Below are 55,573 nucleotides of genomic sequence, written 5' to 3' on the forward strand. Positions count from 1 at the left end.
CTCGCGTTCAGCCATCTCTGCTTTGAGCAACTGCGAGAGCATCGGCACTGCAGCGCCGAAGGCTGGAGCGCCTTGCTCGATAAGGTCCCCCACTGCTTGTGCCATGCCATACAACTTCAGCGCCTTGAGCATGACAACAACGGCGGCACTGGCGGGGTCATGACGCATGACGCAGCCCTCCCTCACGCAGGGCATCATAACGTCCGACATTGGCCAACGGCTCTTGCGCAAGGCGCAACGCCTGTGGTGCGTCAATCGGCGCTGCCGGTGGAGCCTTACCGTCGATCAGGCGATGCAGGATGTTGAGGACGTGGGTCTTGGTGGCGACGCCTGCTTCCAGAGCCAGTTCGACAGCGCAAAGCACTGCCTGCTCGTCATGCTGCAGCACCAATGCCAGTATCTCCGCCATCTCCTTGTCTCCACCAGGACGGCGCAGGAGCTGGCTTTGCAGCTGCTTGAAGGCCTCTGGGAGCTGCAAGAAAGGCGCGCCATTACGCAGTGCCCCCGGCTTGCGCTGGACTACTGCCAGATAGTGCCGCCAGTCATAGATTGTCCGCCCTCTGGTGTGGTGAGATCGGTCGATAATCCGAGCATGTTCGCACAGGATCTGACCTTCGGCCGCCACCACGATCCGCTCGGGATAGATCCTGACGCTAACCGGGCGGTTGGCAAAGGATGCTGGGACGCTATACCGATTGCGTTCAAAGCTGATCAGGCAGATCGGTGACACCCGCTTGGTGTGTTCGACAAAGCCGTCGAAGGTCCGCCCCAGTGGCATCAGAGCGCCAACCTCAGCGGCATGTACATCGGCTACGGTGCCGGGCAAGTTACCGTGCTGGATCTCGCCCCATTGTGCGATGCATTGCTCTTCGAGCCAGGCATTGAGCGCATGGATATCCGGGAAGGCGGGCAACTGCTGCCACAGCCGCCGCCGCGCATCCTGGACATTTTTCTCGACCTGCCCTTTCTCCCACCCCGAGGCCGGATTGCAGAACGCAGGCTCGAACAAATAGTGGCTAGCCATAGCCGTAAAGCGCGCGTTGACCTGTCGGGCCTTTCCCTTGCCGATCTTGTCGACCGCAGTCCGCATGTTATCGAAGATCCCGCGCTGCGGCACACCGCCCAGCACGCGGAATGCCTGCGTCAGCGCATCAAACAGCATCTCATGCGTCTGAAGCGGATAGGCCCGCACGATGAACGCCTTGCTATGCGATAGCTTGGTGTGGGCAGCCTGTAGCTTGACGCGCTCACCGCCAAGAATGGCCCAATCTTCGCTCCAGTCGAATTGGAATGCTTCACCGGGCTGAAAAACCAAAGGCACGTATGTTCCGCGCCCGCTGGCCTGCTGTGCCAAGAGACGGCCAGCCTTCCAATCACGCACATAGGCAGCGACCCGATTGTAGGATCCCTCATAGCCCAATGCGACTAAATCGGCGTGCATCTGCTTCGCAGTGCGCTTCTGCTTGCGCGATTTGCCAGCCTCGATTTGCAACCAACCCGTCAGCTTCTCAGCAAACGGGTCTAGCTTGCTCGACCGGTCAGGTACCTTGAACTGCGGCACCACAGTATCCGCGCGCAGATACTTGCGGATCGTGTTGCGCGACAAACCGGTGCGCCGCTCGATCTCACGAAGCGAAATCTTATCACGAAGGCGCCACCGGCGAATTACACTCAGTAAATCCATGTCGATCACTCCCGATACCCCAGACTGGTCAGCCAGGGGCGGGTTCAAACATGGGTCAATTCTCAGTGGAAATTTATGCCCCTACCGGGTCAATTCTCAGCGGAAATCTACACGTCACGCGCATCATGACAGAGCACTTCGGGGGGAGCGATGCTCTCGGGCGTTGGTCAGTTCGTGACGCCCATGCAGCTACCGAGCTGGCACAGGTTCAATACCTGCGAGCAGCAGATCAGATCCTGCTCTCGGCGTCGATCGACGATGCGGAACAGTTCTTCTGCTCCCTCGATGCCCGACTGCCGACCCAGACCAATCGCAGCGACGAGCAGATCGAATGGCAGCAGTTCGCGACGCCGCCGCGCCTTGCTTGGCTTGCCGCCCGAGCCTGCGCGCTGGCAACTGACGAGCTTGTGCTCGAACCCTCGGCCGGAACGGGCATGCTCGCGGTGTGGGCCGCCAAGGCTCGCGCGCGCCTTGCCCTCAACGAAATCTCGCCGCTTCGCCGGGACTGCCTGAATGCCGTGTTCCCGGCTGGCGCCGGGGCGCTGGCACTCTCCTCGCTCGCCGCCTTCGCTCAGGGCCACGCGCTCATGATCAACGTGAGCCCCAGCCTGCCCTACTGGGCCCTCTGGGTGACGCGCGGGGCGGCCGTGCACCGCGGGGATATCATCCTATTCGATCCGCCTGCTTCCTCGTTGCTGGTGAAGCATTTCGGGGCGGAGCCGAAGCCGTTCGGCAAGCGGGTGAGCGGTGTGCCGGGCGACATCGTCACCGAGCAAAACCGCACCTACTTCGTCAACGGGCAGGCTGTCGCCAAGGCCAAGCTTACAAGCCGCCTTGGCGAACCCCTCGCACTCGGCCCGACGGGCCGCGTTCCGCAAGGCTGCTATTTCGTCACCAGCGAACACAAGGACGGTTTCGACAGCCGCTACGCCGCAATCGGTTGGATTTGTGGGCCACGCATTCTCGGGGTCGGGAGGCCGATCCTGTGAGGCTGCTCACCTTTCCCATATGCGCCACTGCGCTTGGCCTCGCCATTGTATCCCAAGCATCGGCTCGCGATTACGGTCAGCACGGCACGGTCTGGCCAGTCATCGAACCGGATCTGCTTCAGCAGATCCATGCCAGGCTTACGCAGCTCGAGAAGACCGGCGAGACCGCTCGCCTCAATGAGGAGCTGAAGCGGCGCACGATCGCCCGGGTCAACCGGCCTGAGCCTGTCGCGGGTGTATCCCTCGCCTCGGCGATACGCAGCTGGCGTTTCGATCCGACAATCACCGTCGAGCGCGACATTGCCGACGACAAGGGCCGGGTCATCATTGCCGCAGGCACGCGGGTCAATCCGCTCGATACCGTGCCGCTGCGGGCTCCGCTTGTCTTCCTCGATGGCGACGACCCGGCCCAGCTCGCCTGGGCCACCCGTCGCTATGCCAGTACAAAGGCCAAGCTCATCCTCGTGCGGGGCGCGCCGCTCGAACTCATGAAAGCCCGCCAGCGGCGGTTCTACTTCGACCAGGGCGGCACGCTGGTGAAGCGCTTCGGCATTCGCGCGGTGCCGGCAACCGTCGAGCAGCAGGGCCGCGCGCTCCTCATCACCGAGCAGCCGGTCATCCGGGCACGCGCCAGCGCTGGCGCCAGTGATGCCGACGCGCTCTCTGCCAATGCTCGCGCAAGGGCCGAGGCGCTGGCGCGGGATGCCATGACAAGCACCAGCGAGGCCGAGGCGCACGCTCGCCGCTTCACCCGTGAGGCCGCCGCAAGTGCCAAGCACGATCCGGCCAGCACCTTCGACTTTGACCGGATGGTGGCCGATGCCGGCACCATGACCAGCGAAGGCATGGGCGATGCGCCAAGGTTTATAGCCTTTGCTTCGCTCTCGATGCCGCCGGCGGCGTTACGGGCAATGATCGACGACGTGGCCATCTGAGCGCGGCAAGGGAAGGCGGCGTCGCCATGGCAGAAGCGCAGCTTGTCGGTGAACAGGTCGCCGATCAGCCGCGCGCATTCCCATGGGGCCCAGCGCGACGGCATGTTGCGGACGGCAAAGTGCCGGACATCGAAAGCATCGGGATAGACGGTCCCGATCTCGGGCACCCCGTCATTGACCTTGCCGGTGGGACGGAACCGCTCGGTCACCAGGCGCATGCGGTCTTCTGCCACGACCAGTTCGATGTCGTGGCGGATTGCCTGGGAGGCGATCGGATCGTTCGGGTTGTAGGGCACCGCATCGTCCTGCGGGGCGGTGGTGGGCGAAGTCAGATCATCGATGACAGCGATCAGCGCTTCCGGCCCGACTTCGACCACGCCGAGATTGAGCGACTTCAGCATCGCCATCAGGCCCTCGCGGGTCTGCTTGAGATCCTCGTTGCTGACCGACTTGGAGGTCGGCACCCCGACCGAGACGATCACCTGGTGATGCCGCGCATGGAAGGGCGCATCCGGCGAGCCAGACTCCCAAACCAGCGAATAGAGCCGCCGCGCCCGGTGCCGGGCAATTGCCTCGTACACGCCGCCCTGGATGTAGCGTGGGGCGAACCACGGGGCGATGATCCTGCTGATGCGCGGGCTTGCAAGGTGGAGCACCTGCAGGCAGGCGCCCGCTGGCAGGCCTTCCGAGAAGAACTGACCGAGGATTTCCCCGGTGCGCTCGTCGGCTCCGATCAGCGGCGTGACCGAAAGGACAAAGCCCTTCGAGCGTGCGTTGAAGTACAGGCGGGTTGCCGGATCATAGACCCGGTAGGGGAGCCAGTCGGAGAGCATATCGACCATGAGCTGCGGACGGGCTTTGTCGGCGTGTTCGGCATCACCCAGCAATCCGCTGAGCAGCCGATCGACGACGGTCTTGAGATGTTCGGCCATCACTTGGGCTCCTTGGGCTGCGAGGTGCTGACGATCGGCTGTTCGCCGTTTCTGACTGCCGGGCGGATTGCAGCTTTCGCGGCTTCAATCGCCGCTGCGCTCGGGAACACCGGAGCGCTCTGCCCCGCCTCAGGCCGAGGGGCTCGATCACGCGGGGGAGGCGACGTGTCGAACCCCTCGACCGCCGGTGCCTTGGCACCGGCAACGGCCTCGCGCGCCGTGGAGGGGAGCTGGGCAAACCCGGCGAGCGCCAGGCCGCCGCCTCGTGCGGGTGTTCTACGGCGTGACGACCTATTCGCCGCTGGGCCAGGGCGACCGCCACGAACGCGCGATCAAGTCGATTTACAAGGCAGCAGGCTGGGATCTCACCGACGAGCGCTATCTGCAGCTCCAGGGGCTTCTCGCGGCCATGCCGCTGACGCTCGCCGACGGGCTCGGTGCCGACATGGAGCGGCTGAAGCGGTTCAAGACCGTCCTGTCGACCACAGCAGCCAATATCGCGCCCATGCAGGGCGAATATCTCGGAAGCGCCCACCCTCACCTGCTGTTCGTCGGTCGGCGCGGCCAGCCCTTCTTCTGGTCGCCGTTCGAGAACGAAGCGGGCAATCACAACGTCGCGATCTGCGGCAAGTCGGGATCGGGCAAATCGGTGCTGCTCCAGGAGATGTGCGCAGCCCTGCGCGGCGCCGGCGCGCAGGTGGTCGTGATCGACGATGGCCGCAGCTTCGAGCACTCGGTCAAGCTGCAGGGCGGCCGCTTTGTCGAGTTCACGATGAAAGCGGGCTTCTGCCTCAACCCCTTCTCGATGATCGACGCAGCCCGCGCCGCCGAGGACGAGGATTATCGCCTCGACTGCTTCGGGATGATCAAGGCGATCGTCGGGCAAATGGCCCGCCACAGCGCAAAGCTGACCGATACCGAGCGCGGATTGATCGACCGGGCGGTCAACATGGTCTGGGCTGAACACGGCGCGGCGGCCACGGTCACGTCCGTCGGCGAGATGCTGGCCAGTCTCGGCCATGACACGGCCGCAGACATTGCGACTGCGCTTGCCCCCTACATGGCTGGCGGAACCTACGGCGCCTTCTTCGAGGGCCAGGCCAGTCTCGACCTCGATGCGGATTTCACCGTGTTCGAGATGTCCGACCTCGCGAGCCGGGAGGATCTGCGCAGCGTGGTGCTCTCCGCGATCATGTTCATGACCAGCCAGGCGATGACGCGCAGCCCAAGGTCGCTGCGCAAGCTGCTGCTGATCGATGAAGCATGGTCGATGCTGAAGGGCGGCTCGATGGGTGAGTTCGTCGAAACCTATGCCCGCACCTGCCGGAAATATGGCGGCGCCCTCGCGACCGCCACACAGTCGCTCAACGACTACTACAAGTCCGACGGGGCGACGGCAGCGCTGGAGAATAGCGACTGGATGCTGATCCTTCAGCAGAAGCCGGAGACGATCGCCGATTTCAAGGCGAGCAAACGCCTCGATATGGACGATCGCACCGAGACGCTGATCCGCAGCCTCAAGCGCTCCGGGAGCGACTATTCCGAGGTGTTCATCAAGGGGCCGGAGACCGAGGCGATCGGACGGCTCGTGCTCGACGACTATTCGGCAACGCTCTTCTCGAGTTCGCCCCAGACCTTCGCCGCCATCGATGCCGAGATCGCCCGCGGCCACCAGCTCGCCGATGCCATCGAGCGCATCGCTCATCCCAACCGCTGACACCTCTTCACCAAAGGATTCTGAAACTCATGCCTCTCCACCTCGTCACCCCGTTCGACCGGACGGATGCGCCCGAAGACGAACAGCCCCTATTCCCGCCGGTGCCGACCTGGCGCTCGCGCATCGCCGATGGCTGCTACATCGTGCTGCGCGGTAGTCTGTTTCTGGGCTCGTCCTATCTGATGGCTCTGGGCCTGACCGCGGTCACGACCGAGGTGACGATCGGAACACCCGTGCCGACACCGATGCCGACACCCACCGGGACGGCGACCTGGCCGAGCGAAAAACGCCCGGATGCCAGACCGATTAGGCCGCCAGCGAGGCTGAGAACCGTGATGATCTTGCCGCCCGAGCCTTCCAGAAAGTCCGTGAACTTCGTGAGGGCAGGGGTGAAGGTCGTGTCAGCGCCGGCATAGGCGGCGCTCGCCGCAAGCGCCGCGATTGCGACCGGGATGGCAATATTGAGGGTCTTGCCGAGACCCTTGACGCTGGCGCGCCTGGGGAGGGTGAGAGACTGCATGTGAAGCTCCGGTTGGAGGGGTGGTCACAGCGTTCTTGCGTTCGCTGTGTGTTCCACATGCATCTAGGAAATGGTCGTAGGAAAGTGTTCAGCGGCAATACCGCCGGGAGGTGGAAGGATGCGGACGCATCTTTTCCCGTTCAACGCACAAAATCGACGATAAAGGCGTAACGTCAGTCATTTTGTGTCGGTGAACGCCGTCCCGCTAGGCGGGATTTGGCGACGAATCGGATAGAGGAACTGATTCGCCTCTAAACGAGATGTTCCGTTTATGTTCTTTTCGTTTTCCTACATGGGATGCTTCGCGTTATGCCTGCGAGTCGCACCAGTGCAGAACCTAGGAGACAACCATGTACCATCCAACCGCCGCCGCCAGACCGGCCAATGAAAGCTTGGCCCGCGTCCTTGCCCATGCGATCGAAGCCGCTGGCAAACCTCGCCACCGGATTGCCAATGAATGCGGCATGCATCGCGAGACCCTGCTTCGCCTTGCGCGCGGCGAGCGGCCTATCGGGCTCGACGAAGCAGCACGTGTGCTCTCCGCCTGTGGAGCCCATCCCCGCGCATCCATGATCCTCGCACTCGCCGGGCAGGAAGATCTCGCCTGCGAGTGGATGCATGGCGAGATGGGCGAATTTCTCGAAGAGTTCTTCACTAGCCTCCCAGTCCATCTTCAGCGGACCCTGGGACGGCGGATTGAGGATCTGCGGCCTCGGTGGGCCAACGGTACCTCACAGCTGGTGGCGCGAATGCTTGCCAAGCACATCGATGATTTTGTGGGGCGCGACATCGCGATGTCGCTGCCGCGGTAAATCCTAAAGTTCGAAGGGGACCGAACCCAAGCCAATGAGATCAACAATGCCGCATGCAACACCAGATGAAATGCACACGCCTCAACCGCCCGAAGCGGTTCCGCCGGCGAGGCTTTTGCGCCTACCGGAAGTGATCGCCCGCGTCGGACTGCGCCGCTCCGCCATCTACCAGCGTATGAGCGAGGGGCGGTTTCCGAAATCGCGATCGCTGGGGCCCAAATGCGCAGTTTGGGTTGAAGCCGAGATCGATGAATGGATCCGCGCCGTAGCCAGAGCATGAGCAGACAATCGCCAATAAGACGCCTTGATGCGGTACATACGACCCCGAGTATGAGCAACGCGAATGCCCAATTGCTGGACAGGGTAGGGTAAATAGATCGACTCTGCGATATGCCCACCACATGAACAGTCGTGGCAGACCACCTCACCCCGATATCTTAACCCCCGCGGAATGGCGGGTCATTGAAGGCGTTCGCCACGGTCTCAGTAATCCGGCGATCGCCAAGCTGTGCACACTCTCGCCCGATGCGGTAAAATTTCATGTCAGTAACATACTGGGCAAGCTTGGCCTTCGGTCCCGCAGCGAATTGCGACAATGGCCGGGTGTGCGGGCGGACAGCGCAATGGCGACCGCAATAATTGGCTCCGACCTCGGCGATTGGTCGCTAGGGCAGGTGTCGCGAACTGCGCGCGATCTCGATGCTATGGCCGATTGGTTGCGCGACATCGTCGGCCTTCCGGAGATCATGCGCTTCCCCAACGCCGCGTTCTTCGATTGTGGCGGCGTGCGCCTGTATCTGTCCGCGGCCAAAGAGGGAACGAATTCGATCCTTTATTTTCGCGTGGGCGACATTGCAGGCGAAACCGAGCGTCTGCGCGCTGTGGGCGTTACCATCCTCAGCGTACCGCACCGAATCCACGTCCACCCCGACGGTCGCGAAGAATGGATGGCGTTCTTTGCCGATCCCGACGGCGGCAGCATTGGCCTGCTGAGCGTGGTCGATCCTAAAGCAGGAGAAGATGCATGATGAAGTGGATTTTGACGCTTGCTCTCGCAGCCACCCCGGTGACGGTCTGTGCAGAAGTCGGGCGCGCACCAGTACTTGCCAGGGCGCAGTTCGAGCAAGTCGCCCTGACCGTGACCGATCTCGGCAGGGCTCGCGCATTCTACCGCGACTGCCTTGGGCTGATCTTGCTCTTCGAGGCGGGCGATATGCTGTTCTTCGACGTCGCTGGGACGCGGCTGATGCTGGCGCATGATGGTGCTCGCAAACAGCCAGAGCGACCTGCGGGTATCCTCTATTTCCATGTCGATGACTTCACCGCTGCCCGCGCTCGTCTTGAAACGAGCGACGCTGCACTGGTGGGGGATGTGGAGACGGTGCAGTCCAACCCGGCTGGTTTTCTGAGGCTTCAGCAATTTACCGATCCCGACGGCAACATGCTCGCGATCATGGGCCACGTCCCGCGCTGACGGCCGTTGGCATTCAGTAGAGCGCGATCCCCATCCTTTCGGCAAGACCCCGGTCCACGCCGTTGCGGATGGCGTCCCCGCTCGTCTTGAGACGGCGATACTGGTTCGGTGTGAGATGCGCATAGCGCCGGAAGGCGCGCGTCAAATGCGCCTGATCGGCGAAAAGCGCACTGGCCTGGCTGATCGAGCCGGTGTGGAACAGCGTGGCCCAGGCGTGTTCGAACCGTGCGTGACCTAGCAGCGCCTTGGGGCTAATCCCGAATTCGTCGCGCATGATTGTGCGAAGCTGCCGGGCGCCGATGCCAAGCTGAGCGGCGATTGCGCCGACCGAGGTTCTCGGGCGGTTCAGCATGACCGCGTGAACCCGCGACAATGCACTGTGCCGGCTTCCTATCGCGGCACCGTCGAGCCGCGCCATCGCCCAGGCTTCGACAATCCGCAGCCGTGTGGCGAATTGCGATGCTCCAGCGATCCGTTCGGCGAGCACGGCGGCCCCGGGCGCGACTGCGGTGAGATCGTGATCGGCATCGACCAGTGCGGCGAGCGGGCAACCGAGCAGGTCGCGCACGCCCAGCGGGGTCAGCTGGAGCAGGAACCAGTCCGAGCGCGCGCCGGTCGCGTGGTCATAGGACCGGGTCTTCGGCCCGAACACGCTGGCCAGGGGCAGAGGGTAAAGCGGTTCGCCGCAGCGCGCGTTGGCAAAATGCTCACCGCAATTGATGAAGATCTCGCAGTTCATGTTGGGGAAGATGCGATACAGCTTCGGTGGGGCGACGGCGCGGCGCTGGATCGCCATGCGGATCCACGGACGCAGCGCTGGCGGCAGCGGGCTGCTCCAATTGGTTGCCGTCTCTTCCGTTTTGTTCAAGACGAGTGCTTCCCGCGCATCATAAGGGGAGGGCATAGATGTTTCCGGAGAGGCCCGCCACGATGTTTTCGAGCATGCTGCTTGCCGTTGCCACACCGCTTTCTGCTGTCCCGCTGATCCCGTTCGAAATTCTGGCAAAGGCACCGGCGATCTCGGCCGCTGTTCTATCGCCCGATGGCACGCGGGTGGCGACCATAGAGACCGTGGACGGGCGTGGTGCCGTTCATGTCGGTCCATTGGCGGGCCCGCGTCGGCTGGTGCTGCGCAATCCCGATCGTTCGATCGACAATGTGCGCTGGTCGGCCGACGGGCGCTGGCTGCTGGTCATGCAGGACAGCGGCGGAGACGAAGGCTACCACCTGTTCCGCATAGATCCCGCCACCCCCGGAAGCGCGCGCGACCTGACGCCGTTTGCCGGCGCGAATGCGGAAATTCTCCGCACGCCCGCAGGACAGGCCGGACCGCTGCTCCTCGCGATCAACCGGCGCGACCCCGAATTCGCCGATGTCTACGCTGTCGACCCCGACGCGGGGACGGTGCGCGAAGTGTTGCGCAATGATGCGGGCTATACCGAGTTCTTCGCCGATGCGTCAGGCGTCGTGCGCGCGGCCGGGCGGATCACGCCGGACGGATCGCTCGAGCTGTGGGGGCGTGGCGAGGGGGACGGGCACTTCGTGCGCCTCTATGCCGCGCCCGCGACAGAGCGCTTCAAGATCATCGGCATCCATGCCGACGGGCGATCCGTGATCGTGCGGAGCAATCGCGGCAATGACATCGAGCGCGCGCTGCTGATCGGCTTTGGCGGCGGCAAGCCCCGGCGGCTGAAGGGCGCCGATTGCGGCAGTTTCGATGTCGACGATGTCCTGCAGGCCGCGTCAGGTCCGATCGCGGCCGCCTGCACGCGCATCGCGAGCGATCTCGCGCCGCTGGACGGCGACTTTGCCAAGGCGGTCCGACTGGCCCGCGCGGTAGCGCCCGGTGACAGCCTGAGCCTCGAATCCCGGTCGGCTGACGGGCAGATCTCGCTGTTCTACACCGATGCCGGACACCGGCCCGGGCGCTTCATCCTGGTGCGCGGCGACAAGGCCTCGGTCTTTGCCGAAACGCGCCCCGAGCTTGTCGGCTATGCCTTCGCACCGACCGAGCCGTTCCGGTTGCGCGCCCGCGATGGCCTCCCGCTGCTCGGCTATGTCACCCGCCCGCTTGGGAGCCGCGGGCCGGGGCCGACCATCGTCGCGGTCCACGGCGGCCCCTGGACCCGCGATGCGGCCACCTTCGAGCGGGAAACGCAATTCTACGCCAATCGCGGATACACCGTCATACAGGTCAATTTCCGGGGATCGACGGGCCTCGGCAAGCGGGTATTCGATGGCGGTGTCGGCGAATTCGGGGCGCGGATGTCCGACGATGTCGACGATGCGGTCAGGCACGCCGTCCGTCAGGGCTGGGCCGATCCTGCGCGGGTGTGCATCATGGGCGGATCCTATGGCGGCTTCGCAGCGCTTACCGGCATTTCGCGCGAGGGCGGCTTTGCCTATCGCTGCGCGGTGGACTTTGCCGGGCCGGCCGATCTGGAGACCCTCGTCCGCGCCTTCCCGCCGAGCTGGCAGCCCTTCCTGCCGCGCTCGTGGTATCGCTTCGTCGGCAACCCCGACCGGCCGGAGGATGCCGCACGGATGCGCGAACGCTCGCCGCTCACCCATGTCGGGGCGATGCGCGCACCGCTGCTGATCTTTCAGGGGGCCAATGATCCCCGCGTGCGGCAGGACCAGTCGGACCGCATCGTCTGCTCGCTGCGGGCGCGGGGGATCGATGTCGACTACCTGCTGGCTGCAAACGAGGGCCACAGCTTCGCCAACGAGGAGACCTCGCTCGCGATCACCCGCGCGACCGAAGTGTTCTTCGCGCGCCATCTGGGCGGGCAGGTCGGCGCCGAACCGCCCGCCGCGGCCACCCGGGCGCTGGATGCGTTCCGCGCCGCCGGCAGGGCTATCGAGTGCTGATCGCTCTTTAGGGTCAGGCGCCGATTGCGGCGCGCAGGTCGGGCTCCATCCGCGCCGCAAGCGCTGTCAGCTCCCTGAGCTGTGCGAACACCGCGTCGTCGGTTTTCTTCACGTTGAAGCATGTCTTGCCCTGACGCCGCGTGGCGAGCCCCTCGGGCACAGCAGCTTCCAGCGCGGGGAGCGTGTAGAGCGGCATGATGTGATAGGCGACATAGGACTTCTTGATCGCGATCCACCCGAACCATGCCGGCTGCCCGGTGCGCGCCTCGATCCAGTGGGTCTTGAGCGTCAGGTTGCTTGGCGAGTCCTCGGCAACCGTCATCCCTGGTGCGGCCTCGAGCATGATCGCCCGCAGCTCGGCGAAGATATTCTGAAACAACACACTCATTCCGACTGCCCTCCCTTGCGCATAATCAGCGTGGCGATGACAGTGATGGCCATGCCCACCACCAGCGACCCCATGACCACCGCAGCCAGCTGCGACGGCACGTCGACCGCTGCCCCGCGCGCCTGCATCGCCGCCACGAACTCGGGATTGATGATGGTATAGTAAGCCGCGAAGAAGGCGAGGCCGATGGCGGCGCTGATCGCAGAAACCCCCAGCCCGATTGCCAGCGCGCTGCGCCACCTCAATTGCCCGTCCCCCGCCTGCCGCGCCCGGCGCAGAGCCCAGCCGACGGCGACAACCGGGAAAATGACCGCGACGAAGCCGGTCTTCGCCCCGACATCGAGATGCTCGTTGTGCCAGCCCATCGCAAACTCGAACAGCGTCCACGCCATGGCGCCGCCGCCCGACAGCAGCCCTGCAAGCAAGGTTGTTCTCAGATCAGGCATGATGACCTCCGTCGGGGGGATCGGCGACAGGCACGCGGCATTCGAGATCGAACGCGTCCCAGCCGATGTCCTCGGGCAATTGCAGATAGGCCTCTTCGGCCGGGGCGTCGCGCAGATCGAGCCCGGAGGCGGGAAGCCAGCTTTTGAACAGCGACGACCACGCACGATCGACAGCGGCAAGATCGCCCTTCACCCGGGTGACTGCCCACAAGCCCGCGTCCCGCTCAGCTACTGAGAAACGCGGCGGCGGGTTAAGGCCATCGGGCAGCTCGATCATGAAATCATAGCGACATCGCGACAGCGGCGTCAGATCGGGATCGTCGCGCGAGGCGCCGACAATCCTGCCGCCGCGCGTTTCAAGCCCCTGTTCATCGGCCCAGGCGCGCAGGCTCTGGTAGGCTGCGACAAGCTTGCCTGGCGCAAGATAGCCGCCCCATACGCGCGCCGCGGCGAGCCGGGCCGCGGGGCGTTGCTCGAGCGTCACCGCAAAGTCGGGATCGAGCGGGGGCGCCGGGCGCAGGAAGAACGCCGACACCGCTTCGACTTCGGTCCGGTCCGGCCGCGCGTCCCACCACGCCTCGCGATCGAAGGCGGAGGGCGGCACACCGTAGACCCGCCTGAAGGCCCGCGCAAAGCTCGCCGGCGAGGCGAAACCGCAAGACGCGGAAGCAACCTTCCACGATTGTCCGCGCCGGGAGAGAAGGATCGCCCGTTCAAGCCTGCGCCGTTCGGCAAAGCTGCGCAGACTTTCGCCCGTGAGCGCGCGGAACACGCGGTGGAAATGGTAGGCCGAAAGGCACGCGATCGCAGCGACCCGTTCGAGCGTCAGCGGTTCGTCGGGGTGCGCTTCGACGTGGGCGATGGCACGCGCGATCCGCGCTTCGTATCGCTCGCCGTGGACGCCAGCTTCGGTCACGTTTGCCCCATGAGTTTGCCGCCATACGCCTCGCAGTCCGCAGAGCGGCAGTCAAACGCGGCGACCACACACTTCTTGCGCAAATGCTCAGCGCAGGACCTGCCGCAGGAAGGCGAGCTTCGCCTCATAGGCCGCGAATTCGGCGGCACCCTGCGCATCGATGTCGGTTGCGAAGAAGAAGGCACTATCTGCCTGCCAGGCGCTGTGGGGATAAGCGGCCGCATTGCCAAGCTTGGGTCGAGCGCCGCGCGCAGCCTATAGGGGATCATTGCTGTTCAGACGGAACCGCCAATGGCGACTTTGTCATGCTTCTGGAAGTTTGCTGCCAATCAGGAAGCGACCCCATAGCCGCCATCAGTATAGCAACATCAAGACTTCTGCGGATCGCGCTGCAGCATTGGGATATTGTATAGCTTTGCCAACATCGCCCCAATGCGAGCGCGCTATGTGGCGAAAATGCCAAACCGCTTCGCCCTTGCCGCTTTCGTCCCTGCCGTCCTCCTGACCGCCTGCGGGAGCGAGCCGACGACTCCCCCCAAGGCCCCGGTTCACAGCGAGGCGATCGCCCACGAGACCGAACTCGTCCGATTGAAGCTCACGCCGGAAGCGCAAAAGCGGCTTGGGATTGTGACCGAGCGGGTCGGAACGGGCACCGCATCGGCCATGCGCATGACCAGCGGCGAGATCGTCATTCCGGCAGGCGTCGGCGGCGCGCCGATCAACTCTGCCAGCAATCTTCAACAGCTTGGCTTGCAGCAGGTCGCAGCCGACGGGGAACTGGCGCGGGCGCGGGCGCAGCTTGCCTTGGCGCGCGTCGCCTATGACCGTGCCTCGGCTTTGGTTGACGAGGAAGCGGGCAGCATTCGCGCGCGTGATGAGGCGACGGCGGCGCTTGGTGCGGCAAAGGCCGCTGCCGATGCGGCTGCGGCCCAGCGCCGCCTGCTCGGACCAGCGGTGGCGAGCCTTGGCAACCAGCGCTACGTCTGGGTGCGAGTGCCGGTGTTCGGGAGCGACCTTGTCGGGCTGCGACAGAGCCCGTCGGCGCTGGTCTCGCCGCTCGGGCAGGAGGGTTCAAAACGATCGGCGCAGCCCGTCGATGCGCCGCCATCGGCCAACGCGGTGGCGGGCACCGTCGATCTCTATTTCGCGCTCGACAATCGTGACCGAGCCTACCGCGTCGGCCAGCGGGTCAGCGTTGCGCTCCCGCTTGCTGGTGGGCGGAATGAAGGGCTGTCGGTGCCGACCTCCGCGATCCTGCGCGATATCTATGGCGGCGAATGGGTCTATGCCAAGATCGAGGCCGACACCTACGTGCGCCAGCGGATCGAGGTGGCGGCGACCGAAGGTGGCCGCGCCATCCTGTCGCGGGGCCTGCGGCCCGGCACGCTGGTGGTCACGGCAGGCGCCGCCGAATTGTTCGGCACCGAGTTCGGGGTCGCACACTGATGTTGGCCTGGCTGGTTCGCTCCGCGCTCAGGCAGCGCGTGCTGGTGCTCGCGATGGCGGCACTCTTGGTAGTCCTCGGCCTGCGCGCATCTGCCGATGTGCCGCTCGATGTCTTCCCCGAGTTCGCCCCGCCTATCGTCGAAATCCAGACCGAAGCGCCAGGCCTGTCGACCGAGGAGGTCGAAAGCCTGATCACAGTGCCGATTGAAACCGCCGTCAACGGCGTGCCGGATCTGGCAACCCTGCGCTCGAAGTCGGTGCTAGGGCTATCGTCCGTCACGATCCTGTTCGAGCGTGGCACCGACGTGATCCGCGCCCGCCAGCTGGTGCAGGAGCGCGTGGCCCAGGTGCAGGCGCGGCTGCCTGCCGCTGCCCGTCCGCCGGTGATGCTGCCGCCGCTGTCGTCCACGAGCCGGGCGATGAAGATCGGCATCTCCTCCAAGAAGCTCGATCAGATGCAGCTGTCCGAGCTGGTGCGCTGGACGATCCGGCCCAAGCTGATGTCGGTGCCGGGCGTCGCGAATGTCGCCGTCTGGGGCTACCGCGACCGGCAGTTGCAGGTGCTGGTCGATCCCGACCGCTTGCAAGCCTCAGGGGTCACACTGGCTGAACTGCGCGCAGCGACCGGCGATGCTGTGCTGGTTGGCGGCGGCGGCTTTGTCGATACGCCCAACCAGCGGCTGCCCGTTCAGCAGGCGGGCGCGATCCAGACTGCTGAGGACCTCTCCCGCACGGTCATCAAGATCGCAGGCGATGCGCCGGTGCGGGTGGGCGATGTTGCGCGGGTGACCGATGGCTTTGCCGCGCCCATCGGCAATGCGATCATCGACGACGGTCCGGGCATCATGCTGATCGTCGAGAAGCAGCCGACCGGCAACACGCTCCAGCTGACCCGTGACGTCGAGGCAGCGGTCGAAGAGCTGCGGCCCGGCCTCAAGGACGTCAAGATCGACACCACGATCTTTCGCCCGGCAACCTTCATCGAGAAGTCGATCGACAACCTGACCCGCGCGCTGATGATCGGCTGCCTGCTGGTGGCGATCGTGCTATTCGCCTTTACCCGCGACTGGCGGCAGGCGACGATCAGCCTGGTGGCGATCCCGCTATCGCTGCTGGCGGCGGGCCTCGTGCTGCTGTGGAGCGGGGCGACGATCAATACGATGGTGATCGCCGGACTGGTGATCGCCCTTGGCGAAGTGGTCGATGACGCGATCATCGATGTCGAGAACATCGCCCGCCGTCTGCGCCTGAACCGCGAGGCGGGCAATCCGCGCTCGGCCTTTGCCGTGGTGCTTTCGGCCTCGCTCGAAGTGCGCACGGCGGTGGTGTTCGCCTCGCTGATCGTCATGCTGGTGTTCCTGCCGATCTTTTTCCTCGGCGGGTTGGCGGGGACGTTCTTCCGGCCGCTGGCGATTGCCTATGTGCTGGCGATTGCTGCCTCGCTGCTGGTCGCGCTGGTGGTGACGCCTGCGATGTGCCTGATGCTGCTCCCCAACGCGCCGATGAAGGAGCATCGCGACACGCGCTTTGTCGCCTCGCTCAAGCAGCGCTATCTCGGCATCCTGCCCAAGCTAATCGATCGGCCCCGACTTGCCATGGGTATCGTCGCGGGTGGCTTGCTGCTTTCCGGCGTGGGCTATCTGGGATTCAAGGATCAGTTCCTGCCTGACTTCCGCGAGACCGACTTCCTGATGCACTTCGTCGAGAAGCCGGGGGTTGGCATCGATGCGATGGACCGCATCACAATCCGCGCCTCGAAGGAACTGCGCGCAATCCCCGGCGTGCGCAACTTCGGCGCGCATATCGGCCGTGCCGAGGCTGCCGACGAAGTGGTCGGGCCGAACTTCACCGAGCTGTGGATCAGCCTCGATGACAAAGCCGACTACGACGCCAGCGTCGCGCGCATCAAGGAAGTGGTCGAAGGCTATCCCGGTCTCTACCGCGACGTGCTCACCTATCTGCGCGAGCGCATTAAGGAGGTGCTCTCGGGCGCAGGCGCAACCGTCGTGGTGCGGATCTACGGCCCCGATCAGGACGAGCTGCGCGCCGCAGCGGAGCGGGTTCGCGGGAAAGTCGCCAGCATTCCCGGCGTCACTGACCTCAAAGTCGAACAGCAGGTCCTCGTGCCGCAAATCCAGATCCGCCCACGTGCGGCCGATCTGGTCACTCTGGGCCTGACGCCGGGCGAAGTGCGGCGACAGGCACAGACCCTCGTCGCTGGCGAGAAGCTGGGCGAGATCTACCGCGATCAGAAAGCGTTTGATGTCGCCCTTTGGGGCGAGCCGGCCATTCGGGGCGACCAGCACGCGCTTGCCGATCTGATGATCCAGACCCCGGTCGGCGCGCCCGTCCGCCTTCGTGACGTTGCAGATGTGGTGATCGTGCCCGCACCCAACGAGATCAAGCGCGAGGACGGGCAGCGCCGTCTCGATGTCACGCTCAACATCGCCAGCGACGCCGATCTCGGTGCCGTGGCTCGCGGGGTCGAGGCGGCGGTGAGCGAGGTGCCCTTTTCCACCGGCTACCACCCTGAAATCCTCGGCGAGTATGCCGCGCTCAAGGAATCGCGCGAACGGCTCTGGACGGTGGGCCTTGCCTGCCTCGTGGGCATCCTGCTGCTCGTCTGGCTCGAGTTCCGCTCTGCCCGGATCACCGCACTGGTCGGCCTCAGCCTGCCCTTCGCGCTGGTCGGCGGCGTCATCGGGGTCGCGCTCACTGGCGGGGTTCTGTCGCTGGGATCGCTGGTTGGCTTTGTAACCGTGATCGGGATTTCGGCGCGGAACGGGATCATGCTGCTCTCGCACTACGATCATCTGCGGCGGTTCGAGGGCGAGGCGTTCGGCCCCGCCCTGATCCTTCGCGGCGCGCAGGAGCGTCTGGTGCCGATCTTGATGACCGCGCTGTGCGCCGGGCTTGCGCTGGTGCCGCTGGTGATCGCGGGCGACAAGCCGGGTCACGAGATTGAGCATCCGATGGCGATCGTCATCCTCGGCGGTCTGATCTCGTCGACCGCACTCAACCTGTTCCTGATGCCCGCGCTCTATGCCCGCTTCGGCAAGGAGCGCCCGGAGCGCGAGCCCGAACTGGCGGAGGCGGTAGCATGAAGCGCTTTGTCCCCGTCGCGGCGCTGATGATGACCGCCTGCGCGACCACGTCCCCGCCTGCGGCAACAAGGGTCGATCGCGCGCTGGCTGCTGGGCCTTTTGCGAGCCTCCCGGTCGCCTCGATCGAGCCGGTGCCCGATGGTTGGTGGCGGCTTTATGATGATCCTGTGCTTGACCGCTTGGTCGAAGCCAGCCTTGCCGCTAACGCCGATCTCAGGGTGGCCTATGCCAATCTCGACGGCGCGCGCGCGGCGCTGCGTCAGGCGCAAGCCGCCCGGCTGCCCCAGACAACGATCGAGAGCAGTCTCGGCATCGACAATCCCGCCAATCAGCCCAGCGCATCGGGCAATGTGCCGACGACCGACTACGATTTGGCAATAACCGCAAGCTGGGATGCGGACCTGTTCGGACGACTCCGTTCGGGAGCTCTGGCCGCCCGCGCCGATGCAGAAGCACAGGCTGCTGCGCTCGATGGGGTAAAGGTCGCGGTCGTCGCCGATACGGTTCTGGCCTATGTCGATCTGTGCGGCGCAACCCGCAGCCTTGCCGTCGCGCAAGAACAGGTCATGCTTCAGAACCGTGCGCTGACAATCACCCGCAGCCAACTGGCGGCAGGCGAGGTCTCCCCGTTGGAAGTCTCGCAGGCAGCCAACCTTGTCGCCACGACTAAGGCGACCATCGCACCGCTGGAAGCAGCGCAGGCCAATGCGCGCTACCGCCTCGCCACGCTGGCAGGTCGTCCGGCGGGAGAGGCGCGCAGCAACCCCGTGACTTGCACCGCGCCGCCGAAACTTCGCACTGCGGCTCCGGTCGGCGATGGAACCGCGCTGCTGCTGCGCCGCCCTGACATCCGTGAAGCCGAACGCCGCCTTGCTGCCGCCACAGCGCGGATCGGCGTGGCGCGTGCCGATCTCTATCCCCGCATCAACCTTGGCGGGGCGCTGGGCCTGTTGAGTGGGGGCCTAGTTGCAACGGGCTCGCCGCTGGTGAGCTGGGCGTTTCCCAATCAGGCCCCGGGCCGCGCGCGGATCGAACAGGCGGAGGCGACCGAGCGGGCAGCGCTGGCCGGATGGGACGTTGCGGTCCTCCGCGCGCTGCGCGATGTGGAGACGGCGCTTGCGGCCTACGATGCCGAAGTGCGCCGCAACCGGGCACTGACCGAGGCCCGCGATGAAGGACGCCTCTATGCCCGACGCGCCGAGGCTCGCGTCCGACTCGGCGATGCGGCACCGCTCTTGCGGATTGACGCCGATCGCACGCTGGCGCAGGCCGAACTATCGCTCGCGCAATCCGAACTCGCGGTAGCACAGGCGCAAGTGGCGCTGTTCCGCGCGCTTGGCGGTGGCTGGCGCAGCGGCGGTGAGCCGCTAGAATGATCGCATGAGAATCCTGATCGTCGAGGACGATACCGATACCAACCAGTTCATCGCCCGCGGCCTTGCCGAACTGGGCCATCAGGTCGTGACCAGCGGCGACGGCCGCGACGGGCTGTTCCATGCAACCGATGGCGGCTTTGATGCCATGGTGGTCGATCGGATGCTGCCCGGGCTGGATGGCCTCGCGCTGGTCAAGGCCCTGCGCGCTGCCGGAAACATGACCCCGGTGCTGATGCTCACGGCGGTCAGCGGGATTGCCGACCGGGTCGAAGGGCTCGAAGCCGGGGCGGACGATTATCTGGTGAAACCCTTCGCCTTTACCGAGCTGGCGGCCCGCCTTCATGCGCTGGGGCGTCGGCCTTCAGCCGCAGCGGAGCCCGCGCGGCTGACGGCAGGCGACATCGTGCTCGATCTGCACCGCCGCACCGTCACGCGTGCAGGCCGCAAGATTGCGCTCCAGCCCCGCGAGTTCACGCTTCTGGCCGAACTGATGCGCAACCCGGGCCGCATCATGACCCGCACCATGCTGCTCGAACGGGTGTGGGATTTCGACTTCGACCCCAAGACCAATATCGTCGAAACCCATCTCAGCCGATTGCGATCCAAGCTCAACGCCGGGTTCGACAGCGACCCGATCGAAACCGTGCGGGGCGCGGGCTATCTCGTCAGGGACGGCGGATGAAACGCTGGTGGCGCGGCACGTTCGGCCTGGTGGCTGCGGTCGCTCTCGGCTTTGCGCTGGCGACGCTGGTGATCGGGGCTGTGGTGTTCGAAACCACCCATGAGGCGCTCGAACTGCAACTCGATCATCGCATCGCCATCGAAACGCAGACGCTGATTGACGAAGGGCAGGACGGGCATGAGGGCGTGGCTGCCGCCATCCGTCGGCGCGAGGCGGCAAGGAGCACGGCGAGCTTGGGCTATCGGCTCGTTGATTCCCAAAACAGACCCGTAGCGGGGTCGCTCGATACGACTGTCCCACCAAAGCCCGGCTATGTCGAACTGCTGCCTTACAAGGTGGACGGCGAGGAGCGGATCGCGCAATCGCTGACCACGGTCCTCCCGGGTGGCTACCGGCTGCTTGTTGGAGCGGATCGCGCCGCCATCGACGAAATGGACAACCGCTTTATCGTGCTGTTCCTGGGTGCCTTCGGGGCGATGCTATTGCTCGGCGTCGGTGCCGCTTGGCTGGTCGGTATCGTCACACGCCGCCGCCTTGCCCGCATCGATCACACGGCTGCTGCGATCATCGCCGGCGATCTGTCTCGGCGCGTGCCCCTGACCGGAAGCGGCGACGAGTTTGATGGCGTGGCCACGACGCTCAACCGGATGCTCGACCGCATCGTCGGGCTGATGGAGAACCTGCGCCAGGTATCCAGCGATGTTGCCCACGACCTGCGCACGCCGCTCACGCGGCTGCAAAACCGGCTCGACGAGGCCTTGCGCGAGCGCAACCCGGAGTTGCAACGCGAGGCCATCGAGGCTGCCGCCGGGGAAGCAGGTGAGTTGCTTGAGGTCTTTTCTGCTTTGCTGCGGATTGCGGAGGTCGAAGGCATGGCCGCCCGTGCGCACTTCCAGCCGGTGAACCTTAGCTTGGTGGTGGCCGACGTGGCGGAGGCGTTCCGACCCTCCATGGAGAATAGCGGCCACCAGCTTGTCACTAGCATTGAACCCAACCTGACCCTGCCCGGCGATCGCAGGCTGCTGCAACAGATGCTCACAAACCTGCTGGACAATGCCTCTCAACATACGCCGAAGGGAACGACGGTCCGCATCGCCATCGACGGCACCCATAATGGCATTCGCCTCGCCGTCACTGATGATGGTCCGGGAGTGAGCGAGAGTGAGGCGCCTAAACTCTTCAATCGCTTCGCACGAGTCGATCGCAGTCGATCAACGCCGGGGCACGGTCTGGGGCTGGCCATGGTTGCGGCAATCGTCGCCGCCCATTCTGGCAAAGCGACCATTGCTGCGCGCCCAGGTTTTAGCGTGAGTATCGAGCTTTGAACTCAGTCACCTCCGGCATAAGCGGACAGCGATAACGCCTCACGGCAAGGCTTTGACGGTGTCGGAACTGGCGCGCGAAGCCGGCCTGACTCTGCAAACAACCAGCGCCCATCTGGTAAAGTTGCAAAACGGCAACCTTGTCATGGCGCGCGAGCAGGGGCGCCACTGCTACTTCCAACTGGCTCCGCCGGGGGTAGCGGCTGTCCTTGAAGCGCTGATGGGCCTTGTCGCGGAACGTGGTCACGTTCGCACGCGCATCGGCCCCCGCGACGAAACCCCCAGGGTGGCAAGGCGGTGCTACAATCACCTTGCCGGGGCGGCGGGTGTCCAGCTGGACGAGAGCCTGACCCAACGCGACTACCTGATCGTGACGAACACCGGGCTGTCGCTGTCGCCACACGGCCGCGCCTTTTCTGAAAGTCTGGGTATCGACCTTTCCAGGCTTTCGGCCCGCCGCCCCCGCTCTGCCGGGAATGCCTCGACTGTAGCGAACGCAAGACCCATCTTGTCGGCAACCTTGGCAAAGCCTTTCTCGATCTGCTGATCGCGCAAAACTGGGTTCTGGCACACGATAACTCGCGGGCGATCACCTTTACGCAAGCTGGAACGAAACAGTTTGATGCCGCGTTCCCACCCTCAGGGTCCAGCCTCGATGACGGGTTGGGATGAGGGAACCTTCCTGATTCACGCGTCAAGTAAGTCGAGGGCCAGGGTCAGGCGCTGATCTGGTTGCCGGACCGCATACCGGTTGGGTTTTGCATAGCACGGCAACAGAAAATCGACACAAGCTCCGTTCCAAGACGGCTGTTCAGAGACTTCGCACCGCGTCGAGGTAGCTTCGGCCGATGCGGAGCATCGTGTCGTCGGCCAGTGCGATCGACCACACGCCACCGCCCTCATGTCGCAGCCCGCGCACCAGGTCACGCCGAACGATCGTCGACCGGTGGATGCGGATGAAGCGGTCAGACGGCAAGCGTTTGGCCATCCCTTCCATCGTCTCGCGAAGGAGGTGGGAGCGACCGCCGACCACCACGCGCACGTAGTCGCGCTCGGCCTCAACGCGTTCGACCGCCGCGACTTCGACCCTCACAAGGTCGGAGCGGTGGGGCACCCAGAGGTGATCAGCAGGGGAGGGGGCATCGCCAAGCCGCCCGCCCAGCGCGGCACGAACGCGCTCGATTGCGAGCCCGAAGCGCGCCGTGTCGATGGGCTTGAGCAGGTAATCGACCGCGCCGACGTCGAAGGCGGCAAGCGCGTGTTGAGCGAATGCGGTGGTGAACACGACCGCAGGCACGGACGCCGTATTGCCGCCCTGCGGGATGCGGCGCGCCGTCTCCATGCCATCAATGCCAGGCATGGCGATGTCGAGGAAGACGATGTCGGCAGGTATCTCTTCAAGCAGTGCCAGTGCCGAGTCGCCGTCGTCGGCTTCCCCTGAGACGACGATACCGGCGTCACTGCATAGCATCCGCAGCAGGCGCCGAGCGGGCGCCTCGTCATCGACGACCAGCGCGCAGAGCGGCCGCTCAGCCACGTCCCGCTTCCGGCTCGAGCGGCACGGTGATGGTGCTGCTCCAGCCATCCTTTATCGGGCCTGCCGTCAGTGCCGCTGTTGGCCCGAATCGCGCGGCCAGCCTGGCGCGGACATTGGCGAGGCCGATTCCGGTTGAAGGCTGCCGCGCGTCAGGCATCGCGAGCTGACCGTGAGAGCAGTCGGTGACGTTCAAGTGGAGCATTGCGCCATCCTGCCACGCACGTACCTTAATCAGGACGGGCGCGGTCGTGCCGCCGAGACCATGCTTCACCGCGTTCTCGACGAGCGGCTGCAGCAGCAACGCCGGTAGCTTCACGCCGTTCAGCTTTGCTGTAACGTCGACGGAGACGCGCAGCCGTTCTCCGAAGCGCGCCTGCTCGATCGCAAGGTAGAGGCGCTGGAATTCAACCTCGTCGGCAAGACTAACGTCGGCTGCAGGATCCTCCACGAGGCCGGTGCGGAAGAAGGCAGCGAGGTCGCGGATCATCGCGCCTGCCGCCTTGGTTTCGCCACAGGCGACCATCGACGACAGCGCGTTGAGCGCATTGAAGAGGAAGTGCGGATCGACCTGGAGGCGTAGCATGGCGAGCCGTGCGTCGCGCGCGGCGGCCTCGGCTTCGCCGCGCGCGCGCTCGGCCATGCGCACCTCGCCGACCACGCCGAGCGCGAGCAGGAAAGCGGCCCACGCGGCAAAGAAGAAGTACCAGGTGACGAAGCCGTCAGCTACGGCAGTGCGCAGCACGGCGCCTTCGTCCCAGCGTGCGAGGTCAGGCAGCACTGACGGCACCGGAAACCAGCGGTAGAATACGAAGCTGTTGAGCACGGCGAACAGCAGCGCCGCCGGGATGCACGCTGTGAACGCCGCAGTTGCACGCAGAGCCAGGCGCTGGCACGCGCACCGCATGAGCAAAAGGTGAATGACCCAGGCCAGTGCAGCGCCGACCGCCGCCATGCCGAGGCGTCGAACAAGCATGCCGCCCTGATCGGGCCAATCCATCACCAGCGCGCGGCCGGTCACGAGCACGAGCCACACCGCCCAGAAGCTGGCGATGCTCGCAAGCGCGAGCCGCGCCGGGACGAGGGCAGCGCCAGACATGACGATCGGACTTTTCATCGTCCTCCTGCGTAGCAGCTTCCGCCACGCTGCAACATGGATCGTGACGACGTCGGTCGTGACAGGGCGACGCCGGTCGCGCGACCGGCGACAGCCCACCTCCGTCGCGTCATGGCTTCATCATCATGAACGAGGATCTGATGATGGGATTGAGAATGATGAGACGGGTGCTGCTGCTGACAGCGTTGTGCGCCGCGACACCGGGCCGAGCCGAGACCTCAATCCCCAGCACAGCACCCCCGCTTGAAGCAGCGTTAACGCGCGCCTCGGCCGTGCTGAGCAGGGCGCGGCTTCCTGGCGAACTTGTTGTGGCGGATGCAGACGGAGCCGAGCGCGCCGTCGCTTACGGCCTTGCCGACCGCGAGGCGCGCAAGGCCAATAGGGTTGGTCAGCGCTGGGTCTGGGCCAGCATCACGAAGCAGGTGACGGCGACGCTGGTCATGCAGGAGGTTGACCGCGGGCGGATTGCGCTCGACGCAGCCATTGGCACCTTCCTGCCCGGCTTCGGCGGCGACCGTGCCATAACCATCCGCCAGCTGCTCCAGCACCGCTCGGGCCTGCCGAACCCGGCTGACACGCCAGCAGTCGACGGCGTGCCTGCCTTTTACCGCGAGACTGGCAGCGGCATCGGAAATACAGCCCGTGCGGCCGGCTTCTGCGCCGGGGCAAAAAAACGGCCGCGCGGCGGCGACTGGGAGTACAACAACTGCGACTATCTCGTGCTCGGCGCCGTGCTGGAGGCGGTGACCGGCCTCCCCTACGGCCGGCTTGTCGATCAACGTATCGCCCGGCCGCTCGGGCTCCGATCCTTGCGCCTTGCGCCCGACGGCGCGACGCGCGGCGGTGCGGCTGCGGTCGGCTATGACGGGGCGGCGCGCGTGGCCGCCGTTAACGTCGCCACGGGCGGCGCGTCCCACGCGCTGACCGGCAGCGCTCGTGACCTGGCCGAGTTCGACCGCGCGCTGATGGCTGGTCGTCTATTGTCTCCTCAGGCCCGCGCGACCGCCTGGGAGGGCGACACGCAGCTCGGGTTCATGGCGCTCGGCGTCTGGTCGTTCCCTGCGCGCCTGGATGGTTGCGCTGCGCCGGTGCAGATCGTGGAACGGCGCGGCGACTTCGCGGGCACGCAGGTGCGCAACATCATCGCCCCTGAGCTTGGTCGCGCGGTCATCCTGTTCACCAACGACCAGTCGGTCGAATTCGGCGAAGTGTGGCAGGGCGAGGGTCTGACCTTCGACCTGCTGTCGGCCGCGCTGTGCCCGGCCAATCCCTGAACCCTGTAAGGAGAAGACCCAATGCATCCTCTCGCCCATGCCGCTCTGCTCGGCATCGCGCTTTGTGCTGCTACAGTTCCCGTGCTCGCGCAGGACAAGTCGACGCTCGCCGGCAACTGGACCGCCGACCTGCGACCTGAACCGCAGGCACCCGCCTACCCCAAGGCAATGACGCTCGCGGTCGCGGCCGATGGCACGCTGACCGGCCGCTTCTACGAGCACGAGATCGAACGTGGACGTGTGGGCGCCACCAACGGCCGTCCATGCTTTGCATTTCGCACGCAGGACGGAACCGGCCCGTACCACAGCTCCGGTTGTCTGATAGGCGACCGCATCGAGGGGCAGACGTGGTCGGAAGGGCGGAACTTCATCCTGATGTGGACGGCCACCCGGAACGTCTTACCCAAATGAGGGCTGCTGTCGGCGCAGGATCATGTCCGTACGCCGCGGGTGGCCCTCCAGCTTTGCGTCATCCGCTTGCCACGGGTTCAGCCAGTCATTCCTCTTCCCGATCACGGCTTGTGCATGTCATACGTCAACGAGGAACGCCGATTGCATCTAATGTCGGGTCTTGCTCCGATGGCAGCGCGTGTTCAGCCGACATCGCGCTTACCACTGACCTGCCCCCTGCGGGCTCCCTCGATTTGATGTAGAGTCTGCACCAAACTGCATGCCTAACCCGGCCATCCTGGTTCAGAGTCGCGAGGGATGGGGCCTGACTTACAGCTACCTAGAGAGCTACCTAGAGAGCTACCTAGAGAGCTACCTAGAGCACTGAATGATGGGCCCAGTGCAGCAGCAAATAGCCCTAAGACTTTGTATTTCATGAAGAATTTGGTGGACGCACTAGGGCTCGAACCTAGGACCCGCTGATTAAGAGCGGCTTTTCGTCCGCATGCTTCCGCATGGATGCGGGCATGTTTTGGGTCAGCACTCAGTTTGAACCAGCGACCCCGACTTACATCGGTTCGGCGCACCCTTTCCGGCGCTCGCCATGGGCCAGCAGCTCGACCGCCACAGGGTAGCTCATGTCCGACATGCCATCGGAACAGCCGGGCGCCGCACGGGTCCGCAGTTCGAACGGGCGCCCGTCAAGCGCGCCTGTCCACACACCGCCCTCCGTTGTGGGCGTGAACCGGGTCCAGACGCGCGTGCCTTTCTGGTCCTCCGGGTGGGAATAAGTGACGCAGCGCCCTTCGATCCGCACGGCCCAGAACGGTTCTGTTCCGATTGCGCGCAGGGGCTGGGCCGAAAACTCCCGGCCGTCCTGAACGAGGCAGGGGCTGACCGGACGGTCTGGCAATGCCGCGCGCGGCGCAACTTCGGATGCCTGGCCGCGGCAAGCAGCGACGAACGACGCGACAATCGCGGTGGGTACGGCAGGGTGGGGACCGCTGGTCTGGGGGCCATAGCTTGCCGACACCGGGCCGCCTATCAGCGCCGCGAGGTTGGCCGGAACCGCTCCCGCCGCGCTGACACCGCCAAGTCGGCGATCGCGGCGGAAATCTGCGACAAGCGCTTCCACTTCGCCGCCACTGCCAAATGACAGCCGCTCCTCGCTTCCGATCGACGTAAAACCGGGCAGGTTGACTTGCAGCCGGTTTCCTCCCGAAGGGCAAGTGAGAGACAGGATCGGGTTGCCAGTTTGTGCCTGCAGGACCAGTACACTGGCCTCAGCGCTTGGCTGCAAGACCCAATGGGCATCTGTTCGCTTTGCCGGATCGGCCGTTGGAGAGTCCGACTGCTGGGCATCCGCTGCCGGGGCGATGCTGCCGCGCCGAGTAGGCTCCTGACGATCACAGGAGCCCAGCAGCAGCACAGCAATGATGATCGGAAGTAGGTTGCGCATCCGGACCTCCATGCACGGGAAGGGGCGGTTGATCCGCAAAGCGAGTCGATCTGTTCAATTTTGCCCGCGCTGCTCCCCGGGAAATCGGGACATTGCGCTCGCCAGCCTTTCCATGCTGTTCCTCCTCGAACGGTTGAAGCCGCTGTGGGGTAGCCGATTGCTGGAATAGGTTGGGTTTTGACCCCGGTCATGGCAAAACCGGACTTAGCAGGTCACCCTACAAAAATGTTACGATCAGATCCGACCCCGCTTCGGCTCAGTCCGCCATATGCATCACCGCAACTGTCATCTTCTGGCTATGATCAGTCACGTAGCAGATGTCCATGCCTCCCGCAGCCACTCCCGAACCTGGTGGTCGATCTCTGTTGCGCCATTGATCTCCAGGTGATGGGTGAAGCTTCCTGGCTCGGGCTCGACTATTTCCTTCCAGCGCAGAGATCGGTCTCTTCGCTGTAGGAAAATGCTCAAAACCAGCGGTGGATGGCTTCCGCTGAGATATTGGTTCCGCCGCCAAACAGCGGCAAATGGGTACTTCCGATAAAACCCGATCTGACTTTTCGATACGCGCCGATCTGCTTCGCCAACTGCTCTCACCGCAGAGTCCATTGAGGAGAATATCGAGCGGGCGTCCGCGTCCGACCCTAGATAGTCGCTCTCATCCACGCAAACGACCCTGCAACTGCTTCCGCTCAGTTCGTTGGCAGAGCGGGGAATGCTCCAGTAGGTTGCTAACACATATTCTTAGCGACCATCGCCCCCTGAATGCTTCAAATTAGGGCGAACTGAGCCACAACAAAATCATCAATGGGGCCTGAGAGCCTAGATGACGCCAAAGGCTGTCATGGCAGCTGCTACACGCTCAAACCCTGCGATATTTGCGCCCAGAACATAGTCGCCAAGGGCGCCGTATTCCTCGGCGGTCTCGGCACAGGTATTATGAATGTTGCGCATGATGGCGGCGAGGCGTTCCTCGGTTTTCTCGAAGCTCCAGCTATCGCGCGAGGCATTCTGCTGCATTTCCAGGGCTGAAGTGTAAGTGCTGTCCTGCCCCCATCTTGCGTGCGTAAAGCGCAGCGTTGAGTCTCCGCGCCCTGATTGGGCTGGAGCACGCTGCTACTATGATAATCTCGGGTGATGATCCTGTGAGTAGGGGCGCGCAGCGGTTCGAGGTGTTCTCGGGCGCGGGCAAGCGCCGGGAGTGGCCGGCGGAAGTGAAGGCTTCGATTGTCGCGGAGTGCTATTCTGGCCGCGAGGGCGTCAGCGCCGTGGCGCGCCGGCATGGGCTTGATCCTTCTCAGGTCTATGCCTGGCGGCGGGCTTTCTGTGATCGGTTCGACGCCGAGGGCGTGGCTCTGCCAGCAGCAGGGCCGCAAGCGGCCGCGTTCGTCCCCGCCGTCATCGACCCAAGTGCACCGCCGGATCCCGCGCCGATGCGTCGTTCCCGCAAGCGTCGCCGTTCGAAGGCGAGTGCGGTCGAGCTGGAGATCGACGGTGTGGCGGTAAGGATCGGTCGCGGCGCCGATGCTGGCATGATTGCCGCAGTCATCGAAGCGCTCAGGGCGACGCGATGATCGGACCGGGCGCTGGCGCGCGCGTGATGGTGGCGACGCGTCCGGTGGATTTCCGCAAAGGGCCTGACGCCCTGGCTGCTCTAGTCGGCGCCGAGTACGGCGGTGATCCCTATTCGGGCGTGATCTACGTGTTCCGGGCGAAGCGCGCCGACCGGATCAAGCTCGTGTGGTGGGACGGCACCGGCCTGTGCCTGATGGCCAAGAAGCTGGAGTCCGGCGGGTTCAAGTGGCCGGGCATCCAGGACGGCGTAATGCGCCTGACGGCGGCGCAACTCGGCGCCTTGCTGGAAGGCCTGGACTGGCGCCGGGTGCATGGCGGGCGACGTCCGATTGCCCCGCAGATTGCCGGTTGACCAGGCCAGTCAACGCTGATTCACTGCCTCCATGCTCATGGAAGCGGACCTTCCCAACGACGTCGAAGCGCTGCGTACGCTCGTCCTCGAACAGGCCCGTGAGCTTGATGCTCTCAAGGTTTTCCAGGCTGAGGTCGAACGCCTGAAGGCGATCATCGACGCCTTGCAGCGTCACCGTTTCGGCCGCCGATCCGAACAACTCGATCCCGATCAGCTCCAGCTTGCCCTGGAGGAAGTCGAGACGGCATTGGCCGAGGCCGAGCACGCCCGGGACAAGACAAGTCGGGCTCAGGCCCAGCGCTCGCGCAAGACCAACCGCGGTTCGCTGCCGGCGCATCTCGAGCGGATCGAACAGGTCGTCGATGTCGAGGACAAGGCCTGCCCCTGTTGTGGCGGTGCGCTCCACCAGATCGGCGAGGATGTGGCCGAGCGCCTCGATGTGGTGCCGACCACCTTCCGCGTGCTGGTCACGCGCCGGCCGCGTTACGGCTGCCGTTCCTGTGAAGCCGCGGTCGTGCAGGCGCCAGCACCGGCGCGGATCGTCGAGGGCGGCATTCCCACCGAGGCGCTGATCGCCCAGGTACTGGTCGCCAAGTACGCCGATCACCTGCCACTCTACCCTCAAGCCCAGATCTACGCCCGGCAGGGCATCCAGCTCGATCGGTCCACGCTGGCCGACTGGGTGGGACGGGCAGCATGGTACTTGCGCCCCTTGCGCGATGAGGTCCTCAAGCGATTGCGACGATCAGAACGGCTGTTTGCCGACGAGACGACGGCACCGGTGCTGGATCCGGGGCGTGGGCGGACCAAGACCGGGCAGCTCTGGGCCTACGCCCGCGATGATCGCCCATGGGCTGGCGGCGATCCGCCGATGGTCGCCTATGTCTACGCCGCGGATCGCAAGAGCGAGCGGGCAGAGGCGCACCTCGGCAACTTCGCGGGCATCCTGCAGGTCGATGGTTATGGCGGCTACGCCGCGCTGGCCAGACGCCGGCAGCAGGTCCAACTCGCCTTCTGCTGGGCCCATGTCAGACGCAAGTTTTACGAGCTTGCCGACACGTCGCCAGTCGCAACCGCGGTGCTGCATCGCATCGCCCTGCTATACGCCATCGAGGATGAAGTGCGCGGCGAGCCTGCCCAGCAGCGTCGGTTGGTCCGCGGCGAACACAGCCGCGTCATCATCGACGATCTGCACCATTATCTCGAAGCCCGGAACCGCCAGGTCAGCCCCAAGGCCAAGCTCGGCGAAGCGATCCGCTACGCGCTCACCCGCTGGGACGGCCTCTCACGGTTCCTCGACGATGGTCGTGTCGATCTCGACAACAACGCCGTGGAACGCTCGATCCGTCCGCTCGCACTCAACCGGAAGAATGCCCTGTTCGCCGGCTCGGACGAAGGCGGCGACAACTGGGCGGTGATCGCCACGCTCATCGAGAACTGCAAGCTCTCTGGCATCAACCCGCACAACTGGCTCACTGAGACGCTCACCAGGCTCGCCAATGGTCACCCGGCCAACAGCGTCGGCGACCTCATGCCGTGGACCACCGTGGGCTGAGCACAGCGCTTACGCTGAAGTCGCAACTCCGCCGGCTGAAATGTAGGTCAGCGAAAATCAGCAGAGGAGGAAGAAAATGAGCGCATTGGAAAACCTGAAGACTGAGTAGCCCCCAGGTTTCTGGACGCCTTCGATCCTAATTTTGAGGACAGGAGGCGACGATGGGGAAGCCCAATTTCAGCGATGAGTTCAAGCGTGATGCGGTGGCTCAGATCACCGAACGGGGTTATCCGGTAGCTGAGGTGTCGCAGCGGCTCGGCGTCAGCCAGCATTCGCTGTATGCCTGGAAGCGGCAGCTGGCGAAGGTTGTGTCCGGCGATGCCAGCAAGGACGCCGAGATCCGCCAGTTGAAGCGCGAACTGGCCCGGGTGACGGAGGAGCGCGACATCTTAAAAAAAGCCACCGCGTATTTCGCTTGAGATGCAAAGTGAGATACGCGTTCATTGCCGAGCATCGCGATCGCTTTGGCGTGCGGGCAATGTGCCGCTGCCTCGCCGTGCAGCCCAGTGGTTTCTATGCTTGGCAGAAGAGCCCGCTGAGCCAGCGGGCTCGGGAAGATGCTCGGCAAACGGAGCTGCTACGGCGGGCCTGGAACGATAGCGGCAAGGGCTATGGCTACCGCAAGCTGCACGACGACCTGCTGGATCACGGCGAGACCTGCTGCCCCAACCGTGTTGCGCGGATGACCAGGCTAGCAGGTATCAGAGCGCAGGTCGGCTACAAACGCCGGCCTGGCAGCTATGGCGGCAAGCCGTCCCTGGCGGTCGACAACACTCTGGATCGCCAGTTCGACGTGGCTGCGCCAGACCGGGCTTGGGTGACGGACATTACCTACATCCGCACCATGGAGGGCTTTGCCTATCTGGCCGTCGTGATCGATCTCTACTCCCGCCGGGTGGTGGGCTGGTCGATGCAGAGCCGGCAGACTACCGACGTGGTGCTGCAGGCGCTGCACATGGCGGTATGGCGGCGCAAGCCGAAGCAGCGGGTGCTGATCCACTCGGACCAGTGCTCGCAGTTCACCAGCATGGACTGGGCTGCGTTCATCCGGTCTCACAACCTTGAGCACTCGATGAGCCGACGCGGCAACTGCCATGACAACGCCGTCGCCGAGAGCTTCTTCTCCTCGCTCAAGCGCGAGCGCATCCGGCGCCGGACATACAAAACCCGCGAAGAAGCCCGACAGGACGTGTTCGATTACGTCGAGATGTTCTACAACCCGGTGCGCAAGCAGGTCAGGAACGGGATGCTGTCGCCCGCCCAATTCGAACGGCAGCAGATTTTGAAAGCGGAAGGCGTCTAGAAAACTAGGGGCTACTCACACCCCGATCTACCAGAACAAATTGAAAGCTATCCGCCGAGAACAAATAGACCTCGCTGGCCGCATCCTCGACGATACGGCCTAGCGCGATCCGCGCCAATTTCGTCCCGCTGCGGCAAAAGGTCTGATCTCCTGGCACAACGCCGTGCTATAGAACGCGCGAGCCTCAAGAGCAATGATGGCACCAACGCTGCATCGCATCCAATTCCTTCAAGAACAGCGCCGGCCTCTGCAGGTCAATGAGTACTCGCCATATTATCTCTACTGACCCTACACTGCGGGGAACTCCAGCGCATCTGATAAGTTTATCCGCCGAAAGGAGCTTCCCATGGCCACCTCTTCCAAAGCAAAACCCAAAACCGGCGCGCGTGCCACGCGAAAGGCGAGCAAGGAGCAGAAGCGACCCGCCGACGCGATCAAGCTGCTCAAGGACGACCACAAGGAGGTCAAAGGCTGGTTCGAGGAATTCGACAAGACCGACGATGATGCGCGCAAGCAGGAACTGGCAGACAAGATCTGCATGGCGCTGACCGTCCATGCGACGATCGAGGAAGAGATTTTTTACCCGGCGGCTTATGAAGCCCTTGATGACGATGATCTGCTCGATGAAGCAGAAGTCGAACACGCGAGCGCTAAGGCGCTGATTGCAGAAATCGAGGCCAGCCAAGTCGGTGAACCGCTGTTCGACGCCAAGGTTACGGTGCTCGGCGAATACATCGATCATCACGTGCAGGAGGAAGAAAAGGAACTCTTCCCCGAATGCCGCGCCAGTGGCATGGATCTCAAAGCACTGGGCGAGCAGCTCGCGGCGCGCAAGGCGGAGTTGATGGCTGCCCAAGGCTGATGTCAGTCCAAGGTGAATGATGATTTCTTCGGCCCGGCCATTCCTGGCCTGTTCCTGATTGAAGATCTCGTTGATGAGGCCGCTCAGCTGAGCCTTATCACCGAGATCGAGGAAACGTCGCTTGCGCCTTTCAGGTTCCAGCAATGGACTGGAAGGCGCGAGACGGCCTCTTACGGGCTTCACTACGATTTCACCGCGTCTACGTTAAGTGAAGCCGAAGCTTTCCCTCCTTGGCTCGACAAGCTGGCAAGGATGGTCGAGGCGAAATGTGAACTGCCGGGCCGGTCCATTGTTCATGCCTTGCTGACCCGTTATCCGGTGGGCGCGGCGATAGGTTGGCACCGTGATCGTGCAATCTTCGGTGAAGTGTTCGGCATCTCGCTTGGCACCGAGGCCTTCCTCCGATTGCGGAGGCGGCAACCGGCCGGCTTCTCACGCTATTCCCTGCCTCTTCGGCCCGGCTCGCTTTACAGGTTGAGCGGTGAGGCCAGAACCCAGTGGGAACACAGCATTGCCCCACTCCAACAGCTTCGATGGTCGATAACGCTGCGGACGCTCGCTTAGGCCATCACCCTCTATCTACCGATCGTTTCCACGGGGGGTACCGTATCTACTTCCATCATCTCCAGCAGGATTTCCTCTACCCTGGTCAATCGCGCGTGCGGATCGCTCATCTTCTCGCGGACCAGGAAACGGCCGTCCACCAATTGGGCGCTGGGGTGGGGCGATGACTTTGGCGGTTCACCGCGCGGGTTTAACGCGATGGCGGCGCGCCCGGCGTCAATCCTTTCAATACCCAGAATTTGCGCAAGAAGGCGCACCCTTGCTACAGACAGCAACACTTGCGTCTCCTTGGGGATAGCGCCGAACCGGTCTTCCAACTCCTCCTCGAAGAGATCCAGAGCGGCGAGATCTGTCAGCCGCGCCAATCTGACATAAAGCTGCAGCCGCAGATCCACTTCCGGGATCCAGCTTTCGGGCAAGGCGCCATGGACTCCTAGTCTCAAGTCAGGCGCGGGGAGCGCGCTGGTCTCGCCGCGAGCCTCGCGGAGCGCCGCTTCCAGCATGTGCTGGTAAAGCTCGACGCCAACCAGTTTCATATGCCCGGTCTGGCTGTCGCCCAGCAGATCTCCGCCGCCGCGCAGATCGAGGTCGCGCGCGCTGATTGCAAACCCGGCACCAAGGCGATCCAGCGCTTCGAGTGTCCGCAAGCGCTTCGCGGTCGCCTCGCTGATCGGATGACCGGCGTCCGTGAGCAGCATGATCTGCCCGCGCCGACTGCCACGTCCGACCCTGCCTCGAAGCTGATGGAGCTGCGACAGACCGAACCGGTCCGCACGCCAAACGATCATTGTATTGGCGCGGGGGACGTCGAGCCCTGCCTCGATAATGTTGGTGGCAAGCAGCACGTCGCCTCGACCGTCTGCGAACTCGGTCATTACGGTATCGAGTTCTGCTGCGGACAGCTTGCCGTGCGCGCAGACCACCGTGAGTTCAGGCGTCAGCTGCCCAAGCTTGGCTTCGATCGCCGCCATGTCCGCGATCCTTGGGACCACGACAAAGCTTTGCCCCCGCCGGGCCCGTTCCCGCAGCAGCGCGGCCCGGACGCTTGTATCGTCCCAATCGCTCACCACCGTGCGGATTGGCTGCCGCCGCGCAGGCGGAGTTGCGATAACCGATAGCTGTTGTAAGCCCACCAGCGCGTTCTGGAGCGTCCGGGGTATCGGTGTGGCGCTGAGCGCCAGGAAATGGCCGCTGTGCAGCGCGCGCAGTCTGGCCTTGTGGGCCGCGCCGAAGCGTTGCTCTTCATCAAGGATGACCAGCTGCAGGCTGCGATACCGGACGCTCTTGCCAGCGACGGCGCTTGTGCCGACGACGATTCCGATCGACCCGTCGGCAAGACCGGCCAGCGCTGCGCGCTTTTCGGCGGGCGTCGATGAGCTTGACAGCATTGCGACAGTCACGCCGGTCCCCTCGAACCGGGCCCGGAACAGTTCGTAGTGTTGGCGCACAAGCACAGTCGTCGGCGCGGCCAGCACGACCTGCCCGCCCGCCAGCGCGGCAAACGCCGCAGCGCGCAGCGCAACCTCGGTCTTGCCGTAACCGACATCGCCGATGACGAGCCGGTCCATCGCGGTGCCGGAAGCGAGGTCGGAACGGATGGCGTCGATGGCGCGGGTTTGGTCTGCCGTTTCCGAATAGGGGAAGCCAGCCACGAACCGTTCGTAGACATCCGGGTCGGCCGCGATTGCCGGTACAGTTCGTGCCGCACGCTGATGGGCCAGCGCAATTAGCGCTTTGGCTGTCTCAGCAAGCTCGCCGTCAAGCGTCTCTCGGCGTTTGATCCAACTCGACCCGTCCAGCTTGTCAAGAGCCACCGCCTCGGGGTCGGCGCCGTAACGCCAGATGCGACCGGCATCGCTGACCGGTACCAGTCGGCGAGCTGCGCCAGCAAATTCAAGCGCGATGGCGTCCTGCTCGCTGCCCTCGAGCAGGGGCAAAGGTTCGATCCCGCTGATTACCGCAATGCCGTGATCCTCATGGACGACAACGTCGCCGCAGCGAAGGTCGCCCAATCCATCGAACCCGTTTTCTTGATCTACCGACCCAGCTTCAGCTTCCGCACGGCTACCGAGCAAATCAGCTGCGGTAACGGCGATGATCTTGTCACGTACAAAGCCTCTGTCGCACGTCATTTCAAGTGCCGCGAACGCACCTGATGGGAGCGCTGCGACGTCTGCCCAACTGGCGAGCATGATGCAGTCGCGCTTCAATTTTTTGGCAATACGCGGACGCAGGAACCGCAGATCGCGGTCGCTGCCCAGCAAGATGAGGCGGGCATCCCTCTCCAGCAGGGGCACTACGAACCGGGACAGGGCACCCAGGGGAGCCCGCTCCTCGACGAACCGCGAAATGGCCCCAATGTCGTCGGTGGCCCAGTCGAGCCGGTCGTGGCCGGTCGTTGCCGCACGCCATTCTTCCTCGCCGATCATGTCGGCGGGGACTCGGCCATGCCGTGTCACATCCGCGGCAAGGGCCAGCAGCCCGCGATGGCGCGACGCAACCTTGTTTTCGAGGACCAGGGCCGCGCCCGCAGGGCAATGAGCGAGGAGCGTTACCCCGCCCACCGCGCTTGGCTCAGCCACACGGCCGATTTCGACGGCAGTCAGATCGTCCAGGCTGCGCTGGTCAACCGGATCGAAGCTACGCAGGCTGACAATCCGTCCATCGCCCGCTTCGATGCGAACCGGCAGCGTACGATCGGCCGGGAAGACATCGGCCACATTACCCCGCACCGCAACTTCACCCGGCTCATCGACCCGGTCATCGATAACATACCCCAGTGCTTCGCAATCGCTTTCAAAGCTTTCGAGATCGAGCAGATCGCCCACACCAAGGACAGGTGGAGCGGGGTCGAACGCGTTGGGCGGAGCGTAACGTCGCGCAATGGCTTCGGCACTTGCCAGTACGACGCACGGCTTCTGGCACGTACCCTGAACCTTGCCGCGGATTTGCCGCAGCGCCGCGACGCGCGCGCCAGCATTCCCTGGAGACGCCGGAGCCTCTTCACCGGGCAAGGCGTCACTGGCGGGGACCAGCACGACCGCAGCTTGGGGGGCAGCCGCGCTGACGGCGGCGGCCAAAGCCACCGCCGTCTGTTCGCTATCGGCAATGTAGACCAGATCGCCGTGCTGCAAATGCTCGGCGATCCGTGTGGCAACCGCTGCCTGGCTCACGGCACTCAGGCCATTGCATCCAGATCGACGGTCACTTCTCGCGGCCAGAACCGCAGGGCTGCGCAAGCTGCAACAAAAGCCTTGGCATCCTTGCCCGATCCCAGCGCGACACAGCCTTCGTCGAGCTCGGGTGGAATGCGTGCGGCGGCAAACAGCGGCTCGGCATCCGCGCCGACTCCAATGAACTTGCAGTGCGCAAAGGCGTCGGACACGAAATCCTTGGCCGGAGCATCCTGGGCCAACAGGACCGCACCCTCCGCCGAAGGCAGCACCGCCACCGCATCGTAGAGCACCGATGGACCGCCATCGATCTTCTGCTTGGCCGCGACAGCATCGCCGTTGTCGAGGACGACACCGCCGATCTTGGGCGCGATCACTTCCCATACCGCGCCTGCGGCTTCGACTGCGCCAGTGAGCGCCGCGAACAGAGCTCCGTCCGACCCATCGGTCAGCAGGATGCCAAGCTTGCGGCCCTTGAAGCTGTCCGGACCATTGGCAAGGATGCTGAGCTTGTCCGAAGTGGGCAGGTCGAGCGTAGGCTTTGCAGCTTTTGCGGGATCGGGCAGCGCCATTCCGAGGCCATTGGCGACCGAGGCCGCAAGATCCTCGTCAATGTTGCGCAGGTGCGAGACAGCGCGCGCACGAATGTCGACGCGTGTGACCTTGCTTAATTCGAACACCAGCGCATCGCCAAGGTGCTTCTGTTCGATCGGCTGCTGGCTGAGATAGAACATTCGCGCCTGGCTGTAGTGATCGGCAAAGGTCTCCGACCGGAGACGGGCTTTCGGGCCTTCGACGTCAGCGGCGAAACTCTTGAATCCCAGTTCCGGATTCTCACGCGGACCGCCTTCAGGGCCCCACGAGTTTGGCTCGTAGTTGGCCCGTCCCTTGGGATTGACCATGGCCATATGGCCGTCCTGCTGGAAATGCATCACCGGGCAGCGCGGAGCGTTGACCGGTATGTGGGTGAAGTTCGGCCCGCCAAGACGCTTGAGCTGGGTGTCGAGGTACGAGAAATTGCGCCCGTGCAGCAGCGGATCGTCGCTGAAGTCGATTCCAGGCGGCACGTTGGCTGTGCAGAACGCGACCTGTTCGGTCTCGGCGAAGAAGTTGTCGACGTTGCGATTGAGGGTCAGCGTACCGATCAGCCGGACGGGCACGTCTTCCTCGGGGATCAGTTTGGTCGCGTCGAGATGATCGAACGGTAGCCCATCGGCGGTCGCCTGGTCGAAGAGCTGGACGCCGAGGTCCCATTGCGGGAAGTCGCCGCTGTCGATTGCTTCCCACAGGTCGCGGCGATGGAAGTCGGGATCGGCGCCATTGATCTTGACGGCTTCGTTCCACACCACCGATTGCAGGCCCTGTCGGGGCTTCCAGTGGAATTTGACGAAGGTGGACTTACCCTCGGCATTGATCAGGCGGAATGTGTGGACGCCGAAGCCTTCGATCGTGCGGTAAGAGCGCGGAATGGTGCGGTCGGACATCTGCCACATCACCATGTGCCAGGCTTCGGGCATCAAGCTGGCGAAATCCCAAAAGTTGTCATGCGCCGACTGCGCCTGCGGGAAGCCGCGGTCGGGCTCCTCCTTGACTGCGTGGACCAGATCAGGAAATTTGATCGCATCCTGGATGAAGAACACCGGGATGTTGTTGCCCACAAGATCCCAGTTGCCCTCCGCCGTGTAGAGCTTGACCGCGAAGCCGCGCACATCGCGCGCGAGGTCGAACGAACCGGCCCGGCCGGCGACGGTCGAGAAGCGCACAAAGGTCTCGGTCTGCTGACCGACCCTTGAGAGCACGTCGGCTGTGGTATAGTCAGCCAGGCTGTCGGTGAGTTCAAACACGCCGTGGGCACCTGTGCCGCGCGCGTGGACGACTCGCTCGGGAATGCGTTCGTGGTCGAAATGGAAGATTTTCTCGCGGAGCTGAAAGTCCTCCAGCAAAGTCGGGCCGCGTGGCCCCGCGCGCAGGCTATTCTGCCCGTCGCTGATCGGGATACCCTGCTGCGAAGTCATGGTTGCGGCAGGATCGCTGGTGGTCTGGTGGGTTTCTCCGCCGTTGCCCTGGGGCTCAGCATAACTGGTCGGCAGGTCCGACTGGGGCGGCAGTTTGGGTGCCTTCTTCGGCGTCTCGCCCTTCTGTTTCGATTTGTCGGAACGCTGGGCTTTATCAGGCTTGGGCATGGAAAAATCCTTTGGAACTGGAGGCAAACGAGAGATCATGGGAGTTTGAGGCGAGCGCTGGAGGCGCAACGGCAGGCCAGGCTTTCTCGTCGATTGGCGCAATGGCAGTGATTTGCTCGGCACTCAGATCACAGTGGATGCCATCACTTTCGAACGCGAGAAGGTCGGGCGCTATCGCCCGCAGGGTTTCGCCGGCACCGCCCACCCCGCCTTGGGATATGACGACATAACTCAGTGTCCGGCTTTCGCAGTCGTGCATGGTATCGACTACCGTCCCGACCTTCTCACCCCTTCCGTCAAAGACATTCGCGCCGATCGCGGACGCACCTGAATAAAGCGAGGGCACGTGCGCGCGCGCCCGGCTGCGCTGCTCCGCCAATTCGCTACCCGTTTCGTGCCGGGCCTGCCGCCCGAGCCAGCGCCACACGCCGAACAGGTTAACAAGCAACAGAAAACCGTTGGTGATCGCCAGGCTTGGTTGCTCGGTGGTCAGGCCCACTGCAGCCCAGGCAACCGATCCGACGGTAAAGACGACAAATCCCCACCCCGTGATTTTTGTCCCCAGATTGGCGGCTGTCATCATCGCCGCAATCATGGTCGCAGCTGAAGCAATCCAGGCGGCGACATCAGGCATTGCGGTACAACTCCCTAGTCTCGCCCAAGGTAGGGCACGGGAACGATCAAATGGGCGGACTTACGTCGCTGTCGACAAGCCAGGCTTGAGCACGACCTTGGTCGCCTCGTTCTGCTGATCGTGGAACAGCTTGTACCCTTCAGCAGCATCTTCGAGCGGCAAGCGGTGGCTTATCAGGAAGGTGGTGTCGATCTTGTCCTCAAGCACCGCAGCAAGCAGCGCGGGTAGATACTTCTGAACGTGGGTCTGCCCGGTGCGAAGCGTCAGGCCCTTTTCCATAAGAGCTCCGAGCGGAAACTTGTCGACGAACCCGCCATAGACTGCAGGCATCGACACCCGGCCGCCCTTGCGACAGGCGATGATGGCCTGGCGGATCGCATGGGTGCGCTCGGTGCCGAGGAAGGTCGAGGCCTTGATCTGGTCGACCACGTTATCGACGAACAACCCGTGCGCTTCGAGGCCCACCGCATCGATCACCGCATCGGGGCCGATCCCGCCGGTCATCAGCATCAGCGCCTCATAGGTATCGCTCTCTTCGAAATTGATCGTCTCTGCCCCGAAACGGCGCGCCAGTTCGAGCCGCTTGGGGAAGTGGTCTATCGCGATCACCCGCTCGGCGCCGAGCAGGAACGCCGACTGGACCGCAAACAATCCGACCGGGCCGCAACCCCATACCGCCACGGTATCGCCTGGCTCGATGTCGCAGTTTTCCGCCGCCATCCACCCGGTTGGCAGGATGTCCGACAGGAACAGCACCTTGTCGTCCTCGATCCCTTCGGGGATCACGATGGGGCCAACGTCGGAGAATGGCACACGCACATATTCGGCCTGGCCGCCCGAGTAGCCGCCCGTCATATGGCTGTAGCCGAACAGCCCGGACATCGGCTGTCCGTAGGCTTCGCGCGCGATGTCCTGGTTGTCGGCGGGCAGGCCATTGTCACACGCCGAGAACTGTGCCTTGCCGCAGTGGTAGCAGCTGCCGCAAGCGATAGTGAACGGCACCACCGCGCGCTGGCCGATCTTCAGCGTGCTTTTCGGGCCGATCTCCACCACCTCACCCATAAACTCGTGGCCCAGAATGTCCCCGGCCTGCATCGTCGGGATATAGTGATCGTAGAGGTGCAGGTCCGAACCGCAGATCGCTGTAGACGTGACCTTGATAATCGCGTCGCGCGGGTTGACGATGCCGGGATCGTCAACCGTTTCGACGCGGACATCATGCTTTCCGTGCCAGGTGAGTGCGCGCATCGGCTTATCCTTCCTGCTCGGCAAAGATCGCCGGATTGCGCGCCGCCGTCGCGATTTCGCCGGTTTCGAGCAATTGTTTAAGGCGCCGCAGGTCGCGGCGGGTCTGGATCGACGGTTCGCGCTGAAACAGTTTGGCGACCAGCTTTCCCAGGATGCCGCCAGGCGGCTCATACGCGATTGTTGCAGTTACGACGGTGCCACGCGCGCCGGCTTCCGCAAAAGCTACCCGCCCACTGTTGGTGACATCGCCGCCGTCTTCGGATTGCCAAGTGAGGGATTGTCCTTCGATCTCGTCGATAATCCGGGAATCCCATTCGTAGCGGCTGTCGGCCGGTCCCTTTACAACCCAGTGCGAGCGTTTGTCGTCGAGCACATCGATACGTTCGATATTCTCCATAAATTGCGGCAGCTGTGCGAAGTCCCGGAAGAAAGCGTAGACCTCGCTGGCCGGGCGATTGATGGTGACGCTGCTCGCGAGAAGCTGGCGGGAACCCTTGGTGTCCTTGGACGTGACCACGGCGGCGTCGTCGCGGGGATGAGATTTTTCGGTTTGGAACATGGCCCCTTTAACGGCTCCCAATAGCGCGAGTTCCGACGATGCGTGAAGAAAACACGGGCGCAACTTGGCGGAACCAAAGACCTGCCAATGTGGTTTTACGCACACGACACTGCGCACAGTCGGGGGAACCTGCCATCGATACTTATGACATCGCGATTGTCGGAGCCGGACCTGCCGGGCTCAGCGCTGCGCTCTATGCCGCCCGTTATTGCCGTAGGACGCTCGTCCTGCACGACGGCACCGCGCGCGCCTCACGAATTCCTCTTACACACAATGCGCCCGGATTTGATGCCGGTATTGCCGGAACCGATCTGCTCGAGCGAATGACGCGTCACGCCCAAAAGTTCGGTGCACAGCTGGTCAAGGCGCGGGTGGTGAAGCTCACAGCGCCCGAGAGCCAGTTCCTACTGGAGGACGAAAAGGGTGCGATCTGGTCGGCTCGGGCTGTGATCCTTGCCACCGGACTTGAGCTGAACCAGATCCCGCTCGATGACGAGATGCACGAAACTGCCATCGCCAACGGCGTCCTGCGTTACTGCCCGGTCTGCGATGGCTTCGAGCATAAGGGTGCCCGGATTGCGGTGCTCGGCTGCGACATATCAGGCGCTGCTGAGGCTCTATTCCTGTCGACTTATTCGGACGACGTAACACTTCTTCCGCGGCGCGAAGTTGAACTGACCCGGGAGGAGCAACGCGATCTTGGACAGGCCGGCATCAAAGTCGTTTCGGAGGCGGTATCCCGTTTCGAACCCACAAAATGCGAGATGCGTCTTCATTTCGAAGATCAATCTGAGCCGCTCGCCTTTGACGTCCTTTATCCCGCACTGGGGTGCAGACCCCGCAGTGTCCTTGCCCGTCAGCTCGGTCTGGTGATCGAGGAGTCCGGCAAGGTCGCCGCCACCGCCCCCTTGGGCACCGAAATACCGGGCCTGTTCTGTGCAGGCGATGTGGTCGATGGCCTCGACCAGATCAGCGTCGCGATGGGCCACGGAGCGATGGCCGCCACCAGGGCGCACAACTGGCTGCGGGCCTCCGATGGCGACACGGTGGAAGCGGTGCTGGATCTGGATGGGGGCAACACAGCGCATGGCTAGTGCAGGGAGTTCCGGCGCCCCGTGGCGCCTGGGCTGGCCCGTCTGGTCGCGGATGCTCAAGGATGCATGGCGGGACAGCGGCGAGGATAACCTTGGTTTGATTGCGGCCGGCGTTGCCTTCTATGGCTTCCTCTCGCTGGTGCCCGCGCTTAGTGCGACGCTGTTGCTTTATGGGCTGTTCGCGTCTCCGGAGATGCTTGGTGACGCATTGCTGTCACTCAGCAAGCACCTGCCAGCAGAGGCTGCCAAAGTCGTTGGCGACCAGATCGCTTCGCTTGTTGCCGCGCCGTCTGCTGGCAAAAGCTGGGGTGCCGCTATGGCACTTGGTCTTGCGATATATGGGGCGACTAAGGGTGTAGATGGTCTGGTGACCGCTTTGACCATTGCCTACGACCTTCAGGAATCGAGAAACTGGCTCCACCGGACCGCGACCATACTGGCATTGACCTCTGGCGCTGTCATTTTTGTCGTCGTCTCGCTCGCGGCCGTCAGCGCGCTCAACCTTCCGGCAGCGCTGCTTCCAGTCGCGTTCGACACCGCTTGGCTTCTGGCCATTGCGGGCAGCGCGCTGCTGCTGGCAACAGGTACACTTGCCGCGGCGGCCTTGTTCCGCTTTGCGCCGCCGCCTCCCATTCGGCAATTTTGCTGGCTCAGTCCCGGTGCCATGTTTGCCGCGCTGGGCTGGTTTGCCGTGACTTCTGGCTTTGCCTGGTATGCCGCGAACTTCGGTAATTATAGCGCAACCTGGGGAGCACTGGCGGGCATCGTCGTCCTTCTGACCTGGCTCTATCTTTGCGCGTTTATTCTCCTCCTTGGAGCGGAACTCAACGCCCAGCTCGACGCTGTAACGCGAGGTACTGCCAGCTCGGAGAAAGACAAATGACCCCTCGTTGGCCATCGATCTAGTGGGTAGTCCGTCATGGCCAGAGTGCAGGCAATGTGGCGCGCGACGCGGCCCATGGCGAGGGTATCCCGCGGATCACTCTCACCCACCGCCATGTCGATGTGCCGCTTTCCGACCTGGGCCGCGAACAGGCGGCAGCGCTCGGACGCTGGTTCGCGTCGTTTGAACCAGACGCTCAACCGGAAATCCTGCTCGCGTCGCCCTATATACGCGCGGTCCAGACCGCCAAGCTGTTCGGCGCCGCTGGCGGCTACGATCCGCACGAGCCCATCTGCATCGACGAGCGGCTGCGCGAGAAGGAATTCGGCATCCTCGACGGATTGACCACAGCAGCCGTCGGCGAATTGCAACCCGAGCAGGCGGCGTTTCGCAAATTGCTCGGCAAGTTCTACCACCGTCCGCCGGGCGGCGAATCTTGGGTAGATGTCATCTTCCGCCTGCGCGCGCTGTTGGACACCGTGTCGTTACACAACGGCGGGCGGCGGGTGATGATTGTGGCGCACCAGGTGGTGGTGCTGTGCCTGCGGTACATCATCGAGAACATGTCTGAAGACCAGATTCTGGCGATCGACCGCGAGGGAGATGTCGCCAACTGCGCGATCACCGAATATCGTCTCGATGATGCGCAGGGCCGTGATGGCAAGTTGTGCTGGCACGCTACAACATTACTGCACCAATGACCGAGCAGGCGACTTCGGTCACTGCGGCCCCGGACAAGATTGTCGCGGCGCGTGGCTGAAGAAGTCCGCCCCCTCGACAGCGATTGGCTTCGGGCGCATCCGCTTCCCGTACCCGACAATGCGGCCGACAAAAACAGTCGCGGACGGGTGCTCGCAATTGGCGGGTCCGCGACAGTCCCGGGCGGCATCCAACTCACTGTCGAGGCAGCACTACGCGCTGGAGCTAGCAAAATTCAGGTGGTGAGCGTCGAAAGCGCGCCGCTCTCACTGGGCATCGCCATGCCAGAAGTTGCCGTTTGCAGTGCCGCGGAATCGTGCTGGCGAGATTGCAATGAAAAACTCGGCTCCGCTTTCGAACTTCTTGGGAATGTGCGATGCTGTGGTCGCCGGGCCGGCGATGTCCGATGGTAAAGCGGCATCCAAGGTTACCGGTCACCTGCTAAGATTGTGCCACGCCCAATTGGTGCTCGATGCCGCGATGCTGATGTATCTTGTCTCCCATGCGGATCGTCTTCGCTCGCTCGCACATCCCTCAGTATTGACGCCGCACATCGGAGCGCTGGCGGCAATGCTGGCCTGTGACGCTGACGAGATCGAGCAAAACCGACTGAGCGCCGTGAAGAAAGCCAGTTCTCGATTTGGGGCGGTGTGCGTGCTCAAAGGTGCAACCAGTCTGAGCGCCGCGCCAGGCGGCGATGCGTTCGCCTATGCCGGGGGTGGAGTCGGGTTGCCCGGCGGTGAGGACGATAGGCAGAGCCGTTAGAATGAGGCCGCAATCAACGGGGTGCTCGTGGCTGGCTTTTATCTGCTAAACGGCAATCCCCGCCCGGGGCCGAAATTCGAATACAAACTGCACTGGTTCGAAAGGCTCGAGGCGCATCTTGCGACACTTATTGGTCTCGATGTGCCAGTGGTCATCGCGGGTGATTTCAACGTCATGCCGACTGATCTTGACGTCTACGCGCCTGACCGCTGGCGTGACGATGCCTTGTTTGCCCCAAAAGTTCGCGCCGTTTACGCGCGATTGCAGGAACAGGGCTGGAGTGACGCGATACGAAAGCTGCATCCGGATAAAGCCATATATACATTCTGGAAATATTGGCGACGTTCGTTCGAGCGCAATGCCGGGCTCACGATAGATCATGTTTTGCTCAACCCGGCAGCAGCGAAATTTCTCGAAGCGGCAAAGGTCGATCTACGACCAAGAGCTTGGGAGAGCGCTAGCGATCATGCTCCGGTCATGATTGAACTCGACATCGATTAGGCTCCGTCCAGGTCATACCCATTTTCGCCATTTCGCGACAACAAACGATGCGATGCCAAAGGCTGTCAACCCAGCTATGACGATCTCGAACCCGAACATTCCGCTCTCGAACAACGGTAGCTTGAAGTTCATTCCTAACAAGCCTGCGACCGCTGCGCAGAAGCCGATAACCGCGGTCAGAAAGGTTAGTACCTTGACAAGGTCGTTGGTCTGCTGCGTTGTGATCGAGGTGTAAAGATCGAAGCTGCCGACCACAACATCGCGGGTTCGCTCCACTTCGTCAATTGCGCGTTCGTACCGTGATACCAGACGCTCGAACGGGCCCAACGCCGCGCGATCGAAATTCTGAGCGAAATCAGGGCGCAGGAAGCCGTAGAAGATCGCCCGTTGGCTCGACAACTGCGCCCGCAGCTTCGAAACACGCAACCTGACATCGACGATCTTGCCAGGATCTCGCGCTGGGTGCCGTCTGCCAGGATGGCGGCATCGAGTTGGTCAGTGTCGGCCTCGATATCGGATACTTCTTCGAAGTACTGGGTCAGGTGCCAATCCAGCAGCGAGGCCGCCAGCAGGGCTGGACTTAACTTGCCGATATCGGTCTCACCCTTATCCTGCGCGCGAAAGTCGGAGAGATATCGAACCTGCTCGCGGTGGACCGTTATCAGCCACCGGGTTCCAACAATCATGCCAAGTTGGACCCCTCGCGGCGCGTATTGGAACGAAAATCGCCAGGCGCGTCGATGGCGAATGCGAAGGAGTCGGTATAGTTATCTAGCAACGCATCGCGCTTTAGATCGACGACCCGTTCGAACATTTTTGGTGTAATGCCAAATGCCGAACCGATCGCCGCCAGGTCCTCGCCGCTACTGCCTTCGATATCGATCCACAGCAGTTGGTCATCGCGAAGCTCGGAAGGCAGGGGTATAATTCCCTGAACCTCCTCGTCGCCTCCCTTGGCATCATAGATGAAGGTATGGATAGCCATTATCCGAAAACGGCGCGCTAGGGCGAACGGTTCCTGCCTTCCCCGGAACATTCAGGTTTGCCCCCGTTGGAGCAACGGATCGCCGGGCTGAATACGCGACAGAAAGCCGCGGTCATCGATTTCCGCGCCTTCATCCGGCCAACACGGCAATCAGGAAATTTACCATGTCCATTCTCGATAAAGTCGTAGCCGCGCTGACCCCGCCAGAATCAGATGAAGACCGTGCCAATGCCCGCGCGCGCGCAGAGGCCTATGCGCCGCGCGCCCCTTGGTCGGCGATGGTGCTCGATCACCACCGGCAGATCGACGATGCGTTTGCTGCGGTCAAAGTCGCCACCGACGCGGATACGCGCCGCGCGCGCCTGAAAGAGCTTGGGGCGCTGCTGACGGGGCATTTAGAAGGAGTGATCTATCCTCCGCTGTCGGACGTTGGCGACACCGGCCATGCGACAATGGCTTATACCGAGCAGGCAGCCGCAAAGATGCAGATGGGCTTGCTGGAGCGGATGAACCCGATGAGCGAGGACTTCGAAGACAAGTTCGGCCATCTCGAGGGCGCGGTGACGCACCACGTCTATGAGGAAGAGGGCAAATGGTTCACCGAACTGTACGCTAGCGCACCCGACGCCGATCATGCCGTCATCGCAAAGCGCTATAGCGAAGAATTCAACTGCTACATGTCCGGCGGAGACGGCGCTGCGATGTTCGGTGGGGTGAGCAACGCCACCGGCGCTCCGCAGCGGATCAATAGCAGCAAGGATTTAGTGCATCGCTCGTCCGCACCGCAGACCTGAGATTCGCGCGGTGCCGGCCTTCGCCAGCGCCCGCCCTTTCAATGTGTTTTGGGCGCAGGGTTAGGGCGGTGGCGCCAGCTGTTATTTTCCGCATAGGTTTTCCATTCGCCCTCGCGCAGCGCCAGCGATCAGCAATCGTCAGCAACGCCATCGGATTCCCCGCAAGGCCGAGATGGCTAGCTTGGTTACGGTTCGTTCGAGACTGGGTCGGTTGACCGTCCATTACTTTCGACTGCGATGCCGTTTTCCCTACATTTGACGCTGTAGGGCACGCAGGAAAATCCCGTTTTCGCGTGAGCGATGTAGTTAATTTCTGGTCCAGTGACCGGTGCGATAAGCGGCCAGAATGGGTCATGCGGCAATCCCGGCGCGGTGCGTCAATACAGTGAAGCAGTTGTCGAGCTGAGGAGTGGATTCCACCGATCTGATCATTCCGCACAGAGCGTTTTCCGCAGGTTTGGGTGAAAATTGCATCGTTACAACCCTTTGTCCGGGCGGGGGGGAGCGCATGCGCTGGCGAATGGTGGTCTGTGGCCCCGGGCGAATCGATCTGAACCCGCCGGCCATGCATCAGTCTCAACTGAACCACATTGAGGCAGCTTACGATCTCTATTCTTACCAGCGTGGCGGCGTCCTGAGGGTAGCCATCACTTTGTGAGCCAGTGGCAAGGCCCGAACCACTTCGCTGATGCTGTGCGATCAGCGCGCAGCCAGCGAAGGATTCGGTTCCTATGCAATGGTGATATCCTGCTCGATGCAATACAGGCGCGCTGCAACGCCGGCTCGGCAAGTAGCAGCGCCAAGCTAGGCTCAGGACTCGTTGATCACAGCCAGAAGAACACGGTGGCTGCGAGAGCGAGGGCGGAGAAGAAGACGGTTGAGCAGCGGTCGTAGCGGGTTGCCACACGGCGCCAGTCTTTCAGGCGACCAAACATGATCTCGATGCGGTTTCGGCGTTTGGATCGGCGCTTGTCGTATTTGACGGGAAAAGAACGGGATTTCCGGCCCGGAATGCAAGGCGTGATGCCCTTTTGCTCGAGCGCATCCCTGAACCATTCGGCGTCACAGCCCCGGTCAGCCAGCATCCACTGCGCCTTGGGTAGATCATCGAGCAGGGCTGCCGCGCCGGTGTAATCGCTGATATGTCCTGCCGTGATGAAGAAGCTCAAAGGGCGGCCGTTGGCATCGGTGACGGCGTGAAGCTTGGTATTCATGCCGCCCTTGGTCCGCCCGATCAGGCGGCCGAGGCCCCCTTTTTTACCCCAAGGCTGGAAGCCGTGCGGTGGGCCTTGAGATAGGTAGCATCGATCATGACGGTCTGGGGATCGGCTCTCTGGGCAGACAGCCCCTCCATCATCCGGCCAAACACGCCCATCTCGCCCCACCGTTTCCAGCGGTTGTAGAGCGTCTTGTGCGGACCGTATTCCCTGGGCGCATCACGCCAGCGCAGCCCGTTGCGGTTGACGAAGATGATCCCGCTCAGCACGCGCCGATCATCGACCCGGGGCTTGCCGTGGCTCCTGGGAAAATAGGGCGAAGGACGCGCCATCTGCTCGTCCGTCAGCCAATACAGGTCGCTCATGCTCAGTCTCCTCGCGGAGCCTGAATCACATCGCCGTCAGCCAATCAATGGGTCCTGAGCCTAGGCCGTCCGGCAGGCTTACAGTCATTACCTTGTTGTGGAGATTGCCGGCCAGCGCGGTTCCCGCGACCGCGAGGACCGCGATGCCGGCAAACAAGGCTGAACGAACAAGCAGTTTCATCTGTCATCCTCCGTGATTTTGGGGTTACGGTTTTCGCGTTCGCGACCTCGGCTAGCTCGCGAACCTGTATTGGCCGCAGCACAGCGGATGCGGACCCGTCGGCAAGCAGCAAATTACGGGCGGCGCATTTGCGACCGGGAGCGGCGCCGAACTCCTGCGACCCTTCGGTTCTTCACGGCAGGTGAACGGCACCCCCTGCCGTCGGCAGTAGCCTTCGGCCGATTGGCGGTCGGGAAACCTGAGCTCGATCGTTTCGAGTGGATCCCCGCCGCCAGTCCAACCCGTAAGGGCATCGGCCGACGGACCCCAACGAGGCTGGAAGCGAACACGCCACTTGCCACTCGCTACGCGGCTGCCCTGATTCGTGGCGACAGGCAGGGGCTCGACGATCGCTCGCGCGTCCCTCGGGAGCGCCGAGCTCAGCGTAGGCCCGTTGTCATTGGCGGAAGGCCCGGGACCTGAGTCCCGGGCCGACCGGTCATGCCGCCTTCCCATTGACGGGAATTCGGCGAACATTCTCGTTCGCCGCCTCCGTCCGGGGCAGGATCACCGTGAGCACGCCGTTCTTGAAAGTCGCGGTTACCTTGTCACGGTCGACGCCCTGCGGCAGGCCGATCCGCCGCTCGAAGCGACCGTAACTGCGCTCGGAGTAGCCGCGGTCTTTGTCCTCGACCTCGGCGCGCTTTTCGCCGCGCAAGGTGAGCACGCCTTCCTCGACGGTGAGCTCGACATCCTTTTCGGCGAGGCCAGGTAGCTCCGCTGTCACACGGATTTCCTTGTCGGTCTCGCCGAGCTCAACATGCGGCCAGGACAGGTTTCGCTCGAAACCGCTAAAGGCCGGCATACCGAAACCTCGCAGGACATCGTCGAACAACCTGTTCACGTCACGATGAAGCGAGAGCAACGGATGCGAACGGGATTCCCGTTCGTGCTCACGCTCAGCGCTCACTGGGACCGGAAGCCGGTTTTCCTGCCGGCTCCAGGGAATGAGATCACGAAATGCCATGATAGTCATCTCCTCTTCTGGCTGGATTGGGGCTTAACCTGCCGGCCGCCGCTTGCGGGGGGTACGGGGAGGTAGCGGCGCCGGCAGGCCGGTGGGCATGGATCAGGCAGGTTCGCTGACCTTCTCCTTCACCTCACCGATTTGCTTGGTCGCAGGCTCACCGCCGCCGATTTCGATGCGCCGCGGCTTCATCGCCTCGGGCACAACTCGCTTCAGCTCGATCGAAAGTAGCCCGTTTTCGAACCGCGCGTTCCCGGCTTCGACGAAGTCGGCAAGCTGGAAACGGCGTTCGAAGGCGCGGGCGGCGATGCCGCGGTGCAGATACTCGCCCTTACCGTCGTCCTCGGCACGCTTGCCGGTGACGGTGAGCAGGTTCTGCTGGGCTACCACCTCGATGTCCTCTGGCCGGAAGCCGGCGACCGCCACCGTAATCCGGTAACTGTCCTCACCTTCTCTGAGGATGTCGAAGGGCGGATAGCCGTCCTCCTCGCGAGCGCCTGCCTCGAGCAGGTTGAAGAGGCGATCAAAGCCGACGGTCGAGCGCCGGTAAGGTGCAAAGTCGAAGTTCGTTCTCATTTCCAAATCCTCCAAATTGAGCAATTTGGGCATGAGATGCGCCGGAGAGAGCCGGCGCTCTCATGTGTCCCACCGGACCCGGTTGGCGTCCGGCAGAAAAAATCTAGGAAGCCGTAGAGCGCTTTCAAGAGGTTTTTCGCGCATTCCATTTTTCAATCGCGAGCGCAGTTGAAGGTCTTGAAATTGCTCGGAGCCGTACAAGATTCGGCCTGCGGACCGGGCCCCTCTGACGGCGGTTGTTCCAGCCTCCGTGATGTCGGACCGCATCGAGTGCGCTCGGTGCAGGATCGCAGGCTTCATGCCAAGCCGCCGAGTGCCTCATTGATTTGGAAACAAAGGAGTGAGGCATGAATAGCCTATTTGACCCTGTTACATATTCGCGCCCTTCGTCTACGCGCGCCCAAGGTGCGGCCGTCTACGACGAGGGCCTCCGCCGGCATATGCTTGGCGTCTATCGCAACATGGCGCTGGGCCTTGGCACCTCAGCGCTCGTCGCGCTGCTGATCGCGAGCACGCCCGCGGTCTATCAGCCGATCTTCGGCACCCCGCTGAAATGGGTGGCGATCTTCGCGCCGCTGGCGTTTGTGCTGTTCTTCTCGTTCCGTGTCGAGCGGATGACAACGGCGCAGGCCCGCGCGGCCTTCTATGCCTTCGCGGCGGTGATGGGCGTGTCGATGGCGAGCATCTTCCTCGTCTTCACCGGCACCAGCATCGCACTGGCCTTTGCGAGCGCGGCGGCGGTCTTCGCGGCCATGAGTCTGTGGGGCTACACGACCAACGTCGATCTGTCGCGCTGGACGACCTTCCTGATGGTCGGCCTTCTCGGTGTCGTGATCGCTAGCCTCGTCAACTTGTTCATCGGTTCCTCGACGCTCCAGCTCGTCTTCTCGATCGCCGGCGTCCTAGTGTTCACCGGGCTTACCGCTTGGGACACACAGCGGCTAATGAGCGAATATCTGGCCTATGCGGGCAGCGACCGCGCCGACAAGCTGGCGGTGATGGGCGCGCTGTCGCTCTATCTGAACCACATCAACCTGTTCCAGCTGCTGCTGAGCCTGTTCGGTCAGCGCGAAGAATGACGGGAGGCAGCGGATGTCGACAATCGTACATAATTACACTTATCCCGGTGCGAGCAACGAAGCCCGCACCGGCGCTTCGCTGCTGAGCCGCAACTGGGCTTGGTTCGTCGTCCGCGGCGTCCTCGCCCTAATCGTTGTCGCGCTGGCCGTCCTCTTTCCGCTGAGCGCGCTGTTCGCTTTCACCATGGTCTTCGCCGCCTACGCCGGCGCGGACGGCCTGCTTTCGACGATCGCGGGCGCCCGCGGGGCGATGCGTAATGAAGAGCGCTGGTGGACGCTCGTTTTGCGCGGCATCATCGGCATCGCGGTCGCGGTGCTGTTCGTACTGATGCCGTTTGTGGCGACGGTCAGTTACGCGCTGGCGACGCTCGGCATTCTCAGCGCCTGGGCCATTATCGCCGGCGCGTTGGAACTGGCCGCGGCGATCCGGCTGCGCAAGGACATCGAAGGCGAGTGGCTCCTCGCCCTGTCGGGCGTCCTTTCCATCCTGCTGGGCCTTGCCATTCCGGTCGCCCTCGTGGTCACACCCTTGGCCACAATCCTGTCGGTCGCCTGGGTGATCGCGGGATATGCGATCATCGCGGGCGTCGTTCTGATCGGCCTGGGCCTGCGATTGCGCCGCCATGGGGAGAAATCGGGCCCGGGAGCGGAGCGCCCGTGAACCCGCGTGGACCGGGTTCGCGCCTGCCGCGCAGCTGGCTGGCCATGCTGGCCGCGACCGGACTCGCCTCCGGTCTGGCCGGCGGGTCTGCCGTGGCCTGGCTCGAGGCCGGGCGTGAAAAAGCGACTGTGGCAGCCAGTTCACCGATTGCGACCGATGCGGTTCCGCTGAACAGACTGACGGTTGCGCCGCTGGTCGAGCGCCTCGCACCCGCCGTGGTCAATGTCGCGGTGCTGCAGGCTTCGCCCTACGCGCAGAACCCGCTGCTGCGCGATCCCTATTATCGTTTCTTCCTCGGTGTGCCGGACGAGGCGCTGGCACCCCGGATCTCGGCGGGTTCAGGGTTTGTCGTTGATGCCACGCGCGGACTTGTGGTTACGAACCACCACGTCGTCGAGAATGCCCGCACGATCGCCGTCGGGTTTGGCAACCGGCAGGTCGAGGCCGAGTTTCTCGGTAGCGATCCCAACACGGATATTGCCGTCCTGCGCATTCCTGCACGTGGCTTGAAGCAGATCCCACTCGGCGATTCCGACCGGACGCATGTCGGTGACTATGTCGTCGCCATCGGCAATCCTTTCCAGGTGGGCCAGACGGTCACGGCGGGGATCGTCAGTGCCCTGCGCGCACCTTCAGAAGGCGGTCCGCGCTACGTCCAGACCGACGCGCCGATCAATCCCGGCAACTCGGGCGGTCCGTTGATCAACATGCGTGGTGAAGCGATTGGCGTGAACAGCGCGATCATCGCTCCCAGCGGTGGCAATGTCGGTATCGGTTTGGCGGTGCCGTCGCGTGTGGCACGCCAGGTTATCGAGCAGATTTCCGGCATCGAATTGCCACGCGGGGAGCGATGATCGCGCACGCCTACAAGCGTTCGCGCGCCACCTTGAGCTCAACTCGCAAGCCGTCCGGCCGCCACTCACGTTCGATACTTCCGCCGATTTGTCTGCTTGCCACGCGTTCAAGCTGGCTGCCGAACCCCTCGTCCTTCGGTCCATCGCCGAGCGGTTCTCCGCGCTCATCCCAGACCAGCGTCACCATCTCATCTTCCACGGCGGATCTGATCGTGACGGTACCGGAGGGCGACGCCAAGGCTCCGTACTTGGCGGCATTGGTGGCGAGCTCATAGAAAATCAGCGCGAATGCCGTCACTGCCCTACCCGTGAGGTCTAGATCGTCGCCGACGATACGCAGACGCTGGTCATGGTCCGAACAGTGATAGGGAGCCAAGATGGTGTGAAGGAGCGCGTGCAGTCGGACAGAATCGCTGGGATCCGCGACAGGATCTTTGGGCATCGTAAGCTCATGCGCCCGCGCCAAAGCGCCCAATCGCTCTTGGACAATGGCTGCTAGTTCCGCTGCGCTGGCAGCATCGCGCACGCTCATGCTGACGAGGCTGGCGGATAACGCGAACAGATTCCTCATCCGATGGTTCATTTCATGCAGGACGAGACGCTGCCACTCCTCGGCTCGTTTGCGCTCAGTAATGTCCCTTGCGATCGTGGAGGCGCCGATGACCGCGCCGTTGGCATCGCGTAGGGGCGAGATGCTGAGTGAGATATCGACCAGACTTCCGTCCTTGCAGCGCCTTACCGTTTCATTACGGCGGACGTGCTCACCTCGCCGCAGCCGCGCCAGAATCGATGCCTCCTCGTCCTGCCGATCATCCGGCAGCAGAATCGTGACGGGTTTTCCGATGATATCAGGCGCTCGATAGCCAAAGAGTCTTTCCGCTCCCCTGTTCCAGCTGGTGATAGTCCCTTCCAGATCCTTCGTAAGGATGGCATCGTCGGAAGCTTCTATAATGGCAGCGAGACGTTGCGCCATTTCGTCCGCCGTTGCCCAAGCTAGTGAATGGCCGGACACCTCTGATTCGCAAAACCGCTTCACTTGCCATTACCTCCGCCATGGGATTTTTGCTCGATCCGCTGTCGCTTTTTCTGAACAAGAAAAATGTCTGCGGCCCGGCGGCACCCACAAGCACTGTGAGCATGATCGATGCGAAATTGACATTGTTGACTCGCTCCGAAGCAGCAGAGTCAGGGCCACCGCGCTAGGTCAGCAGACTTATGGTAACAGATACACAATCTTAGAGCAATGAGATCACAGCAGTCGCTGTCTCTGACGGGCTGAAGCATCCCGCTTACAACGCCCTCGTTGTGCGGGAGCCCAATAGTCCGAATCAAGGATCATTTGTGGGCGAGACGACGACCTGCAAGGCGCGTCCAGCTTGCCCATGCCCTATGGCTCTGGGCGAAACCAAATCTCTTGCGTGCTACCTAGAGAGCTACCTAGCTGGGCACATCCTGCGAAACTTCGCAGTCCAATGACCTGTAAGAACTTGAATTTAAGTGAGAATTTGGTGGACGCACTAGGGCTCGAACCTAGGACCCGCTGATTAAGAGTCAGCTGCTCTACCAACTGAGCTATGCGTCCATGCCCGACAGGATCCGCATTGGTGGCGGCGGGAAGTGGCGGTGGTGGACGCACTAGGGCTCGAACCTAGGACCCGCTGATTAAGAGTCAGCTGCTCTACCAACTGAGCTATGCGTCCATGCCTACCGGCATTCCCGTTCGGGAGCCGCCCAAATAGCGATTTTCTGCGCGCTGCCAAGCCCCAATTTTCGGTTTTTGACAAAGCTGTCGATCAGCTCGACGGCAGCCTCACGAAAGCGTGCGCGGAGCGGCCCTGTTCCAGCGCTCCACCGCCATGATCGTGCCGATGCAGATCATGTTGGTCATCATCGACGAGCCGCCATGGCTCATCCAGGGCAGGGGGATCCCGACTACCGGCGCCAGGCCCATGACCATCATCAAGTTGATGCACATGTAAAAGAAGATCGTCATCGTCATGCCCGCGGCAAGCAGGCGCGAAAAGCGATCAGGTGCGCTGGTCGCCACCTTCAATCCCCAGCGAAAGATCAGGCCGAACACAACGAGCACGAAGACACCGCCAAGCATGCCCCATTCCTCGGCCATCGTCGCGAACACAAAGTCCGTGTGTGCTTCCGGCAAGTAGTTGAGGTGGCTTTGCGAACCGTTGCCGAAGCCCTTGCCGATGATACCGCCGGAACCGATCGCAATCTTGGATTGTGTGATGTGGTAACCTGTTCCGAGCGGGTCGCTTTCGGGATCGAGGAACACGAGCACGCGGTTGCGCTGGTAGTCGTGCAGCAGAAAGAAGAAGGCGAGCGGCGCGGCTATGAGACCTGCGGCGCCTGCTCCCAGAAACCAGCGCAGCGGCAGGCCGGCGAGGAACATGACAACCACTGCGCCGAAAGTGATTGCGAGGCCCGTTCCAAGATCAGGCTGCAACATGACAAGGCCGGCCGGGATGCCGAGCAGAACTGCGGCAGGCAGCAGGGCTCGCCAGC

General features: G+C 63.3%; 54 protein-coding genes, 3 tRNA genes and 6 pseudogenes (1 of these 63 cut by a window edge). 33 read left to right on the forward strand and 30 right to left on the reverse strand.

Annotation, left to right across the window (positions count from 1 at the left end; all coding sequences use genetic code 11):
* Positions 1-168 (reverse strand): annotated as a pseudogene (locus B9A23_RS00005) (ATP-binding protein); the annotation flags it as partial.
* Positions 158-1,684 carry an IS21 family transposase gene (gene istA / locus B9A23_RS00010; RefSeq protein ID WP_017183235.1) on the reverse strand — a complete coding sequence of 509 codons (1,527 nt, stop codon included), beginning with the start codon at positions 1,682-1,684 and terminating at the stop codon, positions 158-160. The pseudogene B9A23_RS00005 and the gene istA, both read right to left, overlap by 11 nt.
* Positions 1,685-1,734: 50 nt before the next feature.
* Between istA and B9A23_RS23140 the strand changes: the two genes are divergently transcribed.
* Both B9A23_RS23140 and traW read left to right on the forward strand, forming a co-directional pair.
* Positions 1,735-2,673: a S26 family signal peptidase gene (locus B9A23_RS23140; RefSeq protein ID WP_254894897.1), complete on the forward strand. Its 939-nt coding sequence runs from the start codon at positions 1,735-1,737 to the stop codon at positions 2,671-2,673.
* A 2-nt stretch (positions 2,674-2,675) separates the two neighbouring features.
* Positions 2,676-3,305, forward strand: a pseudogene (gene traW, locus B9A23_RS00020) (type-F conjugative transfer system protein TraW); the annotation flags it as partial.
* Positions 3,306-3,643: 338 nt separating this feature from the next.
* Here traW and B9A23_RS00025 read toward each other — a convergent pair.
* Positions 3,644-4,540, reverse strand: a pseudogene (locus B9A23_RS00025) (conjugal transfer protein TraC); the annotation flags it as partial.
* A 253-nt stretch (positions 4,541-4,793) separates the two neighbouring features.
* On the opposite strand from B9A23_RS00025, the pseudogene B9A23_RS00035 reads away from it, so the two are divergent.
* Positions 4,794-6,257, forward strand: a pseudogene (locus tag B9A23_RS00035) (DUF5934 domain-containing protein); the annotation flags it as partial.
* Positions 6,258-6,432: 175 nt separating this feature from the next.
* Here the strand turns inward: B9A23_RS00035 and B9A23_RS00040 are convergent.
* Complete coding sequence (locus tag B9A23_RS00040; protein ID WP_084276679.1) at positions 6,433-6,777, reverse strand: hypothetical protein; 345 nt, start codon at positions 6,775-6,777, stop codon at positions 6,433-6,435.
* Between the two features lie 350 nt (positions 6,778-7,127).
* Here B9A23_RS00040 and B9A23_RS00045 point away from each other — a divergent pair, with 350 nt between their 5' ends.
* From B9A23_RS00045 to B9A23_RS00060, 4 genes are all read left to right on the forward strand, one after another.
* The gene (locus B9A23_RS00045) at positions 7,128-7,589 is read left to right on the forward strand and encodes a transcriptional regulator (protein ID WP_084276680.1); all 462 of its coding nucleotides are present in this window, start codon (positions 7,128-7,130) and stop codon (positions 7,587-7,589) included.
* A gap of 46 nt (positions 7,590-7,635) precedes the next feature.
* The gene (locus B9A23_RS00050; protein ID WP_303245898.1) at positions 7,636-7,869 is read left to right on the forward strand and encodes an AlpA family transcriptional regulator; all 234 of its coding nucleotides are present in this window, start codon (positions 7,636-7,638) and stop codon (positions 7,867-7,869) included.
* A gap of 121 nt (positions 7,870-7,990) precedes the next feature.
* Positions 7,991-8,617, forward strand: a complete 627-nt coding sequence (locus tag B9A23_RS00055) for a LuxR C-terminal-related transcriptional regulator (protein WP_084276682.1) — start codon at positions 7,991-7,993, stop codon at positions 8,615-8,617.
* Positions 8,614-9,063, forward strand: coding sequence for a VOC family protein (locus B9A23_RS00060; RefSeq protein ID WP_084276683.1), 450 nt, complete (start codon positions 8,614-8,616; stop codon positions 9,061-9,063). The genes B9A23_RS00055 and B9A23_RS00060 overlap by 4 nt, the downstream gene beginning before the upstream one ends.
* 13 nt (positions 9,064-9,076) lie before the next feature.
* Here B9A23_RS00060 and B9A23_RS00065 read toward each other — a convergent pair whose 3' ends face one another.
* On the reverse strand, positions 9,077-9,931 hold the full coding sequence (locus B9A23_RS00065; protein ID WP_176217822.1) for a helix-turn-helix domain-containing protein: 855 nt from the start codon (positions 9,929-9,931) through the stop codon (positions 9,077-9,079).
* A 38-nt stretch (positions 9,932-9,969) separates the two neighbouring features.
* On the opposite strand from B9A23_RS00065, the gene B9A23_RS00070 reads away from it, so the two are divergent.
* A complete protein-coding gene (locus B9A23_RS00070) occupies positions 9,970-11,934 on the forward strand; it encodes an alpha/beta hydrolase family protein (protein ID WP_084276684.1) in 1,965 nt (654 codons plus the stop codon).
* Between the two features lie 13 nt (positions 11,935-11,947).
* Here B9A23_RS00070 and B9A23_RS00075 read toward each other — a convergent pair whose 3' ends face one another.
* The 3 genes from B9A23_RS00075 to B9A23_RS00085 are packed head-to-tail and all read right to left on the reverse strand — an operon-like array spanning position 11,948 to position 13,684.
* On the reverse strand, positions 11,948-12,322 hold the full coding sequence (locus B9A23_RS00075; protein ID WP_084276685.1) for a DUF1801 domain-containing protein: 375 nt from the start codon (positions 12,320-12,322) through the stop codon (positions 11,948-11,950).
* Entirely contained in the window at positions 12,319-12,768 is a 450-nt protein-coding gene (locus tag B9A23_RS00080) for a DUF4199 domain-containing protein (RefSeq protein WP_084276686.1), read from the reverse strand. The genes B9A23_RS00075 and B9A23_RS00080 overlap by 4 nt, the downstream gene beginning before the upstream one ends.
* On the reverse strand, positions 12,761-13,684 hold the full coding sequence (locus tag B9A23_RS00085) for an AraC family transcriptional regulator (RefSeq protein ID WP_084276687.1): 924 nt from the start codon (positions 13,682-13,684) through the stop codon (positions 12,761-12,763). The genes B9A23_RS00080 and B9A23_RS00085 overlap by 8 nt, the downstream gene beginning before the upstream one ends.
* A 9-nt stretch (positions 13,685-13,693) precedes the next feature.
* Between B9A23_RS00085 and B9A23_RS00090 the strand changes: the two genes are divergently transcribed.
* From B9A23_RS00090 to B9A23_RS00120, 7 genes are all read left to right on the forward strand, one after another.
* Positions 13,694-13,945, forward strand: a complete 252-nt coding sequence (locus tag B9A23_RS00090; protein WP_084276688.1) for a hypothetical protein — start codon at positions 13,694-13,696, stop codon at positions 13,943-13,945.
* A 171-nt stretch (positions 13,946-14,116) separates the two neighbouring features.
* Positions 14,117-15,130: an efflux RND transporter periplasmic adaptor subunit gene (locus B9A23_RS00095; protein ID WP_254894898.1), complete on the forward strand. Its 1,014-nt coding sequence runs from the start codon at positions 14,117-14,119 to the stop codon at positions 15,128-15,130.
* Positions 15,130-18,234: an efflux RND transporter permease subunit gene (locus B9A23_RS00100; RefSeq protein WP_084276689.1), complete on the forward strand. Its 3,105-nt coding sequence runs from the start codon at positions 15,130-15,132 to the stop codon at positions 18,232-18,234. The genes B9A23_RS00095 and B9A23_RS00100 overlap by 1 nt, the downstream gene beginning before the upstream one ends.
* A complete protein-coding gene (locus B9A23_RS00105) occupies positions 18,231-19,610 on the forward strand; it encodes an efflux transporter outer membrane subunit (protein WP_084276690.1) in 1,380 nt (459 codons plus the stop codon). The genes B9A23_RS00100 and B9A23_RS00105 overlap by 4 nt, the downstream gene beginning before the upstream one ends.
* 4 nt (positions 19,611-19,614) lie before the next feature.
* Entirely contained in the window at positions 19,615-20,292 is a 678-nt protein-coding gene (locus B9A23_RS00110; RefSeq protein ID WP_084276691.1) for a response regulator transcription factor, read from the forward strand.
* A gap of 68 nt (positions 20,293-20,360) precedes the next feature.
* Entirely contained in the window at positions 20,361-21,617 is a 1,257-nt protein-coding gene (locus B9A23_RS00115) for a sensor histidine kinase (protein WP_254894899.1), read from the forward strand.
* A 58-nt stretch (positions 21,618-21,675) separates the two neighbouring features.
* Positions 21,676-22,161, forward strand: a complete 486-nt coding sequence (locus tag B9A23_RS00120) for an ArsR/SmtB family transcription factor (protein ID WP_084276693.1) — start codon at positions 21,676-21,678, stop codon at positions 22,159-22,161.
* Between the two features lie 264 nt (positions 22,162-22,425).
* On the opposite strand, the gene B9A23_RS00125 is transcribed toward B9A23_RS00120, so the two are convergent.
* A complete protein-coding gene (locus B9A23_RS00125) occupies positions 22,426-23,151 on the reverse strand; it encodes a LytR/AlgR family response regulator transcription factor (RefSeq protein WP_254894900.1) in 726 nt (241 codons plus the stop codon).
* Positions 23,144-24,265 (reverse strand): sensor histidine kinase, encoded by a 1,122-nt coding sequence (locus B9A23_RS00130; RefSeq protein WP_084276695.1) that lies wholly within the window; start codon positions 24,263-24,265, stop codon positions 23,144-23,146. Before B9A23_RS00130 ends, B9A23_RS00125 begins: the two co-directional genes overlap by 8 nt.
* A 125-nt stretch (positions 24,266-24,390) precedes the next feature.
* Between B9A23_RS00130 and B9A23_RS00135 the strand changes: the two genes are divergently transcribed.
* The gene (locus B9A23_RS00135) at positions 24,391-25,539 is read left to right on the forward strand and encodes a serine hydrolase domain-containing protein (RefSeq protein ID WP_084276696.1); all 1,149 of its coding nucleotides are present in this window, start codon (positions 24,391-24,393) and stop codon (positions 25,537-25,539) included.
* 21 nt (positions 25,540-25,560) lie between these two features.
* Complete coding sequence (locus B9A23_RS00140) at positions 25,561-25,950, forward strand: hypothetical protein (RefSeq protein ID WP_084276697.1); 390 nt, start codon at positions 25,561-25,563, stop codon at positions 25,948-25,950.
* Between the two features lie 424 nt (positions 25,951-26,374).
* Here the strand turns inward: B9A23_RS00140 and B9A23_RS22615 are convergent.
* From B9A23_RS22615 to B9A23_RS00150, 4 genes and pseudogenes are all read right to left on the reverse strand, one after another.
* Positions 26,375-26,442, reverse strand: a tRNA-Ser gene (locus B9A23_RS22615).
* Positions 26,443-26,497: 55 nt separating this feature from the next.
* The gene (locus B9A23_RS00145) at positions 26,498-27,388 is read right to left on the reverse strand and encodes a COG3650 family protein (RefSeq protein ID WP_139797263.1); all 891 of its coding nucleotides are present in this window, start codon (positions 27,386-27,388) and stop codon (positions 26,498-26,500) included.
* 306 nt (positions 27,389-27,694) lie between these two features.
* Positions 27,695-28,123, reverse strand: a complete 429-nt coding sequence (locus B9A23_RS23475) for a DUF5655 domain-containing protein (RefSeq protein WP_363331315.1) — start codon at positions 28,121-28,123, stop codon at positions 27,695-27,697.
* An 84-nt stretch (positions 28,124-28,207) separates the two neighbouring features.
* Positions 28,208-28,420: pseudogene (locus B9A23_RS00150) on the reverse strand (glutamate dehydrogenase); the annotation flags it as partial.
* Between the two features lie 110 nt (positions 28,421-28,530).
* Here B9A23_RS00150 and B9A23_RS00155 point away from each other — a divergent pair.
* The 6 genes from B9A23_RS00155 (at position 28,531) to B9A23_RS00180 (ending at position 33,596) form a co-directional block, all read left to right on the forward strand.
* Positions 28,531-28,959: an IS66-like element accessory protein TnpA gene (locus B9A23_RS00155; protein WP_236727400.1), complete on the forward strand. Its 429-nt coding sequence runs from the start codon at positions 28,531-28,533 to the stop codon at positions 28,957-28,959.
* Positions 28,956-29,312, forward strand: coding sequence for an IS66 family insertion sequence element accessory protein TnpB (tnpB, locus tag B9A23_RS00160; RefSeq protein WP_036527596.1), 357 nt, complete (start codon positions 28,956-28,958; stop codon positions 29,310-29,312). Before B9A23_RS00155 ends, tnpB begins: the two co-directional genes overlap by 4 nt.
* Positions 29,313-29,343: 31 nt before the next feature.
* Positions 29,344-30,867: an IS66 family transposase gene (locus B9A23_RS00165; protein ID WP_084276699.1), complete on the forward strand. Its 1,524-nt coding sequence runs from the start codon at positions 29,344-29,346 to the stop codon at positions 30,865-30,867.
* A 161-nt stretch (positions 30,868-31,028) separates the two neighbouring features.
* Positions 31,029-32,170, forward strand: a protein-coding gene (locus tag B9A23_RS00170; RefSeq protein ID WP_139797264.1) for an IS3 family transposase whose coding sequence is annotated in 2 segments (ribosomal slippage) — positions 31,029-31,263 and positions 31,263-32,170 — 1,143 coding nt in all. Because the reading frame shifts where the segments join, the coding sequence is not laid out codon by codon here.
* A gap of 346 nt (positions 32,171-32,516) precedes the next feature.
* A complete protein-coding gene (locus B9A23_RS00175; RefSeq protein ID WP_036527589.1) occupies positions 32,517-33,032 on the forward strand; it encodes a hemerythrin domain-containing protein in 516 nt (171 codons plus the stop codon).
* A gap of 12 nt (positions 33,033-33,044) precedes the next feature.
* Entirely contained in the window at positions 33,045-33,596 is a 552-nt protein-coding gene (locus B9A23_RS00180) for an alpha-ketoglutarate-dependent dioxygenase AlkB (protein ID WP_036527586.1), read from the forward strand.
* Positions 33,597-33,607: 11 nt separating this feature from the next.
* Here the strand turns inward: B9A23_RS00180 and B9A23_RS00185 are convergent, their stop codons facing one another.
* Genes B9A23_RS00185 through B9A23_RS00205 form a run of 5 tightly spaced genes read right to left on the reverse strand, consistent with a single transcriptional unit; the run spans position 33,608 to position 41,393 of the window.
* A complete protein-coding gene (locus tag B9A23_RS00185; protein ID WP_051586978.1) occupies positions 33,608-36,769 on the reverse strand; it encodes a helicase-related protein in 3,162 nt (1,053 codons plus the stop codon).
* A 5-nt stretch (positions 36,770-36,774) separates the two neighbouring features.
* Complete coding sequence (locus B9A23_RS00190) at positions 36,775-38,952, reverse strand: catalase (RefSeq protein WP_036527585.1); 2,178 nt, start codon at positions 38,950-38,952, stop codon at positions 36,775-36,777.
* Positions 38,939-39,586, reverse strand: a complete 648-nt coding sequence (locus B9A23_RS00195; RefSeq protein ID WP_081799107.1) for a PRC-barrel domain-containing protein — start codon at positions 39,584-39,586, stop codon at positions 38,939-38,941. Before B9A23_RS00195 ends, B9A23_RS00190 begins: the two co-directional genes overlap by 14 nt.
* Before the next feature lie 60 nt (positions 39,587-39,646).
* Entirely contained in the window at positions 39,647-40,834 is a 1,188-nt protein-coding gene (locus B9A23_RS00200) for a zinc-dependent alcohol dehydrogenase (RefSeq protein WP_036527584.1), read from the reverse strand.
* A gap of 4 nt (positions 40,835-40,838) precedes the next feature.
* Positions 40,839-41,393 (reverse strand): SRPBCC family protein, encoded by a 555-nt coding sequence (locus B9A23_RS00205; RefSeq protein WP_036527582.1) that lies wholly within the window; start codon positions 41,391-41,393, stop codon positions 40,839-40,841.
* Positions 41,394-41,482: 89 nt separating this feature from the next.
* Here B9A23_RS00205 and B9A23_RS00210 point away from each other — a divergent pair, with 89 nt between their 5' ends.
* From B9A23_RS00210 to B9A23_RS00225, 5 genes are all read left to right on the forward strand, one after another.
* Positions 41,483-42,487: an NAD(P)/FAD-dependent oxidoreductase gene (locus tag B9A23_RS00210; RefSeq protein WP_176217823.1), complete on the forward strand. Its 1,005-nt coding sequence runs from the start codon at positions 41,483-41,485 to the stop codon at positions 42,485-42,487.
* A gap of 52 nt (positions 42,488-42,539) precedes the next feature.
* Positions 42,540-43,370, forward strand: coding sequence for a YihY/virulence factor BrkB family protein (locus B9A23_RS00215; RefSeq protein WP_176217824.1), 831 nt, complete (start codon positions 42,540-42,542; stop codon positions 43,368-43,370).
* 56 nt (positions 43,371-43,426) lie between these two features.
* Positions 43,427-44,071: a histidine phosphatase family protein gene (locus B9A23_RS00220; RefSeq protein ID WP_254894901.1), complete on the forward strand. Its 645-nt coding sequence runs from the start codon at positions 43,427-43,429 to the stop codon at positions 44,069-44,071.
* 331 nt (positions 44,072-44,402) lie between these two features.
* Positions 44,403-44,834 carry an ADP-dependent NAD(P)H-hydrate dehydratase gene (locus tag B9A23_RS23145; protein WP_254894902.1) on the forward strand — a complete coding sequence of 144 codons (432 nt, stop codon included), beginning with the start codon at positions 44,403-44,405 and terminating at the stop codon, positions 44,832-44,834.
* 12 nt (positions 44,835-44,846) lie between these two features.
* Positions 44,847-45,335, forward strand: a complete 489-nt coding sequence (locus B9A23_RS00225; RefSeq protein WP_254894952.1) for an exodeoxyribonuclease III — start codon at positions 44,847-44,849, stop codon at positions 45,333-45,335.
* Between the two features lie 12 nt (positions 45,336-45,347).
* Here B9A23_RS00225 and B9A23_RS23480 read toward each other — a convergent pair.
* Both B9A23_RS23480 and B9A23_RS00240 read right to left on the reverse strand, forming a co-directional pair.
* Positions 45,348-46,021: pseudogene (locus B9A23_RS23480) on the reverse strand (magnesium transporter CorA family protein).
* On the reverse strand, positions 46,018-46,320 hold the full coding sequence (locus tag B9A23_RS00240) for a hypothetical protein (protein WP_036527573.1): 303 nt from the start codon (positions 46,318-46,320) through the stop codon (positions 46,018-46,020). The pseudogene B9A23_RS23480 and the gene B9A23_RS00240 overlap by 4 nt, the downstream one beginning before the upstream one ends.
* Positions 46,321-46,484: 164 nt before the next feature.
* On the opposite strand from B9A23_RS00240, the gene B9A23_RS00245 reads away from it, so the two are divergent.
* Positions 46,485-47,114: a hemerythrin domain-containing protein gene (locus B9A23_RS00245; protein WP_176217825.1), complete on the forward strand. Its 630-nt coding sequence runs from the start codon at positions 46,485-46,487 to the stop codon at positions 47,112-47,114.
* A gap of 824 nt (positions 47,115-47,938) precedes the next feature.
* Here the strand turns inward: B9A23_RS00245 and B9A23_RS00250 are convergent.
* The 5 genes from B9A23_RS00250 to B9A23_RS00265 form a co-directional block, all read right to left on the reverse strand.
* Positions 47,939-48,696, reverse strand: a protein-coding gene (locus tag B9A23_RS00250; protein ID WP_139797265.1) for an IS5 family transposase whose coding sequence is annotated in 2 segments (ribosomal slippage) — positions 47,939-48,375 and positions 48,375-48,696 — 759 coding nt in all. Because the reading frame shifts where the segments join, the coding sequence is not laid out codon by codon here.
* Between the two features lie 25 nt (positions 48,697-48,721).
* Positions 48,722-48,877, reverse strand: coding sequence for a hypothetical protein (locus B9A23_RS22620; protein WP_155986348.1), 156 nt, complete (start codon positions 48,875-48,877; stop codon positions 48,722-48,724).
* A 51-nt stretch (positions 48,878-48,928) separates the two neighbouring features.
* Entirely contained in the window at positions 48,929-49,393 is a 465-nt protein-coding gene (locus B9A23_RS00255) for an NADH dehydrogenase ubiquinone Fe-S protein 4 (RefSeq protein WP_363331276.1), read from the reverse strand.
* Positions 49,356-49,883 (reverse strand): Hsp20/alpha crystallin family protein, encoded by a 528-nt coding sequence (locus B9A23_RS00260; protein ID WP_036527734.1) that lies wholly within the window; start codon positions 49,881-49,883, stop codon positions 49,356-49,358. Before B9A23_RS00260 ends, B9A23_RS00255 begins: the two co-directional genes overlap by 38 nt.
* A 102-nt stretch (positions 49,884-49,985) precedes the next feature.
* Entirely contained in the window at positions 49,986-50,459 is a 474-nt protein-coding gene (locus B9A23_RS00265; protein WP_036527568.1) for an Hsp20 family protein, read from the reverse strand.
* 440 nt (positions 50,460-50,899) lie between these two features.
* Between B9A23_RS00265 and B9A23_RS00270 the strand changes: the two genes are divergently transcribed.
* Genes B9A23_RS00270 through B9A23_RS00280 form a run of 3 tightly spaced genes read left to right on the forward strand, consistent with a single transcriptional unit; the run spans position 50,900 to position 53,053 of the window.
* The gene (locus tag B9A23_RS00270; RefSeq protein ID WP_036527567.1) at positions 50,900-51,538 is read left to right on the forward strand and encodes a Bax inhibitor-1/YccA family protein; all 639 of its coding nucleotides are present in this window, start codon (positions 50,900-50,902) and stop codon (positions 51,536-51,538) included.
* Between the two features lie 13 nt (positions 51,539-51,551).
* Positions 51,552-52,199 carry an HdeD family acid-resistance protein gene (locus tag B9A23_RS00275; RefSeq protein WP_081799102.1) on the forward strand — a complete coding sequence of 216 codons (648 nt, stop codon included), beginning with the start codon at positions 51,552-51,554 and terminating at the stop codon, positions 52,197-52,199.
* Positions 52,196-53,053, forward strand: coding sequence for a trypsin-like peptidase domain-containing protein (locus tag B9A23_RS00280; protein WP_036527564.1), 858 nt, complete (start codon positions 52,196-52,198; stop codon positions 53,051-53,053). The genes B9A23_RS00275 and B9A23_RS00280 overlap by 4 nt, the downstream gene beginning before the upstream one ends.
* A gap of 10 nt (positions 53,054-53,063) precedes the next feature.
* On the opposite strand, the gene B9A23_RS00285 is transcribed toward B9A23_RS00280, so the two are convergent.
* The gene (locus B9A23_RS00285) at positions 53,064-54,026 is read right to left on the reverse strand and encodes a PAS domain S-box protein (RefSeq protein ID WP_051586975.1); all 963 of its coding nucleotides are present in this window, start codon (positions 54,024-54,026) and stop codon (positions 53,064-53,066) included.
* Positions 54,027-54,106: 80 nt separating this feature from the next.
* On the opposite strand from B9A23_RS00285, the gene B9A23_RS22625 reads away from it, so the two are divergent.
* Positions 54,107-54,256 carry a hypothetical protein gene (locus tag B9A23_RS22625; RefSeq protein WP_176217826.1) on the forward strand — a complete coding sequence of 50 codons (150 nt, stop codon included), beginning with the start codon at positions 54,107-54,109 and terminating at the stop codon, positions 54,254-54,256.
* 303 nt (positions 54,257-54,559) lie between these two features.
* Here the strand turns inward: B9A23_RS22625 and B9A23_RS00290 are convergent.
* From B9A23_RS00290 to rodA, 3 genes are all read right to left on the reverse strand, one after another.
* Positions 54,560-54,635: transfer RNA gene (locus B9A23_RS00290), tRNA-Lys, on the reverse strand.
* 42 nt (positions 54,636-54,677) lie between these two features.
* A tRNA-Lys gene (locus B9A23_RS00295) sits at positions 54,678-54,753 on the reverse strand.
* 110 nt (positions 54,754-54,863) lie between these two features.
* On the reverse strand, positions 54,864-55,573 hold the 3' portion of the coding sequence (gene rodA / locus B9A23_RS00300) for a rod shape-determining protein RodA (RefSeq protein ID WP_084277448.1). The gene runs 406 nt beyond the window's last position; only the last 710 of its 1,116 coding nucleotides appear in the window; its start codon lies beyond the right edge, outside the window — the gene reads right to left on this strand; the stop codon is at positions 54,864-54,866.

This window comes from Novosphingobium sp. B1 (genome assembly GCF_900176395.1).
GTDB lineage: Bacteria > Pseudomonadota > Alphaproteobacteria > Sphingomonadales > Sphingomonadaceae > Novosphingobium.

Coding starts and splice junctions, on each gene's coding strand:
- istA (WP_017183235.1), bottom strand. CDS start 1,684: ATGGATTTACTGAGTGTAATTCGCCGGTGGCGCCTTCGTGATAAGATT.
- B9A23_RS23140 (WP_254894897.1), top strand. CDS start 1,735: ATGGGTCAATTCTCAGTGGAAATTTATGCCCCTACCGGGTCAATTCTC.
- B9A23_RS00040 (WP_084276679.1), bottom strand. CDS start 6,777: ATGCAGTCTCTCACCCTCCCCAGGCGCGCCAGCGTCAAGGGTCTCGGC.
- B9A23_RS00045 (WP_084276680.1), top strand. CDS start 7,128: ATGTACCATCCAACCGCCGCCGCCAGACCGGCCAATGAAAGCTTGGCC.
- B9A23_RS00050 (WP_303245898.1), top strand. CDS start 7,636: ATGCCGCATGCAACACCAGATGAAATGCACACGCCTCAACCGCCCGAA.
- B9A23_RS00055 (WP_084276682.1), top strand. CDS start 7,991: ATGAACAGTCGTGGCAGACCACCTCACCCCGATATCTTAACCCCCGCG.
- B9A23_RS00060 (WP_084276683.1), top strand. CDS start 8,614: ATGATGAAGTGGATTTTGACGCTTGCTCTCGCAGCCACCCCGGTGACG.
- B9A23_RS00070 (WP_084276684.1), top strand. CDS start 9,970: ATGTTTCCGGAGAGGCCCGCCACGATGTTTTCGAGCATGCTGCTTGCC.
- B9A23_RS00075 (WP_084276685.1), bottom strand. CDS start 12,322: ATGAGTGTGTTGTTTCAGAATATCTTCGCCGAGCTGCGGGCGATCATG.
- B9A23_RS00080 (WP_084276686.1), bottom strand. CDS start 12,768: ATGCCTGATCTGAGAACAACCTTGCTTGCAGGGCTGCTGTCGGGCGGC.
- B9A23_RS00090 (WP_084276688.1), top strand. CDS start 13,694: ATGAGTTTGCCGCCATACGCCTCGCAGTCCGCAGAGCGGCAGTCAAAC.
- B9A23_RS00095 (WP_254894898.1), top strand. CDS start 14,117: ATGCGAGCGCGCTATGTGGCGAAAATGCCAAACCGCTTCGCCCTTGCC.
- B9A23_RS00100 (WP_084276689.1), top strand. CDS start 15,130: ATGTTGGCCTGGCTGGTTCGCTCCGCGCTCAGGCAGCGCGTGCTGGTG.
- B9A23_RS00105 (WP_084276690.1), top strand. CDS start 18,231: ATGAAGCGCTTTGTCCCCGTCGCGGCGCTGATGATGACCGCCTGCGCG.
- B9A23_RS00110 (WP_084276691.1), top strand. CDS start 19,615: ATGAGAATCCTGATCGTCGAGGACGATACCGATACCAACCAGTTCATC.
- B9A23_RS00130 (WP_084276695.1), bottom strand. CDS start 24,265: ATGAAAAGTCCGATCGTCATGTCTGGCGCTGCCCTCGTCCCGGCGCGG.
- B9A23_RS00135 (WP_084276696.1), top strand. CDS start 24,391: ATGAACGAGGATCTGATGATGGGATTGAGAATGATGAGACGGGTGCTG.
- B9A23_RS00140 (WP_084276697.1), top strand. CDS start 25,561: ATGCATCCTCTCGCCCATGCCGCTCTGCTCGGCATCGCGCTTTGTGCT.
- B9A23_RS00145 (WP_139797263.1), bottom strand. CDS start 27,388: ATGCGCAACCTACTTCCGATCATCATTGCTGTGCTGCTGCTGGGCTCC.
- tnpB (WP_036527596.1), top strand. CDS start 28,956: ATGATCGGACCGGGCGCTGGCGCGCGCGTGATGGTGGCGACGCGTCCG.
- B9A23_RS00165 (WP_084276699.1), top strand. CDS start 29,344: ATGCTCATGGAAGCGGACCTTCCCAACGACGTCGAAGCGCTGCGTACG.
- B9A23_RS00175 (WP_036527589.1), top strand. CDS start 32,517: ATGGCCACCTCTTCCAAAGCAAAACCCAAAACCGGCGCGCGTGCCACG.
- B9A23_RS00190 (WP_036527585.1), bottom strand. CDS start 38,952: ATGCCCAAGCCTGATAAAGCCCAGCGTTCCGACAAATCGAAACAGAAG.
- B9A23_RS00195 (WP_081799107.1), bottom strand. CDS start 39,586: ATGCCTGATGTCGCCGCCTGGATTGCTTCAGCTGCGACCATGATTGCG.
- B9A23_RS00200 (WP_036527584.1), bottom strand. CDS start 40,834: ATGCGCGCACTCACCTGGCACGGAAAGCATGATGTCCGCGTCGAAACG.
- B9A23_RS00205 (WP_036527582.1), bottom strand. CDS start 41,393: ATGTTCCAAACCGAAAAATCTCATCCCCGCGACGACGCCGCCGTGGTC.
- B9A23_RS00215 (WP_176217824.1), top strand. CDS start 42,540: ATGCTCAAGGATGCATGGCGGGACAGCGGCGAGGATAACCTTGGTTTG.
- B9A23_RS23145 (WP_254894902.1), top strand. CDS start 44,403: ATGAAAAACTCGGCTCCGCTTTCGAACTTCTTGGGAATGTGCGATGCT.
- B9A23_RS00240 (WP_036527573.1), bottom strand. CDS start 46,320: ATGGCTATCCATACCTTCATCTATGATGCCAAGGGAGGCGACGAGGAG.
- B9A23_RS00245 (WP_176217825.1), top strand. CDS start 46,485: ATGTCCATTCTCGATAAAGTCGTAGCCGCGCTGACCCCGCCAGAATCA.
- B9A23_RS22620 (WP_155986348.1), bottom strand. CDS start 48,877: ATGAAACTGCTTGTTCGTTCAGCCTTGTTTGCCGGCATCGCGGTCCTC.
- B9A23_RS00255 (WP_363331276.1), bottom strand. CDS start 49,393: ATGTTCGCCGAATTCCCGTCAATGGGAAGGCGGCATGACCGGTCGGCC.
- B9A23_RS00260 (WP_036527734.1), bottom strand. CDS start 49,883: ATGGCATTTCGTGATCTCATTCCCTGGAGCCGGCAGGAAAACCGGCTT.
- B9A23_RS00265 (WP_036527568.1), bottom strand. CDS start 50,459: ATGAGAACGAACTTCGACTTTGCACCTTACCGGCGCTCGACCGTCGGC.
- B9A23_RS00270 (WP_036527567.1), top strand. CDS start 50,900: ATGCTTGGCGTCTATCGCAACATGGCGCTGGGCCTTGGCACCTCAGCG.
- B9A23_RS00275 (WP_081799102.1), top strand. CDS start 51,552: ATGTCGACAATCGTACATAATTACACTTATCCCGGTGCGAGCAACGAA.
- B9A23_RS00285 (WP_051586975.1), bottom strand. CDS start 54,026: ATGGCGCAACGTCTCGCTGCCATTATAGAAGCTTCCGACGATGCCATC.
- B9A23_RS22625 (WP_176217826.1), top strand. CDS start 54,107: ATGGGATTTTTGCTCGATCCGCTGTCGCTTTTTCTGAACAAGAAAAAT.